This window comes from Stutzerimonas stutzeri (assembly GCF_024448955.1).
In the GTDB taxonomy this organism is placed as follows: domain Bacteria; phylum Pseudomonadota; class Gammaproteobacteria; order Pseudomonadales; family Pseudomonadaceae; genus Stutzerimonas; species Stutzerimonas stutzeri_AQ.
Window position 1 is genome coordinate 230,687 of record NZ_JAMOIH010000001.1, and the last position, 55,901, is coordinate 286,587.

The window sequence follows — 55,901 nt, forward strand, 5'->3', positions numbered from 1 at the left end:
CGCCCAGGCGCCGTTTTCCAGAGGCTCGCCAAGAGCCACATAGAGATCACGAGTGAAACCTGCGTCGATGCCCGCCTCGGTCATCGGCATCTGCTGCACGGTGTAGAGCCGCTTCTCGGGATGCAGGGTCGCGACCTGCTTGTCGCCATCGAAGACGCGAATGGTGCCCTTGTCGGACGTGTAGTTGGGGCCTTCGAAATGCTCGGCACCTTCGAAGACAAAGCTGTAACCGCCCAGCTCCAGCGATTCGCCAGGGGCGAGACGCAGGTCGCGCTCGTCGCTCTGCTGGCTCGTCAGCACTACCCCTATGGCGCAGACCGCCAGCCCAAGATGCGCCAGCTGCATGCCCCAGTAGCTGGGCGCCAGGCTCCGCACGCCCTTCAGCAGACCCTTGTGGCGGGTCTTGTCGAGAATGTCGCGTACCCCGGCGGTAACCACCCAAGCGGCCAGCAGACAGACCGCCAGCACCGCCCAATGGAAGTCCCCGAACAGCATCGAACCCAAGCCGCCAAGCACGGCGCTGGTGATCAGTACCGGCGTCAGCATGCTCACTAGCCACTTCACTGGAGTGTCTTTCCAGCGCACCAGCACGCCCACGCCAAGCGCAAGCATTAATGCCCCGACGAGCGGCAGGAACATCGCATTGAAATAGGGCGGCCCGACCGAGAGCTTGGTGTCCGACAGCGCATCGAGCAGCAGCGGATACAGCGTTCCCAGCAGAATCACGGCCGTGGCGACCACCAACAGCAGGTTGTTGACCAGCAGCAGCGTTTCACGCGACCACAGGCCGAAACCGACCTGGCTCTTCACCACTGGCGCACGCAGGGCGAACAGGGTCAGCGAGCCGCCTACTACCAACAGCAGAAACGCGAGAATGAAGACGCCGCGCTCCGGATCGGTGGCGAAGGCATGAACCGAAGTCAGTACACCAGAGCGGACCAGGAAGGTGCCTAACAGGCTGAGCGAGAAGGCAGCAATCGCGAGCAGGACCGTCCAGCTCTTGAAGACGCCGCGCTTTTCCGTCACGGCCAGCGAATGGATCAGTGCGGTACCCACCAGCCAGGGCATGAAGGATGCGTTTTCCACCGGATCCCAGAACCACCAGCCGCCCCAGCCCAGTTCGTAATAGGCCCACCACGAACCCAGCGCGATACCGGCGCCGAGAAAGGCCCAGGCAATCAGGGTCCAGGGACGCGACCAGCGCGCCCATGCAGCATCCAGACGGCCACCGAGTAGCGCGGCAATGGCGAACGCAAAGGCCACCGAGAAACCGACGTAGCCCATATAGAGCATTGGCGGGTGCACGATCAGACCGAAGTCCTGAAGCAGCGGATTGAGATCACGGCCATCCATCGGTGCCTGCGGCAGCAGGCGCTCGAATGGGTTGGAAGTGACGATCAGGAACAGCAGGAAACCGATGCTGATCAATCCCATGATGCCCAGTACCCGGGCCAGCATGTCCTCCGGTAGTTGCCGCGAAAAGATCGCTACCGCGAAGGTCCAGCCTGCCAGGATGAAAGCCCACAGCAGCAGCGAGCCCTCATGCGCGCCCCAAACGGCGCTGAATTTGTAATACCAAGGCAAGGCACTGTTGGAGTTCTGCGCAACATAGGCGACGGAGAAATCATCTACCATGAAGGCGTATGTGAGGCAGGCAAAGGAAAATGCCAGAAAACTGAACTGCCCCCAGGCCGCCGGTTGTGCCAGCCCCATCCACTGGCGGTCGCCCCGCCAGGCGCCGATCAGCGGAAGCGTGCCCTGCACGACGGCCAGACACAGCGCCAGAATCATTGCCAGATGGCCGAGCTCGGGGATCATTTCGCATACTCCTGCTTGTCGCCTTCGTAATGCTTCATCATCCCGCTCTTCTCCAGCGCCTGGCTGACTTCCGGCGGCATGTAGTTTTCGTCGTGCTTGGCCAGTACCTCGTCAGCAATCAGAACGCCATCAGCATTGACCCGCCCAAGGGCGACGATGCCTTGCCCTTCACGAAACAGATCGGGAAGGATGCCTTGATACTGGATGGTGACCGTTTCGTTGTTATCGGTAACGCGGAAGGAGACGGTGAGCGAATCGCTGCTGCGTGTCACCGAGCCGGCTTCGACCAGGCCGCCGGCACGAATCCGCGTACCTTCCGGCGCTTCGCCCGCGGCGATCTGCGTCGGCGTATAGAAGAGGTTGATGTTCTCTTGCAGAGCGGTCAGCGCCAGCGCCACCGCAATGCCCACACCGGCCAGAATGGCCAGCACGATGAACAGACGCTTTTTGCGCACAGGATTCACTTCATCTCCTCCCGGCGCAAACGGCGCGCCTCGTCTTGCAGATAACGTCTGCGCGCCATCATTGGCAGCGCCACGTTCAGGATCAGGACAGTCAGGCTGATGCCGTACGACGTCCATACATACAGGCCATGATTCCCCATGGCGATGAATTCGGAAAACGACGAGAAGTTCATGACTTGCCCACCAGCGCGCTCACTTCAGCCTTGACCCAGCTGCTTCGCGACTCGCGGCGCAGCACCTCCAGGCGCATGCGCATCAACAGCACCAGCGTGAAGAAGCAGTAGAAACCCAACACCATGACCAGCAGCGGCAGCCACATTTCCATTGGCATGGCCGGCTTCTCCGTCACGGTGAAAGTCGCTGGCTGATGCAGGGTGTTCCACCACTCCACCGAGTATTTGATGATCGGAATGTTGACCACCCCGACGATGGCGAGAACCGCACAGGCCTTTGCCGCGCTGTCGCGGTTGGTGATCGCCTGGCCCAGAGCGATGATGCCGAAGTACAGGAACAGCAGAATCAGCATCGATGTCAGCCGTGCGTCCCATACCCACCAGGCGCCCCAGGTCGGCTTGCCCCATACCGCGCCGGTAAGCAGCGCGATAAATGTCATCCAAGCGCCAATGGGCGCGGCCTGCTGCAACGCGACGTCGGCCAGTTTCATCTTCCACACCAGCCCGACGATACCGGCCACCGCCATCATCACGTAGATCGACTGGGCCAGAAATGCTGCCGGCACGTGGATATATATGATCCGGAAGCTGTTCCCCTGCTGGTAATCCTGCGGCGCAAACACCAGGCCCCAGACTACTCCTACGCCGATCAGAATCAGCGACGCCCAGGCCAGCCACGGCATCCAGCGGCTACTGATCTCGTAGAACCATTTGGGCGAACCCAGCTTATGGAACCATGTCCAGTTCATAGAACCCGCCTCACTTCCACGGCGTCTGCCGATACTGCCTCGAAAGAGGCCAGCACCCACTTGTTCGCAATCAGTAAATTCATCGAAACCGGTCGTCTCGCATCGGCAATTCGCGTATCAATACTGGAAAAATACATCGTGCAACCCGTCATTCACCGACGCTGATTTTCAGGCCAGCGGCTATTGCAAAGGGAGTCAGCGTGACTGCCAGTGCAGTCAGGCTGGAAAGCCATAATAGGTGACCGAGAGCAGGCAGCCCCTGCAACGCCGCTTGCAGAGCCCCACTGCCCAGAATCAGCACGGGGATATAGAGCGGAAGAATGAGTAGCGCCAACAACAAGCCTCCACGCTTAAGGCCGACAGTCAACGCCGCCCCGACTGCGCCCAACAGGCTGAGCACCGGTGTGCCTAACAGAAGCGAGACCAGCAGCACCGGAAGCGCGCTGACCGGCATGCCCAGCATGAGTCCCAGTAAAGGTGCCAGCAGAACCAGAGCCAGACCGGAAAACAGCCAGTGTGCCAGCACCTTGGCGAGCACAAGAAGAGCCAGAGGGTGCGGCGAAACGACCCACTGCTCGAGCGAACCGTCTTCGAAGTCGCTGCGAAACAGGCCGTCCAGCGAGAGAAGTACAGCTAATAGAGCCGCCACCCAGATTAGCCCGGGGGAGATCGTTTGCAGCAATTGCGACTCGGGGCCGACGGCCAAGGGAAACAAAGCGATGACGATCGCGAAGAACACCAGCGGATTGGCCAGCTCAGCCGGCCGACGAAACAGCAGTCGAGATTCGCGAGCCAGCAGCAGCGTGAACACGTTACTCATGCGGCAGCTGCCCCAGATCGATTTCGCGAAAGCTCGCCGGTTTCATGACGAGCAAATGATGGGTGGTCAGCACGACCATGCCGCCCTGCTCGCAATGAGTCGCCAGATGCCGTTCGAGCTGCGCTACGCCATGCTTGTCGAGTGCGGTGAAGGGCTCATCGAGGATCCACAAGGGCGGCGGCGACAGATACAACCGGGCCAGCCCGACGCGACGCTGCTGGCCGGCCGAAAGCGTATGGCAGGGTACATCCTCGAAACCGCGCAACCCGACAGCCTCGAGCGCTTGCCAGATCGCATCGCGGGTCGCAGGCTGATGCAGCGCAGATAACCAGGTCAGGTTTTCTTCCGCGCTGAGCAACCCTTTGATGCCCGCCGCGTGGCCGATCCACAACAGATTGCGGGCCAGTTCGCCGCGCTGGCTTTCGAGGTCTTGACCGTTGAGTAGCACCTTCCCCGCGGTTGGCTGCATCAGCCCGGACAGCAGCCGCAGCAGACTGGTCTTGCCACTGCCGTTAGGGCCGGCGATCTGCAACATTTCCCCTTTAGCGATCCGTAGGTCTAACCTCTCGAACAGCAGACGCCAGTCCCGCTCGCAGGAAAGCGCCGCAGCTTCTAGAAAGGGACTGGACACGCTAGGGCTACCCTCAAGATGGAAGAAGCCCGGCCGCTACAGCGAGATCAGGTCGGGCGGCCGGATTATACATGCCGAGCCCCGGCACCGAAGGCCACAAAGGCGAAAGGTTGTAAGAGCATTTAAGTAAAAATGACCGAGATCAAAAGTACCCCGGCGATCCCCGCCTCCGGCCCGTCTCGCCCGACGGCATCGCCGGCCGAGATGGCGTTGAAACTGCTGCAACCGATGCAGGGACTGCTCGTCGCCGGGGAAAGTGCCGAAGCCGAGGTCGTCCGCATAAAGGAAGCGCTGCAGAGCTTTCAGCTGACGCTGCGCCTGACCTTAGAGAACGGCCGGCAAGCAACCGTCGAAACCAGCAGCGCCAGAGCGGCCGCGCCTGGAGCGGCCATGCTCGTTACAGCGTTGTCCGACACCCGCCTGATTGCCGCGCTGCAACCCGGCAACCGTCAGCCGCAGAGCAGCATCGACCTCGATCTGCTTCCGCTGGGTACGGTCGTGCAGGGAAAGGTGACGGCTAGCCAACAAATACAACAGGACGGCAAAACCCTGTTCAGGGTCGTGATCAGCCTGCTCAACTCCCCTCTTGCTGGGCAGAAGCTGAACGTCGAATCGGCCATGCCCCTTACGCCAGGTAGCTTGATAACTGCCCGTGTCCAGGGCGATCAGTCCCTGTCGTTCATGCCGTTGAGCGGTCGTCTCGATCAGCTGGTGCTGGGCCAGCAGCTGACTGCGCAACATAGCCGCCAGGGTTCTATCGAAGGGCTATTTGGCGCGCTCAGGTCCAGCTCCGCATTGCCCGATCAATTGCGCGGCGCGGCCGAACGTTTGCTCGGTCTGGTTCCGGACATGCAACAGCTTAGCGACGCAAAAACGCTGGCGCAGGCGCTGTCGCGCAGCGGCGTATTTCTCGAATCCAGTTTGTTGAGCGGCCAGGCGGACGACCTGCCGACCGACATGAAAGCCGCCCTGCTCCGCCTGATCGCCCAGTTGCCGGGGCTACCGGGCGGCGCTCCGCAGGCCATGCAGGCCGGGGGAGCGTTCGGACAGGCGCTGCCGGCTTTTGCTCGCAATGCACTGGGCGCGCTTGGACAACCCAACGCACGCCAGCAAGCGCAAAGCTTCCCATTGCCGAGCCGGTTGGCGTCAAATGCCGACGACGAGGCTGACCTGGAATTGCTGCTGAAACTTGCCGCGGCCGCGGTATCGCGGCTACAGACGCATCAGTTGTCCAGCCTGGCCCAGACCCAGACCAACCCGGACGGCACTCAGGTCACGACCTGGCAGATCGAAATACCGATGCGGGATCAGCGCGACATCGTCCCGCTGCAGGTGAAGTTCCAGCGTGAAGACGAACCCGCGCAAAACCGCAAGGAGAAACCGGAAACGCTCTGGAAAGTCGAACTGGCCTTCGATGTGGCGCCCCTGGGCCTGATACAGGTGCAGGCGCAGCTGCTGCAGGGCAGCCTGTCGAGTCAGATATGGGCCGAACGCAGCGGTACCGCCGCGCTGATCTCGGCGGAGCTGGATCACCTGCGGCAGCGTCTCGTCACAGCGGGGCTGTCTGTCAGTGAACTGGCCTGCCGCCAGGGAACACCACCGCAAGGCCCGCGAACCACTCTCGATCAACGCTTTGTGGATGAAACCGCATGACCGCCCACACACCGCGACAGGCCATCGCGCTCACCTACGATGGCGCCAACACGCCCACGCTCTCGGCCAAGGGCGACGACGAGCTGGCCGAAGCGATACTGGCCATCGCCCGTGAGCATGAAGTACCGATCTATGAAAATGCCGAGCTGGTGAAACTATTGGCGCGTCTGGAACTGGGCGACGCCATACCCGAGGCGCTTTATCGCACCATCGCCGAAATCATCGCGTTCGCTTGGTATCTGAAGGGCAAATGCCCGCCCGGCTTTGCCGAGCAACGGCATTCACCGGACGTTCCGCTACTCAATGGGCCTGAGCGTTGAGCGTCGTAATGCCGTTGAAGCCGCTCTTCTCCTGCGGGAAGTCCGCCAGCACCCAGGCGAAATAGCCTTCTCGGAAATAGAACACCTGCTCGTAACCCCAGGCGACCGCGAGACGAACCGCCTCTGCGCTGGCCGGACAGACCTCGCTGTCGCAATAGACCACCAGCGGTACGGTTCTTGGCCAATCGGTATGCGCCAGCCCGAGAAATTCGCTCGCCAGATCCATATGCACCGCGCCTTCGACATGTCCCCAGCCCCATTCACGGCTCGGACGCACATCGATGAACACCGCCCCCAGCTCATGCAGCTGCCTGGCCTGGAACACATTGACGGTCATCGCCCCTTCGACCTCTACCGGCGCTTCAGCTGCCCATAGCGACGTGGGCGCGACCAGCAGACACAGCATCAGAATGCGTAGCATCACATCCTCCTCGCCCTGTTGGGCATGGGCCTGCAACGGACATGGCAGAGCCCTGTCCTGGTTTGGAGGAAACAATGGTCATATCGTTCACTGCGGCGGGCGTTCGTTATGAAACCGCAACGACGGATGGGGGACGGAGCCTAGGGCCTGCTCCCGACGACTGAGCGACCAGAGAAATTCTTTTTGGAACGCTCAAGTCCGTAGGGCCGAATTCATTCGGCCACAGATTTGAGGAGGCCGAACAAGTTCGGCCCTAGGAGATTTGGCGCAGCAACGCGGCTCGCGACGGAACGCCAACAGCCCTAGCTCGGCTTGCGTCGCGCCTGATACAGCTTGCGCATCAGTTCGGCTTCCGACTGGGACAGCCCGCAGGACTGCGTCAGATCATCGTCGCTGGCACCCATGCCAATCAGCTTGGCGGCCTGGGAAAAGGTGAAGTTGTTCGGATCGCGCTGCTCGAGCTGAGTGAGCCTTTCAGGCAGAGGCGCAACGACCCGTGACAGTTCGTGCAGATTCTTGCCCATGCGCACGCTGCCATCGAGGTAGGTATCCAGACGTGCGGCAAGTTCCTTGATGCGTTTGTCGCGAGCCGCGTCTTCACGCGCTTGCAACTGAGCTTGCTGCCGCTGGCGACGGAACAGCCAGATGCAGCAGCCCAGCAGTGCCAGGCAGCACAGGGCAAGCACGACGACTGCCGCGACCAGCGACGCCATCATGTGTCAGATGCTCTCAAGGTCCGCCCATTCTTCTTCGCTCATCATCTTGTCCAGCTCGACAAGAATCAGCAGCTCGTTGTTCTTGTTGCAGACACCCTGAATGAACTTGGCCGACTCGTCGTTACCGACGTTGGGCGCGGTTTCGATCTCCGACTGGCGCAGATAGACCACCTCGGCCACGCTGTCGACCAGAATACCGACCACCTGGCGATCCGCCTCGATGATGACGATGCGGGTGTTGTCGGAAACAGGTGCTGTGTCGAGACCGAAGCGCTGACGCGTGTCGATCACCGTGACCACGTTGCCCCGCAGGTTGATGATGCCGAGCACATAGCTAGGCGCGCCCGGCACCGGTGCAATCTCGGTATAACGCAACACTTCCTGAACCTGCATGACATTGATGCCATAGGTCTCGTTGTCCAGACGGAAGGTTACCCACTGCAGAACCGGATCATCGGAACCCTGTGCGGAAGTCATCTTCATAGCCCCACCTCTTCATATGCCGCTGTGGCGGTCGATTCTATCGGTTATTCAGGGTCTGTTGACGTTTCGTCGCGCGCCCCTGGTTGTTCAATTCTCTACGACGGCACGCCCTTGAGATGACGGGTCGCGCCGCTGGCGATCAGTTCGGCAAGCGCGGCCACATCCACCAGCGCGCACATATGATCGATCACCGTTCCGGCCAGCCATGGCCGTTGAGTGCGCTGCGAGCGCCATTTGACTTCCCTCGGGTCCAGGCGAATCGAGCGGCTGACCTGATGCACCGCCAGCCCCCATTCGTATCCCTGCACCGAAATCACATACTGAAGCCCCTCGCGAAAATCGTCGCGATAGCGGTCGGCCATGACCCAGCGCGCCGTGTCCAGAACCTTCAGATTGCCGGCCTGACTTGGCAATATGCCGAGAAACCAGGCGGGTTGGCCAAACAACGGCGTCAGGTCCTGACCAGCGAGCGGATAAATGGAACCAAGGCTGACCAACGGCACGGCCAGGGTCAAGCCGGCCACGTCGAACAGCAGGCATTCAAAGGGCTCCTCGCCCCACTCCGGCTGGCCACCTTGTGCCGGCGGGCCACCGGGCAGGTGCGCCTGCAACTTGATATCCGCAATCGGTTCGACCAGTACCGGCGCCTTCTCAGCCGGCGTTTCGGGCGGCAGCTCAAGCAAAGCTTCCGGCTCCGCCACTACAGGCGCAGGCGCGGGAGTCGGCTCCGGCTCGGGCACGAACTGCCGCAGCGGAACCACCCGCTGGACGTCGCGTTGCTGCTCTTCGAGCACTGCAGCCTGGAACTCGTCGTGGCTGACCGATTCGGTCAACTCCATGACGGCATCCTGCAGCAGCGCGTCGAGATAGGACTGCAGCGTCTGTTGCGATCGGCTTTCTTTAAGAAGGGTACGGCTCATGAAACCAACTCGTGCGAACCAACTGGATAGGCTATCGGCCACGACCACGGCGAACTTGAACCGTGATCGGGCCGTACGTCGTATTCAAGCAACCTGCGGAGAAGCCTGCGCGGCCAGCAGCGTCTTGAGCAGCGCGCGATAGGCAATGACTCCTCGACTGTTGGCGTCATGCTGCGAAGGCGTGACGCCGGCGCGGCTGGCATCGCGCAGGCGCGTATCGATCGGGATGTATGCCTGCCAGAGATTAGCCTGATAGTTATTGCGCAGCACCTTCAGGGTATTCATCGATGCCTGGGTACGCCTGTCGAACATGGTCGGCACGATGGTGTAGGGCAACGCCTGCCGGCGCGAGCGATTGATCATCGCGAGCGTGCTGACCATCCGTTCAAGGCCCTTCATGGCCAAAAATTCAGTTTGCACCGGAATGACCAGCTGCTGGCTGGCCGCCAGCGCGTTGACCATCAGCACACCGAGCAGCGGGGGACTGTCGATGATGGCGTAATCGAAATCCTGCCACAGCTGCGAAAGGCTCTTGGCAACGACCAGACCGAGCCCATTCTGACCCGGCGACTGGCGCTCCAAAGTCGCCAGTACCGTACTCGACGGCAACAGCGAGATCCGCTCGTGACTCGTCGGCAACAGCAACTGCCACGGCAGCCCCTCCGGCACGGCACCCTGGTGCTGGAACAGATCGAAGACGCTGTGCTCGAGATTATCGGGATCATGACCGAAATAGCTCGTCATCGACCCATGGGGATCGAGATCCAGCGCCACGACCCGCTTGCCGGCATCGGCCAGCAATCCGGCGAGTGCGATGGAGGTGGTGGTTTTACCCACTCCGCCTTTTTGATTGGCTACAGCCCAGACTCTCATAACTCGTTTTCCATCCGGATCGAACCAGACCGGGAAAGGCCGTGTCGGCATGACCGACGACGGAGAATTGACGACACCGCAAGCGGCACCTAACGACTCTCACTGGAAGCAGATTGTGTGCCAGAGTGCTGCGCCACTCCGGCAGCTCGGGCATTACCACTCCCTACCCCACTGATGCTGCGCCGCACATCGAGATTGCGGGAGATGACCAGTATTACCCGGCGATTACGCGCGCGGCCCTCCGCTGTCGCGTTGTCGGCTATAGGCTGGAACTCACCGTAGCCCACCGCGGCCAGACGCGACGGGTCGACGCCATCGGCCGCGAGCATCCGCACCACACTACCGGCACGCGCTGCGGAAAGCTCCCAGTTAGTTGGAAACTTGGTCGTGCTGATCGGCAGATTGTCGGTGAAACCCTCCACATGTATCGGGTTATCGAAGGGCGCCAGAATCCCGGCAACCTTTTCCAATAATTCGAACGCATGATCGTTGGGCAATGCATCGCCGCTGGGGAACAGCAGGCTGGAGTTCAGCTCGATCTCCACCCAGAGTTCGTTACCGCGAACGGTGAGCTGTTTCGCGTCGATCAGATCGGCGAAAGCTTCTTGCATACTCTGCATGATGCTCTGTAGCGGATCGATCGGCTCGCGTGACGATTGCGGTTCGTCTATTTGCGAGACGTCGGGTTCAGTAGTGCGGGGCCGCTCTTCGCCGATCGGAATCGGCTTGACCGCCCGGTCGGCCTGATTGAACACGCCGACGAGCGAGTCGGAAAGGATCTTGTATTTGCCCTCGTTGAGCGAGGAGATCGAATACATCACCACGAAGAAAGCGAACAGCAGCGTGATGAAATCCGCGTAGGAAACCAGCCAGCGTTCGTGGTTCTCCGGCTCCTCATGTGCTCTGCGTCGGGCCATGGTCAGGCCGCTCGCAAAGAATATGAACGGTCAGGCACAGCCACTCGCACCATCGGAACGGTAGCGTAGTGGCGATGAGTGGCTGTGATCGGAGCGTTTACCATGTTCATTCTCGTGTTGCGGCGGCGAAATTGCGCGCCGTAGGCGTTAGGGTCTGTTGATGTTTCGTCGTGCGCCGCGTACGAAACATCAACAGACCCTAATCCATGAAGCCTTGCAGCTTCATTTCTATCGAGCGGGGGTTCTCCCCTTCGGCAATCGACAGAACGCCTTCGAGCAACATTTCGCGGTAGGCGGTGTGTTTCTGCACCACGCTCTTGAGCTTGTTACCCATCGGCAATACCAGCAGGTTGGCAAAGGCGACGCCGTAGATGGTGGCAACGAATGCAACAGCTATGCCACTCCCTAGCTGGCTAGGGTCGGCGAGATTGCCCATCACGTGGATCAACCCCATTACGGCTCCGATGATCCCTACCGTGGGCGAATAACCGCCCATGCTTTCGAACACTTTCGCCGCACGGAGATCGCGGGTTTCCTGGGTGTACAGATCGACTTCGAGGATGCTGCGAATCACTTCCGGCTCCGCGCCATCGACCAGCAGCTGTAAGCCCTTGCGGGCATAGGGGTCGGACTCGGTTTCGGCGATCGGTTCGAGGCCCAGCAGCCCTTCTTTACGCGCCGTGGCGCTCCAGCCTGTGACCAGGCTAATGCCACGGGCCATGTCGACACGCGGCGGGAAGAATATCCAGCCAACGATCGACATGGCCCGCATGAACACGGCCATCGGCGTCTGCAGCAGCACAGCGCCGAGCGTACCGCCCAGCACGATCAGGGCGGCGGGACCGTTGAGCAACGCCGAGACATGACCGCCTTCGAGAAAATTACCCCCGACGATGGCGACGAACGCGAGGACCAGCCCGATCAGGCTGAGTACATCCATCAGATACAGGCCTCGCTCAGATGGCGACCGATGTCATCGAGGCCATAGACGGCGTCGCTGAGGTTGGCCTTGGCCACCGCCATCGGCATGCCATAAATGACGCAACTGGCTTCGTCCTGCGTCCACACCTGGCTGCCACTCTGCTTGAGCATGCGCGCGCCTTCCCGGCCATCGGCACCCATGCCGGTCAGCACGACCGCCAATACCTTGTCGGTGAACGCCTTGGCGGCGGAACCGAAGGTCACGTCCACGCAGGGCCGATAGTGCAGCCGCTCGTCGCCCGGCAGGATGCGCACCGCACCGCGCCCGTCGACCATCATCTGCTTGCCGCCCGGCGCCAACAGTGCCAGTCCGGGACGCAGCAGGTCGCCGTCTTCGGCTTCCTTGACGCGGATCTTGCACAGCTTGTCCAGCCGCTCGGCGAATGCCTTGGTGAAGGCCGCCGGCATATGCTGGATCAATACGATGGGAGCCGGAAAACTGGCAGGCAGCTGAGTCAGAACACGCTGAAGTGCTACCGGGCCGCCCGTCGAGGTACCGATGGCCACCAGCCGATACGCCTTGCGCCGAGGCGCCGCCGAGGCCTGCGCTGGGGCTGCGGTGCGCGGCGCCGCCGGAGCCAGTCCCGCAGGAGTAGCCGCAGGACGAACTGCCGGCGCTACGGCTGCCGCGGTGCTGCTATAGCGGCGGTTGCTGCGCGATATCGTGTTGACCTTCTCGCACAGCAGTCGCTTGACCTTCTCCGGATTACGGGAAATGTCCTCGAAGTTCTTCGGCAGGAAATCCACCGCTCCCGCATCCAGCGCATCGAGGGTTACCCGGGCGCCTTCGTGGGTAAGCGAGGAAAACATCAAAACCGGCGTCGGGCAGCGCTGCATGATCTGCCGCACGGCGGTGATGCCGTCCATCATCGGCATCTCGTAATCCATCGTGATGACGTCGGGCTTCAGTTCGATGGCCTTGTCGATGGCTTCGCGCCCGTTGGTGGCGGTTCCGATCACTTGAATATTCGGGTCGGAAGAAAGGATCTCCGAGACACGGCGGCGGAAGAAGCCGGAATCGTCCACCACCAGGACCTTGACTGCCATTAAAACGCTCCTAGCGATAGCGGCCCGTCAGGACCGCTGCGAACTGATCAGATCCGGCGCGCGTAACGCTTGAGCATGCTCGGAACATCGAGGATCAAGGCGATGCGGCCATCGCCGGTGATGGTCGCGCCGGACATGCCCGGTGTGCCCTGCAGCATCTTGCCCAACGGCTTGATCACCACTTCCTCCTGACCCACCAGCTGATCGACGACGAAGCCGATGCTCTGATTGCCGACGTTCAGAATCACCACATGGCCCTCGCGCTGCTCCTCCTGCTCGGCGCCACGCACCAACCAGCGTTTGAGGTAGAACAGCGGCAGCGCCTTGTCGCGCACGATTACCACTTCCTGGCCGTCCACCACGTTGGTGCGGGACAGGTCGAGGTGGAATATTTCGTTGACACTCACCAGCGGGAACGCGAACGCCTGATTGCCGAGCATCACCATGAGCGTGGGCATGATCGCCAGTGTCAGCGGTACCTTGATGACCACGCGCGAGCCTTGGCCCTTGGCGGAAAACACGTTGACCGTGCCGTTGAGCTGGGAAATCTTGGTCTTGACCACGTCCATGCCGACACCGCGGCCGGACACGTCGGAGATCTCCGATTTGGTGGAGAAGCCCGGTGCGAAGATCAGGTTGTAGCATTCCAGATCGTTCAGGCGGTCGGCCGCATCCTTGTCCAGCAAGCCTTTCTCCACCGCCTTGGCACGCAGAACCTCGGCGTCCATGCCTTTGCCATCATCGGTGATGAGCAGCAGGATGTGGTCGCCTTCCTGCTCGGCCGACAGCACGACCTTACCGGTCCGAGGCTTGCCGGCAGCTTCGCGCTCTTCCGGCGTCTCGATACCGTGATCGACGGCGTTGCGCACCAAGTGCACCAGCGGATCGGCCAGGGCCTCGACGAGATTCTTGTCCAGATCGGTTTCTTCACCGACCAGCTCGAGGTTGATCTCTTTCTTGAGGCTGCGGGCCAGATCCCGAACCAGCCGCGGGAAACGTCCGAAGACCTTCTTGATCGGCTGCATGCGCGTCTTCATCACGGCGCTCTGCAGATCGGCTGTCACTACATCCAGATTGGAGACAGCTTTGGCCATGGCTTCGTCGCCGCTATTGGAGCCCAGACGCACCAGACGGTTACGCACCAGCACCAGCTCGCCGACCATGTTCATGATTTCATCGAGCCGCGCGGTATCGACCCGCACAGTGGTCTCGGCTTCGCTCGCCGGCTTCTCGGGTGCAGGGGCAGCTTTGGCTGCCGTCTCCGTTTTGGCCGGAGCCACGGCGGCTTTGCCTGGCGCTGCCGCAGGCGCGGATTTCGCGGGCGTGCTTTTCTTCGCAGAGGATGCAGCGGCGACGGGAGCGGCCGGAGCAGGTGTTGGAATTACGGGCGCCGCTTCAGGTTCGAACTTACCTTTGCCGTGCAACTGGTCCAGCAGGGCTTCGAACTCGTCGTCGGTGATTTCATCACCTCCTGCTGCGGCAGGCTTGACCTGTGCCTCGACCGGCTGGACAGGCGCAGCGGTAGCCGGCTCGGAGAAGTGACCCTTGCCGTGCAGCTGGTCGAGCAGGGCCTCGAATTCGTCGTCGGTAATCTCGTCGCTCACAGGCGCTCCAGCGACCGGTGCGGCCGGTGCTGGAATGGGCTCCACCGCAAACTGACCCTTGCCATGCAGCTGATCGAGCAAAGATTCGAATTCTTCGTCAGTGATCTCATCGCTGACGCTTGCGGTCGAGGCCTCGGCGGAATTTTCCAGCGCGCCAAGGAACTGCTCGAATTCGTTGTCCGCCGTTGCGGCTTCGGGCTCAGGCTCCGGCTCGGCTGGGGTCTCGACGACCGGCTCGTCTTCCCCGGCCGGCTCGGCCAGACGCGTCAGCGCCGCCAGCAGTTCTGGAGTCGCCGGGGTTACCGTGGTGCGCTCTCTAACCTGGGCAAACATTTCATTGACGGAATCCAATGCCTGCAGCACGACATCCATCAATTCCGAGTCGACGCGACGCTCACCCTTGCGCAGGATGTCGAAGACGTTTTCAGCGATGTGACAACACTCGACCAGCTCATGTAACTGGAGAAAGCCGGCACCGCCTTTTACCGTATGGAAACCGCGAAAAATCGCATTGAGCAAGGCGGTGTCATCGGGGCTGCTTTCCAGCTCCACCAGCTGCTCTGACAATAGTTCGAGAATCTCGCCGGCCTCTACCAGGAAGTCCTGGAGGATTTCTTCATCGGCGTCGAAGCTCATATTCACCTTCCCCTAAAAGCCCAGGCTCGAAAGCAGATCATCGACATCGTCCTGTCCGGATACGACATCCTCACGTATATCGGCATGCATCTGCGGACCTTCACCATGGGAAGGCTCTTTTTCCTGTTTTTTCTTTTCCTGCTCGGCGCGCATGGCTTCGCGGTCATGCTGGATACCAGCCACGCGGTCGACCTGTCCGGCCATCAGCACCAGCTTGAGCAGGTTGCTTTCGAGCTCGGTGATCAGCCGGGTCACCCGCTTGATCACCTGACCGGTCAGGTCCTGGAAATCCTGCGCCAGCATGATTTCGCTGAGATTCTGAGACAGCTGGCTGCTGTCGCTCAGGGAGCGCTGCAAATACTGGTCAATGCGGCGAACCAGCTCCCGGAACTCCTCGGCATTCATATCCCTGCGCATGAAGCGCTGCCAGTCGGCGACCAGGCTTTGCGCTTCGTAACTGACGTAGTTCACCAGCGGCGCCGATTCCTCGACCAGATCCATGGTGCGGTTGGCGGCCTTTTCGGTCATTTCCACGACATAGGAAAGACGATCGGTGGCGTCGGTAATGGGTGACGGATCGCCGCCCGTAGCGCAGGTATCCATCTCGAGCTTGACGATGGCGTTATGCAGCTCGCGGGTCAGTTTGCCGACTTCCTGGTAGAGCCCGTTGTTACGGGCCTGATTGAGCTCGTTGAACATCTGTGCCGCTTCATCGAAGCGACCCTGCTGCAAACTCTCGATCAATTGGGGTGCGTGAGCCTTCAGAGTCGCTTCGAACTCCGCCAGGCTTTGGTCTGCTTGCGTCATAGTGCCCTCGCGGCGTTACTGCTTCAGCCGTTGACGCGCTCGAAGATCTTTTCGATCTTCTCTTTGAGCACTTGAGCCGTGAATGGCTTGACCACATAACCGTTTACGCCCGCCTGCGCGGCCTCGATGATCTGGTCGCGCTTCGCCTCGGCGGTGACCATCAATACGGGCAGATGCTTCAGGCGCTCGTCTGCACGTACGGCGCGCAGCAGATCGATGCCGCTCATGCCGGGCATGTTCCAGTCAGTGACGAGGAAATCGAAGCCGCCGCTCTTGAGCATCGGCAGCGCGGTGGTGCCGTCGTCCGCTTCGGCAGTATTGGTAAAGCCCAGATCGCGCAAGAGGTTCTTGATGATCCGTCTCATGGTCGAGAAATCATCGACGATGAGGATTTTCATATTCTTGTCCAAGTAAACCTCCGTAAATCCCGAATCCCCAGAACCTGCTCACGGTCTGTTGCGGGCCTCATGAATGAAGCTCGTAAGCGGCCTATAGTGCTTTTTGCGAATCGATCAGCGCCCGCGCCACTCGCCAAGGCGAGCCCGCAGGCGCGCCGCGCACTGACTGTGCAACTGGCTCACCCGCGATTCGCTGACACCCAGCACCTGGCCGATTTCCTTCAAATTCAATTCTTCGTCGTAATACAGCGAAAGCACCAGCTTTTCACGCTCGGGCAGGTTGCCGATGGCCTCGGCCAGCGCCTGTTGAAAACGCTCGTCTTCAAGATCGCGGGACGGTTCCGGATGGGCGCTGGCGGCATCCTCTCCAAACTCCCCGTGCTCACCTTCCTGCAGCAAATCATCGAAGCTGAACAAGCGGCTGCCCAGAGTGTCGCCCAGAATGCCGTAGTACTCATCGAGACTCAATTTAAGTTCGGCCGCAACTTCTTGATCTTTAGCGTCGCGACCCGTTCTGGCTTCGATTGCACGAATAGCATCGCTGACCATCCGCGAATTGCGGTGCACCGAACGCGGGGCCCAGTCGCCCTTGCGAACCTCATCGAGCATGGCGCCGCGGATGCGGATACCAGCGTAGGTCTCGAAACTCGCACCCTTTCCGGCGTCGTATTTCTTCGACGCCTCGAGCAAGCCGATCATGCCGGCCTGCATCAAGTCATCGACCTGCACGCTGGCTGGCAAGCGCGCCAGCAGGTGATAGGCGATGCGCTTGACCAACGGCGCGTATTGATCGATGAGTTGGTATTGCGAGTCTTTTGCCTGAGCTTTGCTGTAATACATAACGAGTCCAGCCGCGGTCAGTCGTTAGGCTCTGTGGCGGGCCTGACGAGGCGCTCCACAAAGAACTCCAAATGGCCCCGCGGCGTTGCCGGCAATGGCCAGGTATCCACCTTCTGCGCAATGGCCTTGATCGCCAGCGAGCATTTGGCTCGCGGATAGGCCTCATATACGGCGCGCTGTTTCTGTACCGCCTTGCGTACCGCCTCGTCATACGGAACCGCGCCGACGTATTGCAACGCTACATCGAGGAACCGCTCGGTCACCTTGCTCAGCTTAGCGAACAGGTTTCGACCTTCCTGGGGCGCGTGTGCCATGTTCGCCAACACACGGAAACGGCTGATGCCATAGTCACGATTGAGCAGCTTGATCAACGCGTAAGCATCGGTGATCGAAGTGGGCTCGTCGGTCACCACCAGCAAAATCTCCTGTGCGGCCCGAACGAAACTCACGACGCCGTCGCCAATGCCTGCCGCGGTGTCGATGATCAACACGTCGATATCGTTGCCGAGATCGCTGAACGCCTGGATCAACCCTGAATGCTGCAGTGTAGACAGCTGCACCATGCTTTGCGTGCCGGACGCCGCGGGCACGATGCGGATGCCACCCGGCCCCTGAATCAATACGTCACGCAGGTCGCATTCGCCCGCAATGACATCGGCCAGCGTTCGCTTGGCGGTCAAACCCAGCAGTACGTCGACGTTGGCCAAGCCAAGGTCGGCATCGAGCAGCACCACCCGACGACCAAGATCGGCCAGGGCCAGCGCCAGATTGACCGACACGTTGGTCTTGCCGACGCCACCCTTGCCGCCGGTAACTGCAATAACCTGTACGGGATGCATACCCATTTTCACACGCCTATATCTTGCTTGAGCCCTTGGGCCTTCGATGCGTTCAGCCCGAACGCGTCTTCTTTGTGTGTATCACGGAGCAAAGCGTTCATCCGACCTTCCGTGAAGAACCGTTGTACAGACCGGAGAACATGTCGGCCATGGTTTCCTCGCTGGGATTCTCCTCCGATTGCAGGCTCACCGCGCGACTGACCAGCTGATGGCTGCGCGGCAGCTGCAGATCGTCGGGGATGCGCGGCCCATCGGTGAGGTACGCGATCGGCAGATGCTGGCTAATGGTGAGGCCGAGCACGTCACCCAGGCTACCGGCCTCATCAAGTTTAGTCAGAATGCAGCCGGCCAGCCCACAACGGCGATAGTGATGCCAGGTCGCCTTGAGCACCTGGCTCTGGCTGGTAGCCGGCAGCACCAGGTAGTTCTTCGATTTGATACCGCGGTCGGCCAAGGTATCGAGTTGCGCGCGCATCATCGGATCATTGGCCGGCAGCCCTGCGGTATCGATAAGGATCAGGCGCTTGCGGGCCAGCGGCTCCAGTGACTTACTCAGTGGCTGGCTGGGGTCGATCTGAATGACCGGCACGTCGAGGATGCGACCCAGTGTCTTCAGCTGCTCCTGCGCACCGATGCGGAAGTTATCCATGCTCGCCAAGGCGATGCTCTGGGCGCCGTGCTTGAGCACATAGCGCGCGGCGAGTTTCGCCAGCGTGGTGGTCTTGCCGGCACCGGCCGGACCGACCAGCGCAATGATGCCACCCTCTTCCAGCGGCTCGACCTTGGTGACCTTGACCGCCTGGGCCAGGTGCGCCAGCAACATGCGCCAGGCCTGACGCGGCTCGGACACATTGGCAACCTTTTCCAGCAAGGCGCGCGACAGGTCGGCGGGCAGACCGATACGCTGCAGTCGGCGCCAGAGATTGGCTTGTTGCGGACGGCGGTTCTGCTCGTGGCCCCAGGCAATCGAGCCGAGCTGCATTTCGATCAGCTCACGCAGGCCTTGAAGCTCGGACTGCATGGCTTCCATCGCACGCGAGTCAGCCGCTGCGGCAGCAACGACCGGCTTCGGCTGAGCGACCACTGCCGGCTTCTCGTCAAGCAGTTGACGATCCTGGCCGGCGGCACTGCGCGACGGCGCGCTCAGCTCGGCATGGGCGCTGGCGATACGGGCCTGGGTTTTGCGCAGCTCGGCTTCCAGGGCCGCGTTCGGCTTCTTGGGCGCAGCGGGCTCCATCGGGTAATCAAGCATGGCCGTCAGCTCGACGCCGCCCGCGACACGACGGTTGCCCGTGATCACGGCATCGGCGCCCAGCTCGTCACGAATCATCTTCATGGCGATACGCATGTCGGCTGCGAAGAAACGTTTGACCTGCATGGCCTGTACCCTCGGTTAATTCTGACCCACCGTCGAAACGATGGTGACCTGCTTGTTATCCGGTATTTCCTGATAGGCGAGGACATGGATGTTCGGTACCGCGAGCCGGGCGAAGCGCGACAGCATCGCGCGGACCGGACCCGCCACCAGCAGAATCGCCGGCTTACCCAACATTTCCTGACGCTGTGCCGCCTCTACCAGGGAACGCTGCAATTTTTCGGCCATTCCCGGCTCCAGGAGAATGCCATCTTCGGAGCCCTGTCCGGCCTTCTGCAGACTGTTGAGCAATATCTGTTCCAACCTGGGCTCAAGCGTGATCACAGGCAGCTGCGGCTCAAGCCCCACAACGTTTTGCACGATTGCGCGAGAGAGCGCGACCCGTACCGCAGCCACCATGGCGGCGGGATCTTGACTCTTGACGGCGACGTTGGCGATGGCCTCGGCAATGGTGCGGATATCGCGTACCGGCACCTGCTCCTGCAGCAGCGCCTGCAACACCTTGAGCAGGGTGGACAGGGAAATCATCCCGGGCACCAGCTCTTCGGCGAGCTTCGGCGAACTCTTGGCCAGCAATTGCATCAGCTGCTGGACCTCTTCATGCCCCAGCAACTCGTGGGCATGCTTGTGCAGGACCTGGTTCAGGTGAGTCGCAACCACGGTGCTGGCATCGACCACGGTGTAGCCGAGTGACTGCGCCTGGTCGCGCTGGCCGGGCTCGATCCACACCGCCTCCAGGCCGAACGCCGGGTCTTTGGCGGCGATGCCGTTGAGCGGCCCGAAAACCTGCCCCGGATTGATCGCCAGCTCGCGATCCGGATAGACCTCGGCTTCGGCCAGGCTCACGCCCATCAGCGTCAAACGATAGGCGTTAGGCAGCAGATCCAAGTTGTCGCGAATATGCACCGATGGCATCAGGAACCCGAGATCCTGCGATAGCTTCTTACGTACGCCCTTGATTCGCGCCAACAGCTGCCCACCCTGGTTGCGATCGACCAGCGGAATCAGCCGGTAACCCACCTCCAGGCCGACCATATCGACAGGCGTCACATCATCCCAACCCAGTTCCTTGGTTTCTGCCGCGCGCTGGGCAGGCAGCGTTTCCAACTGCTTCTGCTCTTCCTGCTCGGTTTGCTGCTTGACCTGCTTCTGGCGATGCCAGATCCAGTAAGCGCCGCCCGCGGCAACCGCGCCGAGGCCGAGGAATGACATGTGCGGCATGCCTGGTACCAAACCCATGGCGATCATGATGCCGGCTGACACCGCCAGCGCCTTGGGCGAGGCGAACATCTGCCGGTTGACTTGCTGACCCATGTCCTCGGAACTGGTCACGCGAGTCACCATGATGGCGGCTGCGGTCGATAGCAGCAGCGAAGGGATCTGCGCGACGAGGCCGTCACCAATGGTCAGCAAGGCGTAAACCTGACCCGCCTCGCTGAAGCTCATACCGTGCTGCGCCATGCCGATACCGACGCCGCCGATGAGGTTGATGAACAGAATCAGCAGGCCGGCGATGGCGTCGCCACGCACGAACTTGCTGGCACCGTCCATCGAGCCATAGAAATCCGCCTCGGAAGCCACTTCGACGCGGCGCTTTTTGGCTTCGCTCTGATCGATCAGTCCAGCGTTCAGATCAGCGTCGATCGCCATCTGCTTGCCGGGCATCGCGTCGAGGGTGAAGCGCGCGCTCACCTCGGAAATCCGCCCGGCACCCTTGGTGACCACCACGAAGTTGATGATCATCAGGATCGCGAAGACGACGATACCGACCACGTAGTTGCCGCCGATCACCACGTTGCCGAAGGCCTCGATCACGTGTCCAGCTGCGGAGCCACCCTCGTGGCCATTGATCAACACCACCCGAGTCGAGGCCACGTTCAGCGCCAATCGCATCAGGGTGGCGACCAGCAGGATCGTCGGGAACACCGCAAAATCAAGCGGCCTCAACGCATAGACACTGACCAGCAGCACGACGATGGACAGCGCGATATTGAAGGTGAACAGCAGATCCAGCAGGAACGGCGGCACCGACAGCATCATCATGCCCATCATCACGAGCAGCAGCAGCGGCACGCCCAGATTGCCGCGACCCGCGCCCGCCAGGCCATTGCGAATGTTGATGAGTTGCGTGCGATCCAATGTAGACCCCGGCAAAAGCAGACCAAAGAATTGACGCGAAGCGCGCCCTGCCGAGGCTATAGCAAGAAGGAGTCCAACTTGCTCAAGACCACTGAGTTCGGTTCGGGCGGCGCGCACCGTCAGGGCGATACCGACTGGCATGCGGTATTCGAACCGACCGGGAGCTGGGCAGTCTCACTCCTAGCATCGTCGCCAGCCCGAAGCATGGCTGACGGTGCTGCGACTGGCGGCACAGCCGCTTTATTCACCTCAACAGGAGTTTTGCCATGAAACAGTGGATCATCGCGGCGCTTGCCGGCTGCACGGCCATGGGCCTGCATGCCGAAACCCTCAGCGTGCCGGTCAAGGCCGTGACAGCCCAAGGCGTCGGCGAGTCCGTCGGCACCGTCAAGATCGAAAGCAGCCAGTACGGGCTGGTGTTCCGCCCCGAACTGTCGGGGCTGGAGTCCGGCGCCCATGGTTTCCATATTCATGCAAAAGGCAATTGCGGGCCGGCCGACAAGGACGGCGAAGCCGTCGCGGCAGGCGCAGCGGGTGGTCATTGGGATCCGCAGAACACCGGCAAGCATGGCGAACCCTGGGGCGACGGCCATATGGGCGATCTCCCAGCGCTGATGGTCGACGGTGATGGCAAGGCCAGCCAGCCGGTTCTCGCGCCCCGCCTGAAAAGCCTTGGCGACATCAAAGGCCTGGCGCTGATGGTCCACAAGGGCGGCGACAACCACTCCGACCATCCACAGCCGCTTGGCGGCGGCGGCGCTCGGGTTGCCTGTGGGGTGATCGAATAAAAAGGCTGGAGGCTGAAGAGACGGGGCTGGGCTCCAAGCTCCAAAGCAAGGGTGGGTTTCGTTTAGCCCACCGCGTTCAGGTGCGCACTCTACTTACTAACCCAATGCGCCCAAGCCGTAGGGTGGGCTTCAGCCCACCAGATTCAGGCGCAGTGGGGCTGAGGCATACTCTGCCAAGCTTCAAGCTGAGAGCGGCTTCCGAGCCGCTCACTCATCTCGGCGCAAATCCGGCGGGATCGGCAGATTGCCCAGCGGATCCGGTCGCTTGCCCTTGCCGGAACGGTACTGGCGTAGCTGATAGACGTACGCCAATACCTGCGCCACAGCCAGATAGAGCCCCGCCGGGATTTCCTGGTCAAGCTCAGTGGAATAGAACACCGCCCGCGCCAGTGCCGGAGACTCGAGTACCGTCACCTGATGCTCGTTGGCGATCTCGCGAATCTTCAAGGCCACGAAATCGCCGCCCTTGGCGACCAACATCGGCGCCCCGCCCTTGTCGCCGTCATATTTCAGCGCCACGGCGAAGTGGGTCGGGTTGGTGATGACCACATCGGCTTCCGGCACCGCCTGCATCATTCGGCGCTGAGCGGCATCGCGCTGCAGCTGGCGTATCCGCGATTTGACTTCGGGTTTGCCTTCGCTGTCTTTGTACTCGTCGCGCACTTCCTGCTTGGTCATCATCAGCTTCTGCTTGTTGTCCCAGAGCTGAAACGGCACGTCCACCGCGGCGATCAGGATCAGACCGCAGGCCATCCACAGCGCGCACCAGCCCACCACCTCGGCGCTGTGCATGATGGCCAGATCCAGCGGCTGCTTGGCGATGGAAAGCAGGTCGTCCTGATAGGCGTTGAGCACCGCCAGTGCCACCAGCAACACCACGAGAAACTTGCCCAGCGCCTTCAGCAGCTCGACCAGCGCCTTGGTCGAGAACATCCGCTTTAGACCGGGGCCGGGGTTCATGCGGCTGAACTTGGGCGCCATCGCCTTACCCGAGAACAACCAGCCGCCCAACGAGATCGGCCCGATGATGGAGACGATCAGCAGCACGATCAGCAGCGGCATGATGGCCTCCAGCGCAATCATCCCGCTGCTCATCAGCAGTTGCACCATGGCGCTCTCATCCAGCAGCGTTTCGCGGCTGAGCTCGAAATTGCTTTGCATCATGGCCATCAGGCTACCGGCCAGGCTGCCGCCAGAGGCCAGCAAACCGCCAATGCCACCCAGCGTCACCGCCACGGTGCTCAGTTCACGGGAACGGGCAAGCTGACCTTTTTCGCGGGATTCACGGAGGCGTTTCTCCGTGGGTTCCTCGCTTTTATCGGCACCGCTTTCGCTCTCAGCCATGCGCGGCCTCCGGCAGCTGTGAACAAGACATTGGCATCAGCGTAGCCCGATCAGTTCGCGAAGCATTCCCAACGCCTCGCTGACGAAGGTCTGGTACTGCGCGAGGATATCGGCCATGCCGATCCAGACCACGATCAGACCGAGCACCAGTGTCAGCGGGAAACCGATCGAAAAGATGTTCAACTGCGGTGCGGCGCGGGTCATCAGGCCGAACGCCAGATTCACCACCAGCAGCGCGGTGATCGCCGGCAGCACCAGCAGCAGTCCGGCCCCCAGCACCCAGCCCAGTTTGCCCGCCACTTCCCAGAAATGATTGGTGCCGACCAGCCAGCCGCCGATCGGCAGAGTGGTGAAGCTTTCGGTGAGGATTTCCAGCACGACCAGATGGCCGTTCATCGCCAGGAACAGCAGGATCACCAGCATGTTGAAGAATTGGCCGATCACCGGCACCGAAACACCATTGGCCGGGTCAACCATCGACGCGAAACCCAGCCCCATCTGCATAGCGAGCAGCTGCCCCGATACGATGAACAGCTGAAAAAACAGCTGCAGCACGAAGCCCAGCATCACCCCGATCAAAATCTGTTCGGCAATCAGCACCAATGCCTGCGCGCTCAGCGCCTCCACCACCGGCACTGGCGGCAGCCCGGGAACCAACACGATCGAAATGGCGAGCGCCAGGTAAAGCCGCACCCGCATCGGCACCAGTTGGGTACCGATGATCGGCATGCTCATCAGCAGCGCCGCGATGCGAAACAGCGGCAGCAGGAACTGCCCGACCCAGGCGCCGATCTGCGCATCGCTGAGTTCAAGCATCGGGGCGCACCCTGCAGGCGGAAATCATCACGACTAGCCGATGATCAGCGGGATGTTCTGGATCAGGCCCTGGGTGTACTCCATCAGCTCCCTGACCAGCCACGGCCCGGCCCAAATCAACGTCAGCAACATCACCAGCAGGCGCGGCAGAAAGCTCAGGGTCTGTTCGTTGATCTGCGTGGCGGCTTGGAACATCGCCACTACCAGCCCCACCAGCAAGCTCGGGACCACCAGCACACCGACGATCATGGCCGTCATCCACAAGCCTTCGCGAAACAGGTCCACCGCAACTTCGGGTGTCATGGGCGTTTTCCTCGCGCTAGAGCGTGCCGAAACTGCCGGCGAGCGTGCCGATGATCAAACCCCAGCCGTCGATCAGCACAAACAGCATGATCTTGAACGGCAACGAGATAATCAGTGGCGACAGCATCATCATGCCCATCGCCATAAGCACACTGGCCACTACCATGTCGATGATCAAAAACGGAATGAAGATCATGAAGCCGATCTGGAACGCGGTTTTCAGCTCGGAAGTCACGAATGCCGGTACCAGAATCGTCAGGGGAGCGGCATCCGGCGACTGGATGTCGGTGCGCCGCGAGAGCCGTACGAACAGTTCCAGATCGCTTTCGCGAGTCTGCGCCAGCATGAAGTTCTTCAACGGCACCTCAGCCCGTGCGATCGCATCCTGCGCGGATAATTGCTCGTTCAGATAAGGCTGTACCGCCTCGTTGTTTATCCGCTCGAATACCGGCGCCATGATGAACAGCGTCAAAAAGATCGTCAGACCGACGAGGATCTGGTTCGAGGGCGTCTGTTGCAGGCCCAGCGCCTGGCGCAGGATGGAAAAGACGATGATGATCCGCGTGAAGCTGGTCATCAGCATGACGAACGCCGGAATGAAGCTCAGCGCCGTCATGATCAGCAGAATCTGCAGGCTGACCGAATATTCCTGCTGCCCCTCGGCGTCGGTGCTCAGTGTGATGGCTGGGATCGACAGCGGGTTGTCGCCCTGGGTAATCAGGCCGCCGGCGTCCTGGCCCACGGCAAACGGCGCGGCCAGTACCAACAGGACCGCCAGCAACAATCGAAGCATCAATGCTTGTCCTTCTGGTCTTTGCCAAGCAGCTCCATCAAGCGCTGGGCAAACTCCGGGTTAGCGGGTTCGGCGTCCGGCAGATGAACCGGTTCTTCCAGAACATGCAGCGGTGTGATGCGGCCGGCACTCAGGCCGAGCAGGACCTGCTCGCTACCGACCTGTACCAGCACCAGGCGCTCACGCGGCCCAAGGGCGTGGCTGGAGATCAGCTTGATGGCTTGGTTGCTGCGCGGATTGATCTGCTGCATCCGTCGCAGCAGCCAGGCAAGCAGAAAAATCAGCCCAATCACCAGCAACAGGCCGAACAGCAGCTTGGTCATCTGCGTGCCCATTCCCGTGCTGCTCATGCTTGCCGCGGGTTCGGCGGCCATTGCCGGCAATGCCAGCGCGAGCGAAAGGAAAGCCAGGGCTTTCATCTCAGCGCAACTTCTTGATGCGTTCGCTTGGACTGATGACGTCCGTAAGCCGAATGCCGAATTTCTCGTTCACCACCACTACTTCGCCGTGGGCGATCAGCGTGCCGTTGACCAACACGTCCAGCGGCTCACCGGCCAGGCGGTCGAGCTCCACCACCGAGCCCTGGTTGAGCTGCAGCAGATTGCGAATGCTGATCTCGGTGCTGCCGACTTCCATGGATATGGAGACCGGAATATCAAGGATCACGTCCAGGTTCGGACCGTCGAGACCTGCCGTCGCGGCCGACTTCGGAGCGCTGCCAAACTCTTCGAGCGGTGCGCGCGGCGGTGCCGGAGCCTTGGCCGGCCCCTGATTCAGCAGCGCATCGATATCGTCCTGATTGGCATCGCCCGCCTCGGCCAGCGCCGAAGCCCATTCATCGGCAAGCGCCTGCTCTTCTGCGGAAGTGTTTTCGTGTTCGTCTGCCATCGTTAGTCCTCGACCGGCTGGTAAATGTTTAGCAGGGCTATTGAAAAATACCTGCAAGGCTAATCAACGGGGCCGCATGACGGACTCGAGCACCTGCAGCGCCAGATTGCCCTTGTGCGCGCCGAGCTTGACCTTGAACGCGGGCATCCCGTTGGCGCGCATGATCATGTCTTCGGGCATTTCCACCGGAATCACATCGCCCGGCTGCATATTGAGAATGTCGCGCAGCTTCAGCTGACGCCGCACCACCGTCGCGCTGAGCGGCACGTTCACGTCGAGGACGTCTTCGCGCAAGGCGTTGACCCAGCGCTCGTCCTGATCGCTGACATCCGACTGAAAACCGGCATCGAGCATTTCGCGGATCGGTTCGATCATCGAGTACGGCATGGTCACATGGAAGTCGCCACCGCCGCTTTCGAGCTCGATGTGGAAGGTCGACACCACCACCACTTCGCTCGGGCTGACGATGTTGGCCAGCGCTGGATTCACCTCCGAATGCACGTATTCGAAGTTGACGTCGAGCACCGCATGCCAGGCTTCCTTCAGATCGACAAAGGCCTGATCCAGCACCATGCGCACGACGCGCAGCTCGGTCGGCGTGAATTCGCGACCCTCGATCTTGGCGTGGCGACCGTCGCCGCCGAAGAAGTTGTCCACCAGCTTGAACACCAGCTTGGCGTCGAGGATGAACAGCGAGGTGCCGCGCAACGGCTTGATCTTCACTAGATTGAGGCTGGTCGGTACGTACAGCGAATGCACGTACTCACCGAATTTCATTACCTGCACGCCACCGACCGACACATCGGCCGAGCGGCGCAGCAGGTTGAACATGCTGATACGGGTGTAGCGGGCAAAACGCTCGTTGACCATCTCCAGCGTGGGCATACGCCCGCGGACGATGCGATCCTGGCTGGTCAGGTCGTAACTCTTGATGCTGCCCGGTTCGGAATCGCTTTCGGTATCGACCAGACCGTCGTCGACTCCATGCAGGAGCGCATCGATCTCGTCTTGCGAAAGCAGGTCTTGAACAGCCATCTACAACGACCCCTATTGCAATACGAAGTTGGTGAACAGCACTTGCTCGATGGCAAGTTTGCCGATTTCCTTCTGTGCCAGCTCCTGGACGCTGGCCGTGGCCTGCTGCCGGAGCATCTCCTGCCCGACCGGTGTAGCTAGGCTGGCGAACTCCTGACTGGAAAACAGCATGACCAGTTGATTGCGCAACAGCGGCATGTGTTCCTTCAGCGCGTCGAGTGCCGCCTGATCACGCGACATCAGCGCCACGCTAACCTGCATGTAACGCTGCCGGCCACCGGTGTTGGAAAAATTGACGATGAATGCCGGCGCCAACACTTCGTAGATCGCTGGCTGACGCAGCGGTGCAGTCGGCGTATCCGAAGCGGCTTCCGGCTGTGCTTCAGTATCGCCCCGACTCATGAAGTAGAAGGTGCCGCCGATCGACAATCCGACCGCCAGCAGCAGGCCGAGCACAATCAGGACAATCAGCTTGAGCTTGCCCTTGCCGCCGCTCGCAGCCGCCGGGCTCGGTACGTCTGGGGGTCCCTGTTTCTTAGCCATGCCAAATATCCGTCATCACAAGGTGATTTCACTCGCAACGAAGCGCTACGAGCAACTGCTGTGCCAGTATCGGCCAGGGACGCGGAGCCGTAAACGACTGCGACAAGCCCGCGCTGATTTGTAGACGAATAGTTGGCGTGGAGTCCGCGTTCGCCGCGAGGGCGCGCCTCCTGTAAACAGCGTCGGCATAGGGCTAGGGCAGCGGGCTTTTTAGTGGGAGGCCAGACCTCGGGGCGAAGCGTTTGCGTTCAACGTCTTGGGCCGGACGTGAAGCCCGGCTCCCTAGGTCAATCACTGCGCACTCAGGCGTAGTAATCCACCAGACCGCGATCGCCACCGGAACGGCTCGTGCTGACTTCAAGCGTGCCGCCAACGATTTCCTCGTCCCCGGTAGCCGATACGCCAGCTACGCTCCGGCCGCGCGAATCGCCGCCGTCGCCCTGCCAGCCCTTGGACTGGTCGGAAACATTCACATCCATGGTCATGCCTTGCTGCGCGAACATATCCCGCAGGCGCTGCATCTGCCCTTCCAATGCGTCGCGCACGCCGGCGTGAGGGCTGAGGAACGTGACCTGTGTCTGAGTCTGATCCTTGTTCATGTCGATACGGATCTCCATACGGCCCAACTCGGCGGGATCGAGCTGAATCTCAGCGGACTTCAGATTCTGACTCGACAACCACATCACCCTGTCGACCACCGCTTCGCTCCAGCCTGACTGCTGCATCTGCACCGGCTGGCCTGGCACCATCGTCAGCCGCTGCGCCTGCTGAGCCTGGGTCTGCTGTGCAATCGCCTGGGTCAGCGGGTTGAGCCGATTGGCCGCCATATCGGTAGCGCTCGTGCGGCTCTCCTTCGGCGCATCCAGCTTGTCTAGCAGATCACTGAAGCTTTCCTCCAGCGAGAGCTCGTCGGACTCTTCCGTCAGTTCCTCGCCCACCAACAGACTCGCCGAGAGCGTTTCCTGGGTTTGCTCGGAGGCTTCATTCGGCATCAAGGCGTTGGCGAACGGACTCTTCTGAGCAGCGGACTGGATATCCAGGGCACGCGTGCCCACCATAGCCGGCTCGGCCTCTGCTTCAGCGGACTCTACGCCGGCCTGAGCCAGCCCCAGCCCAGCCAGAAACTCGCTGCCGGTCGGCGGCTGCGTGGCCAGCGATTCGTCACTGACTGGCACCTGCCCGCCCATGCCGAACAACAGCAACGGATCGAGCTCGGCCTCGCCGTCTTGCGGGGCGTCATCGGCCATCTCGGCGTCAGCAGGCAATTCGTTGCCGGCTTCGGCCACGGTCGGCTTTTCGCTGCCGCCAGCTTCGGCGGTTTCCTGACTCGGCTTGTCGCCAGCCGGCTTGTCCCGGACAGGTTTTGCTGAAGAGTCCTGACGCTCGACCGGCTTGGGCTGGCGCTCCTTGGCGTAGACGTTGGCGAAGCTGGAAGGCTCGTCCCGACTGGGCTGGCGGGCGGCCTGAGGGGACGCGCCCGCTGCCTTTGCGACAGCCGTGGGAGCCTTGATGTTGAGCAATAGATCGGGGGAAACGGCCATGGGTCTTCCGCTCAGGATGATGACATTGCGTTTATTCAAGCAAAGTCCAGGCCATAAGCTTTGTAAGCGCCTACATCGGTAGCCCGGCCACCGAAGGTGCACGCCAATGCAACCCGCCAGTCAGCCGAGCCCGCCGTAGCGCTGGCGTTCGGCTCGGTAGAGAATCCGTACGATGGCGAATTCACGCTCGATGCGTTCGATCAAGTGCGGGCTTTCATCGATCTGTTCGAGCCGCGCCGCTTCTTCCAACTGGCGACAAAGATCCGCCAGTAACGCTGCGCCCATGTTGCTGCAACTGCCCTTGAAGCTGTGGGCAGCCTGACGCAGGTTTTCCGCCTGACCGCTGCGGCAGGCCTGCTGAAGCAACCGCAGCCGCTCTTCCGAATCGACCAGAAAGGTATCCAGTAGCACCGGATATTCCGCCTCCATCACCTCCTGAAGGGTCGCCAGCACGCTAGTGTCGAGATGATCGACCATCGATAGGCTCCTGGCTGGAAAGCAGCGAATTATGCATGAGCGGCCCAATGGAACTCGACATTCAGAACCTTGCCGTCCGGCTCCCAGTAGAAGCATTCACTCATCTGACGAATCATCCGCAGCCCTCGGCCGCCCAGACATCCGGCACAGTACTGCTGGTCCAGCGCTCGCTGCACATCGAATCCCGGTCCGCTGTCGCGCACTGCAATGCGCAGATAGCCTCGGGTCTCTTCGGACTTGACGCTCAGCTCGATGGACACCGAGCCTTCGGTCAGCTCACCCAGCCGCCGCTGGCGTTCCTGATAGTAGTTGGCAAAACCATCGGCGTCGCACTTCATGGACGAATCGAGCAGCAGCACGCCATGCTCCAGCGCATTGGCATAAAGTTCGGTCAGCACTGTGTAAATCGTGCCGGCACGGTGACGCAGGGGTGATATCTGCAACAGCAGCTGCATGGTCATTGGCAGCGGGTTGTACTCGCGCAAGCTGCTGGGGCGCAGTTCGAAACTGGCGGACCAATCCCTCGCACGCAATTCTGGCGCGCCGAGTGGGAAAACAGCCGGCGATTGCGCCACAACGGCATCCTCCGCCTCGATCATGTTCACTTCGACGAGGCTCAGGTCGTCAAGTATTTGACCGTGGAAATCATGCAGCGCGGCCTGAATTTCATCCAACAAGGCCGAGGGCTCGGTGTTGGCATCCATGACCGCCAACAGCCGCTGCTCGCCGAACAATTCATCATCGGCGCTGGTGCTCTCCAGCACACCATCGGACATCAGCAGCAGACGATCACCGATCGCCAGCGGCAAGGTCTCGAAACTGTCATCGAATTGGAGCGCATCGAGTACGCCAAGCGGCAAATGCCTGGAGCGCAGCGGCAGCCGCTCGCCCTCCGCTGCCCTGAGCAGATAACCATCCGGCAGCCCGCCGTTCCAGACGCGCAACATGCCCTGCTTGAGGTTGATATCCAGCAAGGCGGCACAACAGAACATTTCCACCGGCAGGATCAGCTTCAACTTGGCGTTGAGCTCGCACAGAATTTCGCCACTGGAATAGCCCTTGGCGGTCATCCCGTAAAAGGTCTCGGCCAGCGGCATGGCACCGATGGCGGCCGGTAGACCATGTCCGGTGAAGTCGCCCAGCAACACGAACATCCTGCCGGCAGGCGCATGCGCCGCGAGCAGCAGGTCGCCATTGAAGAGCGCGCGCGGAGACTGTCGGTAACGGATATTGGGTGCGCTCAGGCAACCGGCATGCGCCACCTTGTCGAAGATCGCCTTGGCGGCGCGTTGCTCGTCGAGCAATTGCTGATTGCGTCGCGCGATGAGATCGCGCTGCTCCAGCACCGTCGCCTGCAGCCTGCGCAGACGATGCATGGCCTGGATCTTCGCTTCGAGGATGACCGGGTTGTAGGGCTTGGCGAGAAAATCGTCGCCCCCCGCTTCGAGGCAGCGCACCAGCGCTTCGTGCTCGGTGAGCGAGGTGAGGAAGATGATCGGCACCAGCTCGTTGCCGGCCAGCTGTTTGATCTGCCGCGCAGCCTCGAAACCATCCATCACCGGCATCAGCGCGTCCATCAGCACCAGTTGTGGCCGTTCACTCTCGAACAGTCGGACCGCTTCGGCACCGTTAAACGCCGTAGTGACACGATGCCCCTGACGACCGACGATGGCGGCCAGCAGCATGCGGTCGGCCGCGCCATCCTCGGCGATGAGTATGGAGAGCCGGCGAGGCATCAGGCTATCGCGAACAGTTGTTCGAAATTGGATACCGAAAGGACCTTTCGCACATCTGGGTTGCAGTTGATCAGGCGGATATCGGCCTTATCGCTGCCGGCGTGATCGCGCAGCAGCAGCAACATCCCGAGGGCCGAACTGTCGAGGTAGGTCGCACCAGCGAGGTCGATCACGTAGCGTTTGGGCGTGCAATCAGCACGCTGATAGGCATCGCGGAATGCTTGATGAGCGTTGAAATCGAAGCGCCCCTGGATGGTAATCGTCAGCTCCTGTCCATCTGCCGATAGCTGTGAACTGATGGTCATGTAGCACTCCTGATCCAAGCGGAAACGTGGCAGCCATGTTTTGCCGGACGAACGAGGCGCATCCGCCGGCGCCTTTGAGGGCTGGCCGTACTGCAATAAACAACTGATGAAGATTTAGCACCCAAACCCTGGCACAGCAAGCTTCAATCCTGTCTGGGCCGGCTTGCCAGCCGCTGCGAGAACTCGTCGAGCAGCTTTTGCTCACGCTTGTCGGCTGCCGTTCTCGCTTCCTGAATATAGCGATCGACCAGTTTGCGCAGTCCATCGAGCCGTGCGCGTCGTTGCTGCCATTGCTCGCGGAGCTTGTCGAGGTTGTTGCGATGCCAGTCGACACTGCGCTGCTGCTGAGCGATGGCCGATTCGAGCTGTGAGAGGAACCGCTGATAATTGACCAGCCATTGCCCGGATACGCCCTGGCTGCCCTGGTTCATCCACTGCTGCTGATAGTCGCCGAAATACTGGCGCAATTCGCCCAATTTGGCTTCGGCCTGGGACAGCTGGGTCTGTCCCTGCCCGAATTGCCCCGCGGCGTCGCGCTCGGCCCGTTCGGCCATGTCGATCACGGGCGCCAGGCGCGCGGCACGACTCGTAGCCAAGGTTTAGCCTGCGGCCTTGGGATTGAAGACGTTGAGCAGTGCTGCCTCGCTCTGCGCCAGAGGTTCGGCCTCGTCCAGACCCTGTCGGAGATAGCGGACCATCTCCGCCTGCCGCGCGATGGCCAGGTCGGTTTCCGGATCGCCGCCCGGCACGTATGCGCCCACGCTGATCAGGTCGCGACTCTGCTGATAGCGCGACCACAGCTGTTTGAATCGCTGCGAACTGCGCACATGTTCGGGACTGACCACTTGCGGCATGACCCGGCTGATGGAGGCTTCGATGTCGATCGCCGGGTAATGGCCCTCTTCGGCCAGCCGCCGCGACAACACGATGTGGCCATCGAGCACGCCCCGCGCGGAGTCGGCGATGGGGTCCTGCTGGTCATCGCCTTCGGAGAGCACGGTGTAAAAGGCCGTGATCGAACCACCGCCTGCCTCGGCGTTCCCGGCGCGCTCCACCAGACTCGGCAGCTTGGCGAACACCGAGGGCGGGTAACCCTTGGTCGCTGGAGGCTCGCCGATAGCCAGCGCGATTTCCCGTTGGGCCTGGGCGAAGCGGGTCAGCGAATCCATCAGCAGCAGGACGTTCTTGCCCTTGTCCCGAAAATATTCGGCGATGCGCGTGCAATACATGGCTGCGCGCAGGCGCATCAACGGCGCGTCATCCGCTGGCGACGCGACGACCACGGAGCGCTTGATGCTTTCCTCGGTGAGGATGTTCTCGATGAATTCCTTAACCTCACGGCCCCGTTCGCCGATCAGGCCGACGACGATGATGTCGGCCTCGGTGAAGCGGGTCATCATGCCCAGCAACACCGACTTACCCACACCGGTACCGGCGAACAATCCGAGACGCTGACCTCGACCGACCGTCAACAGGCCGTTGATACAGCGGATGCCGACATCCAGCGGCTCGCTGATCGGGTGGCGCTTGAGCGGGTTGATCACCGGGCCGTCCATCGGCACCCAGTCCTCGGCCTTCATCCCGCCCTTGCCATCCAATGCGCGGCCGGCGCCATCGAGCACGCGCCCCAGCATCGAAGTGCCCATCGGCAGGCGTCCGGTATTGGCCAGCGGCACGACACGCGCGCCAGGCGCGATGCCGGCCAGGCTGCCAACCGGCATCAGATAGAGTTTGCCGGCGGAAAAGCCCATGACCTCGGCTTCGACCTGGGTCGGATGGTAGCTGTCATCGTTGATCACCAGACAGCGGCTGCCAACAGCGGCACGCAGGCCTTCGGCCTCCAGCGTCAGGCCGACCATACGCAACAGCCGACCCTCGAGGATCGGCTGGCTGGGTAGCTTGATCGCTTCGCTGTAGGTCTCGAAGCGTTTGGCGAAACTGGTTCGTTCAAGGCGCATCTGAACTGTCCAGATCCAGGTGCAGATCCGCTTCGGGCGGGCTGGTGGCGTTTTCCCGCTGCTGCTCGAACAGCTGCTTGATCGCCTGGCTCAGCCGCGTTTCGACGCTGGCATCGATGCGGCTCTGCTCGGTTTCGATCCGGCAACCACCGGGCAACAGATCGCTGTCTTCGACGATCCGCCAGGTTTCCTCGTGGCGCTCGCGCAGCGCCTTGACCAGCTCGAAGTCCTGCGGATTGATGTGGATACGCACGTTGCTGGCGCCCATCGGCAGCAGCTTCAGCGCATCGCGAAGCACTTGGCGAATCTGGCTGGAATCGATCAGCAGGTCGCGCTGAATCACCTCACGCGTCAGCTGACAAATCAGCGTGACCATGGCGTGTTCGAGGTTGCGATCCTGATCGGCGATGGGCTCGAGCAATTGCGCCATTACCTGCTCTAGGCTGGCGAGTTTGGGCGCCAACGCCGCGTCGGCTTCCTGCCGGGCCTTGAGTTGTCCGGCATGAAAGCCGTCCTTCTCGCCCGTGCTGAAGCCCTCGTTGTAGGCCTCCTGGCGAATCGCTTCAAGTTCGTCGAGCGTCAGCGGTTTGACTTCCTCGACCGGGACGTCCTCACTGTGCGACAGGTCCTCGTCCGCACCCGATTCCTCGAGCGCCTCCGGCTCCGCCGGTTCACTGCCTAGCGGATCGAAGCTCGGCAAGGCCCAGCGATCGAAGAGGTTGACGTCCTTCGCGCGGATCACATCGCTGGGATTTTCCTTGGACATACGGCTCGCTTAGACCTAGATCATTTCTTCGCCGCCCTTGCCGCCGAGAACGATTTCCCCGGCTTCGGCCATGCGGCGGGCAATGGTGAGAATTTCCTTCTGGGCGCCCTCGACTTCGCTGATGCGCACCGGCCCCTTGGCCTCCAGGTCGTCGCGCAGCAGTTCGCCCGCGCGCTTGGACATGTTCTTGAAGATCTTCTCCTTGATCGCTTCGTCTGCGCCCTTGAGCGCCATGACCAGCACATCGGAGGATACTTCACGCATGAGCGCCTGGATGCCCCGGTCATCGACATCCGCCAGGTTGTCGAAGACGAACATCAGGTCTTCGATCTGCGACGACAGATCTTCGTCGACATCGCGGATGGCGTCCATCAGCTGGCCTTCGACCGAGCTGTCGAGGTAGTTCATGATGTCCGCCGCGCGCTTGACGCCGCCCAGCGTCGCACGGGTGGTGTTGGAGTTGCCGGAGAACTGTTTCTCCAGAATCAGATTGAGCTCCTTCAGCGCCGCCGGCTGGACAGTGTTGAGCGACGACACGCGCAGGACGATATCGAGCCGCACCTTGTGATCGAAATGCGACAGCACCTCGCCCGCCTGATCGGGGTCGAGATAAGCCACCACGATCGCCTGGATCTGCGGGTGCTCGTAGCGGATCACGTCGGCGACCGCGCGCGGTTCCATCCACTTCAGGCTGTCCAGGCCACTGGTGTTGCCGCCCAGCAGAATGCGATCGATCAGGCCGCCCGCCTTGTCCTCGCCCAACGCCTGGGTGAGCATCTTGCGGATGTAACCGTCGGAGCCGACGCCCAGGCTGGTCTGGTCGCCAACGATCTCGACGAACTCACCCATCACCTGTTCTATCTGGTTTTTCTGGACGTTGCGCAACTGCGCCATGGCGGTGCCGACCTTCTGTACCTCTTTAGGACCGAGATGGCGCAGAACCTGCGCGGCATCGGCTTCACCCAGAGAGAGCAACAGAATCGCGGCTTTATCGACCTTGTTCAGCTTGGCTGGAACTCGAGCATCACTCATCTTCGTTGATCCACTCTTTGACGACCTGAGCCACCCGGCCCGGATCCTCTGCTACCAGATTCTTGATGGCATTCAGTTGCGCATCGTACCCCTCGGTCGGGCTCGGCAGCATGATGCTCTGCGGCCCGCTCAGGCTGACCCGATCATTGCTCAGCGCACCATCCAGACCGTCCATGTCAGCCAGTTCGCCGTCACTACCGACAGGCTGAAGCTCCTTGCCCTTTCCAGCATTGGTCAGGTTGTTCAGTACGGGCCGCAGCACACCGAACACCAGCACCAGGATGAACAGTACTCCAAGCACTTGCTTGACGATGTCCCAGAACCACGGCTGCGAGTAGAACGGGACGTCGATGAATGTCTCTTCGAGCGAGTCGGCGGCGAAGGGTGCGTTGATCACACTGACGCTGTCGCCACGGCTGGCATCGAAACCAACGGCGTCCTGCACCAAGCGGGTGAAGCGCGCCAATTCTTCGGCGGTCCGCGGTACACGAGTGGTCTGCCCATCAGCAGAGACAGTCACCTGATCGTCGAGTACCACCGCAACCGACAGGCGGCGCAGGCGACCTTGTTGCTGCTTGGTGTAACTAATAGAACGGTCCAACTCGTAATTGCGGGTCGCTTGCTCGCGCTTGTCCGCCGGATACGGCGCCAGCATCGGCTGGCCGGTCGCCGGGTCCATGATCTGCTGACCATTGGCGTCCAGCAAAGGTTGCCCCGGAGCGACCGCACCCGCGGCGGCCTGCCCAGCCAGCGCATTTTCCGGCGCGGTGGCAGGGCCTGGAGGCTGGTTGCTCAGCGCGCCCGGAACGCCTTGCGGTCCGACGCTGCTCTGGCGCTGTTCGCTAACGCTCTGCTCGCTGCGCAGCGCCGGTTGATCCGGGTTGAAGGTTTCGGACGTCGATTCGACGGCGCTGAAATCCACATCGGCAGAGACTTCGGCCTTGTAGCGACCGCTGCCCAGCACCGGTTGCAGGATGTTGTGCACGCGCTGGGTGTAGAGGCTTTCCATCCGACGGCTGTAGTCGAACTGCTTGCCGGCCATGCTCAGCTCGGTCAGCCCCTGCTGGTCGGACAGCAGGTTGCCCTTCTGATCCACCACGGTGATCTGCGACTTGGTCAGCTCCGGCACACTGGTAGCGACGAGGTTGATGATGGCCATCACCTGACTCGGCTCGAGGTTGCGGCCCGGATAGAGTTCGACCAGCACGGAAGCGCTCGGCTTGCGCTCGTCGCGCACGAATACCGAACTCTTCGGAATCGCCAGGTGCACGCGCGCCGCTTTAACGTTGTTCAGGCTGGAGACGGTGCGAGCCAGCTCGCCTTCCAGACCACGACGGTAGCGGGTGGCTTCCATGAACTGGCTGGTACCGAGGCCCTGCTCTTTGTCGAGAATCTCGAAGCCGATGTTGCTATCGGTCGGTGCAACGCCAGCGCTGGCGAGCTTCAGCCGCGCACGGGCGAGATCGTCGGCCTTGACCAGCAAGGCGCCGGAATTGGGCTCGACGGTGTAGGCGATGTCGGCAGCGGCGAGGGTTTCCATCACCTGGTTGGCGTCCATCCCGGCGAGGCTGCCGAGCAGCGGACGGTAGTCCGGCTGTTGCGACCAGAGGACCACGGCAAAGCCGATGGCGACGCTCGCAGCCAGGCCGACCAACAGGCCGACCTGCCGCAACATCGTCATTTCCGAAAGGTTTTCCAGGAACGACAGGCCAAACAGCGGCTTCTTCGGAGCGTCCGAATCGACCGTTACAGGAACTTTGCTAAGCGCTTCAGCCATTATTCAAACCCTGCCTTAAACGGGCATCTGCATGATGTCTTGATACGCCTGGACCAGCTTGTTACGCACCTGGGTCATGGCCTGAAAGGAAACACTGGCTTTCTGCGACGCGATCATGACTTCAGTCAGGTCGATCCCGCCCTGCCCCATCTCGAAGGCAGTGGCCAGCTGACTGGAGGCTTGCTGGGTTTCGCTCACCTTGTTGACGGCCTGGCCGAGCATGTCGGAAAAGCTCGGAGCGCCAACCTCGGGGGTAGCGGTCACGGGCTTGGCGCGCGCCATCGCATCGGTCTGCATGGCCCGCATTTCCAGCATCAAGCGATTGAATTCGATACCCTGGCTCATCATTCCTCCAACAGCCGCGGTTTTTTGACGCTTCGCAGCAAGCACAGGGGTAATTGCAACATCGGTGCCAGATAAGTTCATGGCTAGCCGCTTGCGACTGCTTGGTAGTCCAGCTTCCAGCACTTATCGATTCTGTAACGTAGATCGTCCCGTCGACTGTATGGTGACGCATGCGACCGGTGCCCCTAGGCTAGGCCGAAAAAACCCAACAGAGACAACCATGCCGGACGCCGCCCACTCGCTATCCCGCCCCTTCGCCGACAGTTCGGCTTCGACCGTCGTGGCGGGTTTCATCGCCATGCTTACCGGCTATACCAGTTCGCTGGTCCTGATGTTCCAGGCCGGGCAGGCAGCAGGGCTCAGCGGGGCGGAGATTTCCTCGTGGATATGGGCGCTGTCGATCGGCATGGCGGTGTGCAGCATCGGCCTGTCGCTGCGCTATCGCACGCCAGTGGTGGTCGCCTGGTCGACTCCCGGCGCGGCGCTGCTGATCAGCAGCCTGCCCGGCGTTCCCTATAGCGAGGCGATTGGTGCCTTCATCTTCGCGTCGGTGCTGATTGCGGTATGTGGACTTACCGGCAGCTTCGAACGCCTGATGCGCAAAGTGCCCGCCTCGCTGGCGGCGGCGCTGCTGGCCGGCGTGCTGTTCAACATTGGCAGCGAGATCTTCCGCGCCGTGGACGTTCAGCCTGTGCTGGTGCTGGGCATGTTCTTCAGTTACCTGCTGGCCAAGCGCCTGGTGCCACGCTACGCCGTGCTCTCGGCGCTGATCGTCGGCTGTGTGTTGGCCGGCGTGCTCGGGCTGCTGGACTTCAGCGATCTGAGCCTGGAAATCGCGGTACCGGTGTGGACCACGCCGAGCCTGTCCTTCGCGGCTATTTTCAGCATCGGCATACCGTTGTTCGTGATCGCCATGGCGTCGCAGAACATGCCGGGGCTGGCCGTGCTGCGCGCCGAGGGTTATCAGGTGCCCGCCTCGCCGCTGATTTCGGTAACGGGTATCGCGTCGGTTCTGCTTGCCCCGTTCGGCTCGCATGGCGTCCATCTGGCAGCGATCACCATGGCGATCTGCAGCGGACCGGAAGCGCATCCAGAGCCGTCACGGCGCTACACAGCGGCTGTCTGGTGCGGTGTGTTTTACGGGATTGCCGGAACGTTCGGCGCAGCGCTGGCGGCGTTGTTCGCGGCGTTTCCGGCAGCCCTTGTGCTGTCGATCGCGGCGCTGGCATTGCTCGGTTCGATCGGCAGTGGTCTGGCTCAGGCCATGCAGACGCCCCACGAGCGCGAAGCGGCGTTGATTACCTTCATGGTCACCGCGTCGGGGCTGACGCTGTTCGGCATTGGCTCGGCGCTGTGGGGGTTGATTGCGGGAGTGGTGACGTTGGTGATTCTTAACAAGCGCGCCTGAGGTGTTGAGGTTGGATTCGATGTTCGGGTTGTGTTTTGGATGAAGGCTTTGAGGTCATAAACGTTTATCGAGTTGCTTGATGGCTTGGTTTCGCCCTGCTGGGCGAAACCAAGCCATCGGACAACTCAATAAACACTTATAAACCCAAACCTTCCAAACACAGGGATTGCCAGAGCCAAAACCCTAAATAGCCGTCGCCCCACCATCCACCGCCAACGCATGACCGGTGGTGAACGCCGCGCCGTCACTGCAAAGATAAAGCACCGCCGCCGCGATTTCCTCGGCCTTGCCGACCCGCCCAACCGGATGCATCGCCGCCGCGAACTCCGCCTTGCGCGGATCCGCCTCATAGGCACGGCGGAACATATCGGTATCGATCACCGCCGGACACACCGCATTCACACGAATGCCCTTCTTGGCATATTCGATCGCCGCCGATTTCGTCAGCCCGATCACCGCGTGTTTGGAGGCCGCGTAGATGCTCATCTTCGGCGCCGCGCCGAGCCCTGCGACCGATGCGGTGTTGACGATGGCGCCACCGCCCTGCGCCAGCATTACCGGCAGCTGATGCTTCATGCACAACCAGACGCCCTTGACGTTGACGCCCATGATGGCGTCGAACTCCGCCTCGCTGCCTTCGGCCAGACGACCCTTCTCGATCTCGATCCCGGCGTTGTTGAAGGCATAGTCGATGCGCCCGAAGGTCGTGACCGCCTGCTCGACCATTGCCTTGACCTGCTCGTCGCGAGTGACATCGCACTGCATGAATACCGCCTCGCCGCCTGCTACGCGAATGGCTTCGGCGCATGCCGCACCGCCGACCTCATCCAGATCCGCCACCACTACCTTCAGCCCCTGCTCGGCGAACGCCAGCGCCGTCGCGCGGCCAATGCCCGCCGCACCCCCGGTTACCAAAGCGACCTGCCCGGAAAAGGACATGCTCATGCTAGATACCTTGCTCGATTGAAATGAAGTGCCGAGTCCAAAAAGTGACTGCAAGCTAAACGCGGGTCATGGTTATACCGCCATCTCAAACGCGGATTAAGGGCTCGGGAGGGATATCACTCAGGCGGATGCCGCTGCATTCCAAGATTCCCGCCTTGCTTGCGCGGCCGGCCTCGGCGGGCTAAACCAAGGTTTTGCATAAACCGAGGTTTACATGGACACGACCAATCGCCAGTTCCTCTTGGCCAAGCGCCCGATCGGCGCCCCAACCCGCGACACCTTCGAATTCGTTGAAACGCCAGTGAGCGAGCCCGGCGCGAACCAGATTTTAGTCAAGGTGGAATACCTGTCGCTGGACCCGGCCATGCGCGGCTGGATGAACGATGCCAGATCCTATATTCCGCCGGTCGGCATCGGTGAAGTGATGCGCGCGCTTGGCGTGGGCAAGGTGATCGCCTCACAGCACCCGAATTTCGCTGAAGGCGATTACGTCAATGGCGCGCTGGGTGTGCAGGACTACTTCCTGGGCGAGCCGAAAGGTTTCTACAAGGTCGATCCGAATCAGGCGCCGTTGCCACGCTATCTGTCGGCGCTGGGCATGACAGGTATGACCGCCTACTTCGGCCTGCTGGCGGTGGGTGAGCCGAAAGCCGGCGAGACCGTGGTGCTGTCCGGCGCCGCCGGTGCGGTGGGCAGCGTGGCCGGGCAGATCGCGAAGATAAAAGGTTGTCACGTGGTTGGCATCGCTGGCGGCGCCGACAAGTGCCGCTTCCTTACCGAGGAGCTCGGTTTCGATGCTGCCATCGACTACAAGAGTGAAGACGTCGCCGCCGGCCTGAAACGCACCTGCCCGAAGGGCGTCGACGTATTCTTCGACAACGTCGGCGGCGATATTCTCGACGCGGTGCTGACGCGCATTACCGTCGGAGCCCGCATCGTCATCTGCGGCGCCATCAGCCAGTACAACAACAAGGAAGCGGTCAAGGGACCAGCCAACTACCTGTCCTTGCTGGTCAACCGTGCGCGCATGCAGGGCATGGTGGTGATGGACTACGTGCCGCGTTACTCCGAGGCCATGAAGGATATGGCCGGCTGGATGCAGAGCGGTGAGCTGAAGAGCAAGGAAGACATCGTCGAGGGTCTGGACACCTTCCCCGACACGTTGATGAAGCTCTTCACCGGCGGCAACTTCGGCAAGCTGGTATTGAAGGTCAGCTAAGCACGACGGGCAAAGCCGGTCGCCATGTCGATCGGCCTCTCAATCACGCCAGTTCTGCAACCACCGCAGCCAATGCCTGCGCCGGATCGGCTGCTTGGGCAATTGGACGGCCGATCACCAAGTAGTCGGAGCCGGCTGCCATCGCCTCGGCAGGGGTCAGAATGCGTCGCTGATCATCGGCCGCGCTGCCTGCCGGGCGAATCCCCGGCGTTACCAGCTGCAAGCCGGGAAACTGCGCCTTGAGCGGTTGCGCTTCCTGCGCTGAACATACCAGCCCATCCAACCCAGCCTGCGCTGCCAAACCCGCCAGACGCAACACCTGCTGCTGCGGAGCGAGGTCAAGGCCGATGTCGGCGAGGTCCGTCTGCTCCATGCTGGTCAGTACCGTGACGCCTATCAGTAACGGTGCGTGCCCGCCCGTCTTGTCCAAGGTTTCGCGGCAAGCCGCCATCATCCGCAGGCCACCCGAACAGTGCACGTTGACCATCCACACGCCCAGTTCCGCCGCCGCCTTGACCGCCATCGCCGTGGTGTTGGGGATGTCATGGAATTTCAGATCGAGAAACACCTCGAATCCTTGTGTCTGCAGCGCTTCGACTATTTGCGGACCACAACGGGTGAACAGCTCCTTGCCGACCTTGACTCGACAAAGCGCCGGATCGAGTTGGCCGGCCAGCGCCAACGCAGCATCACGGGACGGGAAATCGAGTGCAACGATGATGGGAGTCTGGCAAGTCATGGCGATTCCTCGGCAAATTTTCGGCGCGCATTGTCGCAGAAAAAACATCGTCCAGGCGGCACGCGAGGGCGTCGCCCGCCAGGCAGTCCAATTACACAATGGCGCAGCTACGGTTCGTGACGTAAGGTGAAATGAACCGCGTCGTCATCAGGAGTAAAGAACATGCCTTGGTATATCTGGTTATTGCTGGCCCTGGTGCTCGGTACGATCGTTGGCGGGCTTTTGATGCTGCGCGCCGGCGCCCGCAAGATCCCGCTCACCGAAGAGCAGAAACAACGAATTGCCCAACGCAACGCCGAAGCGGATGCCGAAGACGCGCGAAACAGGTAGCGCCTGCTCGACAGCCAACCGCCGGTCATGTCCCACCCGACCCATCACGCCGACTGGCCCGGCAGTCAAAGGGGGCTTTAGGCCTCCATCCAAGTAATCCGTCTGCCTCCTTTGAAGGAAGCATCAATGGCATCAGTTTTCTCTTCGTTCGGAGCCGGCGGCCCGAAGGCGCAGGTCGCTTTCTCCCGACGGATTCTGCCCGGCATCGCCTGCCTGCTGGCCGCAGCCCTGCTCGCCGCGGCGATCGCGGTGATACACATCGCCCGCACCATCGATCACGACGCCCTGTCTCTGGAACATTTTCTCGCTGGCAAAGCATTCGAGGCGCAGATGAATGGCATGTCCCGCCATGTCGCCGACAATGGATTCTGGGGCGACGCCTACGCCAACCTGAGCAAAGAGGTCAATCTGAACTGGGCCTACGAGCAGGCGAACCTCGGCCCTTCGCTGTACGACGATTTCGGCTATGAGGCGGTGTTGGTGATCGACGCCAGCGGTGAAACGACCTATTCGGTCATTCGCGGAGAGCTGGTGCGGATCGATGCGCGCGCCTGGCTAGGAAACGGACTCAACGCGTTGCTCGCCCAGGCCCGCGAAGCGCTGGAACAGGAAGAGACCGCCGTTGGCATGCTATCGGCGGAAGGCCACCCAGCCATGGTGGCTGCCGCCGTGATGACATCCGGCGACAGCGACGTCGAGGAGATGGACGATCCCGCCTCGATCCTGGTTTTCGCCGATGTGTTGGAGCCAAACAGATTGCTCGACTTGGGTCAGGCTTATGCGATCAACGGCCTGCGCCTGAACGGCAAAACCGCCCGGAGCAAGGATGAAGTGCTTGCCCTGCGGACGCTTGATGGATCGCCCCTGTCATTTACGTGGACGCTATCCCGGCCTGGCCGGTATCTGCTGTGGATGACCCTGCCGGTGATCGCGGCGGTCACCCTTGGCCTTGGTCTGCTTGCCTGGTTGCTGCTGCGTCAGGCGATGAAAACCGTACGGATGATGGACGCCAACTACGAGCGCCTTGCAAGAAGCCGTAGCGCACTGGCCGCCAGCGAAGAGCGCTTCCGCGACGTAGCGGAAGCTGCATCGGACTGGATCTGGGAAACCGACCAGAATGCCCGTCTGACGTATCTTTCCCGGCGTTTCGAGGAGATTACCGGCCACGATCCGGCCGCCTGGATTGGCCGACCCTTGATCGACCTTCTGATCACTGATCACGCGGCGCTGCAGGATTGGCTGGCCGCTCCGCACAAGACACCATTGCGCTGCAGTTACCAGGCGGCGAATGCCTGCGAGCGCCACTGCCGGCTATCCGCCCGTGGGATCTACCGAAACGACGAGCTGTTGGGCTACCGAGGCACCGCCAGTGATGTCACCGAGGAAACCCGGGCTCAGGCACGCGTTCAGTACCTTTCGCAGCACGACGCACTGACCGGCCTGCCCAATCGAAACCACTTGCGCGACTATCTGGATACTAAACTCGCTTCGCTCACCAGCGCATCCCGACTGACCGTCCTGTACATCGATCTGGACCGCTTCAAACCGGTGAACGACACATTGGGCCATAGCGCTGGTGACGAAGTACTGACCGGCGTATCCAGCCGCCTGACGCAGTGCATCAGGGCAGACGACCTGGTCGCGCGCCTGGGCGGCGACGAGTTCGTCATGGTGATGAGTCGCCTGCAGCACAACGAAGACATCGAGCAGCTTTGCGCGCGCGTCGTCGATGCGATCAGCGAACCCTTTTTCTATGAACGTACACAAATCCATATCGGTGCCAGCATCGGTATCGCGATAGCACCTACCGATGCGACGCAAGCCAATGAGCTGCTGCGCTGTGCGGATATCGCGTTGTATCAGGCCAAGGCGGGTGGCCGAGGAGCCTGGCGGTTCTACGGAAGCGAGATGGATAAACGATTGCTGGAGCGACGCCGACAGGAAGACGAACTTCGCCAGGCGATTTCCGAAGATCAGTTCGAGGTTCATTACCAACCTAGGTATTTCGGCGACGGCATGCGCATCATCGGCGCCGAGGCCCTGCTGCGCTGGAGGCATCCCGCTCACGGCCTGCTGCTGCCCGAGCATTTCATTCCGCTGGCTGAAGAAACCGGGCTGATAGATCCGCTCGGCGAATGGGTGCTACGTCAGGCCTGCATCGAGGCGGCAAGCTGGACAGGCGACATCATGGTTTCGGTCAACCTGTCACCCTTACAGTTACGCAACGATGAGCTGGTTGAAGTAGTTCAAGCGGCGCTGGAGCAGAGCGGGCTTGCGGCCAATCGCCTCGAACTCGAAGTAACCGAAACAGCGCTGCTCCAGGAAAGCCAGCGCACACTGGCGGTGCTCAGCGAGCTGAAAGCACTTGGCGTAAGGCTTGCCATGGATGACTTCGGTACTGGCTATTCCTCGCTCAGCAACCTGCGCAACTACCCGTTCGACACCATCAAGATCGATGGCAGCTTCGTTTCCGGCATGGAGCACTCCGTCGAGGATCACTCCATCGTCAAGGCGCTCATCGAACTCGGGCATGGTTTGCGCATGCGCGTCACGGCCGAGGGCGTTGAAACCTCGGAACAATTGAAACGACTTCTCGCCAATGGGTGCAGCGAAATGCAGGGTTTCTACATGAGCCATCCGCTCATGACCACGGACTTCCGTGCCCTGCTGAGCGGCGTCGAGACCGAGCCCCTGGGTCGCAATCCTGCATGAGCGCCAGATCAGCGCTTGAGCTCGAAATTGATCTGGGCCCCGTCGATCAGCGCATCGTCGCGTTCCAGCCCCGGCAACAGACTGCCGCTCATTTGCACCGAGCGAGAGTCCTCGCCTGATTCGAACAACGGCGGCAGTAGCTTCAAGGCCGCTGCGTCCTGGGCAGGTTCGAGCTCCTCGGCCCAATCCTCGGGAAGACTCAAATCCAGCTCCGGCTCGGGCAACTCGACCTGCTCGACCGCGACCTTTTTCTTCGGCGCGGCCGAAGCGGGCTTCGATTCGGCTGCCGGCACGACTCGCTCGGATGGCAACTCTTCGGGATCTCCCGCAGTAACAGGCTCGAGTTCGATCTCGATTTTCGGTGGGGTATCAGTTTCTCGTTGCACGGGCGCGGTTGCGGCGCTCCGATCGACCGAAGGCTGGACCTCAGGCGCAGCCGGCGGACCAGGCTGGGACGGTAGATCGTCTCCATCGCAGGCGCCCAGAAAAAGCAGCGCAAGCAGCAAACTCGACCATTTCATCTGCCAACGTCCTCCTTCCAGACGATGTGAAAACCACGGCACTCGACCAACCGATTTATCGCAGTTAAACACGCGTGCACGACAGCTCACCGGTTTGCCGTGCCTTGCTCTAGGTTCCCGCCCTACCCGTTCGGTTCATTGACCTGCCGACATAGCTCCCCTGCCAGCTCGCCAAGGGTCTTCAATGCCCGCTCCGCTTCGGCCGTCAGTGGCAATGCACAATTGAGCCTCACACAGTGGTTGAACTGCTCGGTGTTACTGAAAATAAGGCCGGGCGCGATGCTGATTCCGCGCTTCAGGGCCTGCTGATGCAATTCCTTGGCATTGACCCGAGCCGGCAGGCTGACCCAAAGGATGAACCCCCCGGTTGGCCGCGTCATTTGCGTGCCCTCTGGAAAGTAACGCTGCACCGCCAACTGAACGGCACTCAGGTTCTTACGATACTCATGGCGGATGTATCGCAGATGGCGATCGTACCCACCGTTTTCCAGATACGCCGAAACCGCCATCTGTGTGACGCTGCAGGCCGAATGCGTGCTGAACGTCTGCAGGCGCTGTATTTCTTCTCGATAACGACCGGGAACGATCCAGCCGATGCGCACACCTGGCGAGATCGTCTTGGAGAAGCTTGAGCAGTAGATCACTCGCCCCTCTCGATCATTGGATTTGAGCGCCTTGATCGATCCCGCATCAAACAGCAGCTCGCCGTAGATATCGTCCTCAACGATTTGGATGTCGAAACTCGCTGCCAGTTTCAGCAACTGCTTCTGCCGCGCGTCGGGTACGCTGCCTCCCAGCGGATTGCTCAAGCGCGCCGTCAACACCAGGGCTTTGATTGGCCATTGGCTGGCGGCCAGCTGCAGCGCTTCCAGGCTGAGTCCGGTATCCGGATCGCAGGGAATTTCGATGACCTTGAGCCCGAGCAGGTCGGCCAGCTGCAGCAAACCGTAGTAGCTGGGCGACTCGGCGGCGATCAGGTCGCCCGGTTTGGTCAGCACCCGCAACGACATCTGCAGCGCGTCGACACAACCGTGGGTGATCACCACTTCGTCCGGCCCGACGACCACGCCGGCGTCGCGCATGCGAATCGCCACTTGCCGGCGCAACGGCTCGTAACCGGGGCTGAACATATAGCTGAACGCCCGCTGGCTCTGAAAGCGAGTGACTTTGGCGAGCTGTTGATGCAGGGCGCGAGCCGGCAAGTAGTCCACGTGAGGCACGGCGGCGCCCAGCGGAATAAGCCCGTCGCGGCGTGATTCGCTGAGAACCTGATTGATGATGCTGCTGCGCGTGACCAGGGTTGGCCGCTCGACTTGCGCGATGTCCGGAGTAGGCGCGGTCAGCGCCGGCGTGTGGTGAACGTAGAAGCCTGATTGCGGACGCGCCCGGATCATTCCCTGATCTTCGAGATTGGCATAGGCCTGCAGGACCGTCGCATGGCTGACGTTCAGCTGCATGCTCATCTTGCGCACCGAGGGCACGCGCTCGCCCGGACGATAGACGCCGCGGCGGATGTCTTCGGCAAGCTGATGTGCGATGCGCTGATAAAGCAACAGATTGGTCATTTCGTCCGGCTCCGGCAACTGAACCATAACAGTAGTACAACACCGTTATGCGAAACCAATACAGTTACCGGCGAACTCGCCGACACAGTCAGTTACGTTTGCAGTCGATTGATCAACGAGCGCTGCCCAGCTGCCCTTGTTCGTCCGAAAATAGGATCTCGACCCGCCGGTTCTGCGCACGTCCGCGCGCCGACGCGTTCTCAGCGACGCGATACTGCTCGCCGTAGCCGAACATTTCCATGCGCGCTGCGTCGATCCCCAGGCTCTGTAGAAAATTACCCACTGATTGGGCGCGTGCCTGCGACAAGGCGAGGTTCTCGGCCGCACCGCCCCGGTTATCGGTGTACCCCTCGATGCGGATCTTGCGCTTGGGATTGAGCTGTAGAAAATGCACGACCTTGAGCAAGGTGCGATGGGCTGATGAACTCAGTTCGGCGCTGTTGGCCCTGAACAATACATCGCCCAGGGTCATCACCAAGCCGCGTTCGGTTTCGGCGGCCGCCAGGCCGATCATCTGATCTTCAAGCCAGCGGCCCTGTTGTTGCAGATCGAGCAGCTTGGCTTCCTGGAGAGCCTGGCGCAGGCGCTCCCACTCCATTGCCTGCTGGGTAGCGAGCCGCTGATGCTGCAACTGCTCGCTGTGCTGTCGAGCAATCTCGCTGTAGCGCTCGGCGAGATAAGCGTAGTGGCCAACATCCTCCGCACTACCCCAGTAGTCGGCAAAACGCTTGGCTCTGTCCAGCGACTCGGCCGCGCGCATCACGTCTTTGGGAGCATCGTGAAGCACTTGTTGATCCTCACTGACGCTTTGGAACGCGGCAGCTGCTTGTTCCAGCTGCTGTTGCGATTCTTGCGTGGCACAGCCCTGGAGCCCAACGAGGGACGCCAGCAATACAGGCGCGAGGAAAATAGGCTTCACTGCGATGCCCTCAGCTGCTCACGTAGCCGTTCGATACGACGGCTTACCTCTACCAGCTCTTGCTTGCTTTTATCGTTAAGCACCTTTGCCTCAGCCAGCCGAGCATCGAGTTCAGCTTTTTCGGCGTGCAAGCGTGCTAACCGATAATCTTCGTCTTTCATCGCAGCGACGGCAGCCGCCAGTGACTGTTCGGCCAATACGAATTCCGGAGTCGTCTGCGAGGCGCCAACTGAACGGGCCTGAGTCAACGCTTGCTCGGTCAGGCGCAGCTGTTCGGTGGGTGCTGGATCGCTGGCACAGCCGATCATCATCGACAGCACCAAAGTGCATGGAAGAAATCTTGTCAAAGTAGCGTTCCTAGCGTTGCGAATCGCCTGACGGCGCCGGTTGCCGTTGCTTCCACCGCTCGAGATTCTCTACCAGCAGCTGCTGCGGCACTCCGGCGGCGCGCAATTCTGTCATTTTTATCGCCAGCTGTCCGCGCAGCCAAGGGCTGTTGCAGGCCGAATCGTGCGCCACAGCGAAGTGCATGCCGCGGCTACCGACAGATGGCTCAAGCCGCTGCATGTCGTCCAGCACCCCCTGCGATCCGGCTTGCGCGACGGCACTGTAGCGCTCATGCAGTATGTAATCGACCTGAGCAGCCATCAGCCTTTTCACGGCTTCCGCCAGGGAGGGAGCCGAACTCAAGCGAAGATTGCTCTTTGCATACGACTCGAATTCGCCACCGAAGCGAGTCGTCGCGGCGTAAGCACCTGGCCGGCCCTTCAGCTCTTCACGACTGGAATAGAAAAAACCCGGCTCGTTGCGCACCCAAGCGGCCATTTCCAAGGCGGTGATGGAAGGATGAATGAAGTCCAGGTGCGCCAGCTCCTTCGTGCTGAGCACCGCATCGGCCAGCAGGTCTACGCGGCCGCTGCGAACCTCCTCGAGCGCCTTGCCGCTATCGCCGGTGTAAAGAACCTCGAGTTTAAGATCGAGCGAGTCGGTGATCTTCTTCAGCAGCTCGGCGTTCGCACCCACTAGACGCTTGGGGTTCTGTGGGTCGCGCCACAGGAATGGCGGGTTATCCGCGCCACCGGTCGCGATTAGCCGGTCGCACTTCGAAGCCGCCGCGCCCGCTGCAAAGGGCGCTGCCAGCAGCAAGGCGATCAAAGCGGACTGAACGGCACAGCGCATGGAGAACCTCGTCATTCGAATTCGGACAGGCGCCACCGGCGCCAAGCCGGATGTTACCACTGGCCGCCGCAGCCGAGCGCCCACAAAAAACCCGCTGCGAGAGCGGGTTTTTTTGAGGCGGCTCGATTAAACGAGCTGCTCGAGCTCCGGCACGATCTCGAACAAGTCACCCACCAGGCCGTAATCGGCGACCTGGAAGATTGGCGCTTCTTCGTCTTTGTTGATCGCGACGATCACCTTGGAGTCCTTCATACCGGCCAGGTGCTGAATGGCACCGGAGATACCCACGGCGATGTACAGCTGCGGCGCGACGATCTTGCCGGTCTGGCCGACCTGCATGTCGTTCGGCACGAAACCCGCATCGACCGCTGCGCGCGAAGCGCCAACGGCAGCGCCGAGCTTGTCGGCCAGCGAGTACAGGTGCTTGAAGTTGTCGCCGTTGCCCATGCCGCGACCGCCGGAAACGACGATCTTGGCGGCGGTCAGCTCGGGACGGTCGGACTTGGCCAGCTCTTCACCCACGAATGCGGAGATGCCCTTGTCGCCAGTACCCGAAACCTGCTCGACCGCAGCCGAACCACCTTCTGCCTTGACCGGATCGAAACCGGTGGCACGCACGGTGATCACCTTGATCGGTGCGCTGGACTGAACGGTGGCGATGGCGTTACCGGCATAGATCGGGCGCTTGAAGGTATCGTCGCTCTCGACGGCGATGATCTCGGAGATCTGATCGACATCCAGCTGGGCGGCCACACGCGGCAGGAAGTTCTTGCCGTTGGTGGTGGCGGCAGCCAGTACATGGCTGTAATCCTTGGCCAGGCCAGCAATCAGCGGCGCGACGTTTTCCGGCAGCTGGTTGGCGTAGGCTGCATCGTCGGCGACCAGTACCTTGGATACGCCTTCGATCTTGGCAGCCGCTTCGCCGATGGCGCCACAGCCTGAGCCGGCCACCAGTACGTGGATGTCGCCACCGATGGCTTTTGCGGCAGCAACGGTGTTGAGGGTCGCAGCAGCCAGAACGGCGTTGTTGTGTTCAGCGATAACCAGGATAGTCATTTAGATTACCTTCGCCTCGTTCTTCAGTTTCTCGACCAGTTCAGCCACGGACTTGACCTTGATACCGGCGCTGCGAGCAGCTGGCGCTTCGACTTTCAGTGTCTTCACGGTGGAGGTGGTGGTGACACCCAGCGCATCTGGAGTCAGCACTTCCAGCGGCTTCTTCTTGGCCTTCATGATGTTCGGCAGCGACGCGTAGCGCGGCTCGTTCAGGCGAAGGTCGGTGGTGACGATCGCCGGCAGGTTCAGCGCAACGGTCTGTGCGCCGCCATCGATTTCGCGCTCGACCTTGACCTTGTCGCCTTCCACTTCGACCTTAGAGGCGAAGGTGCCCTGGGCGTAGCCCGTCAGCGCGCCGAGCATCTGGCCGGTCTGGTTGTTGTCGCTGTCGATAGCCTGCTTGCCAAGGATGACCAGCTGCGGCTGTTCCTTATCGACTACAGCCTTCAGCAGCTTGGCCACGGCCAGGGAGTTGAGTTCTTCGGTCGACTCGACCAGCACAGCGCGATCGGCACCCAGTGCCAGTGCGGTGCGCAGCTGCTCCTGGGCAGCGGTCGGACCAATGGAAACCACGACGATTTCGCTCGCCACGCCCTTTTCTTTCAGGCGTACGGCTTCTTCCACGGCGATTTCGCAGAAGGGGTTCATCGACATCTTGACGTTGGCGAGGTCGACGCCGGAGTTGTCCGCCTTGACGCGAACCTTGACGTTGTAATCGACCACTCGTTTGACAGCTACAAGAATCTTCATGGATTCCTCGTTACTCTCCGGTGAATAGAATTTCGCCGAGGCGAACCGAGCCGTGCTCGAGATCCGGGCCATTGATCGGCCATCAGACTGTTCGGCGAGCGCAAACTGCCCGTATCTTGACTGCAGGCAATAGCCGGGGTCAATAACGCATATACCCAGCTATAAACGCAGTTTCGCCATACTAAACAGGCTCGAGAAAAATTCAAACAAACGTTTGTATTGGACCCTTTACGGCGGCTATATATAATGCGCCAGCTCGGCTTGATCAGGGACACGATCCAGCCCTCCATCTATAGAACAATCAAGCCTTGAGTAGGAGATAGCCAATGGAACGCGAATACATGGAATTCGACGTAGTCATCGTCGGTGCCGGCCCCGCGGGCCTGTCCGCTGCCTGCCGACTGAAACAACGAGCCGCTGATGCCGGAAAGGAAATCAGCGTTTGCGTCGTCGAGAAGGGTTCCGAAGTAGGCGCCCACATTCTGTCTGGCGCCGTGTTCGAACCGCGCGCACTGAATGAACTGTTCCCCAACTGGAAAGAACTCGAAGCGCCGCTCAACACCCCGGTCAAGCGCGACGATATCTATCTGCTCAAGAACGCCGAAGCGGCTCGCAAGCTGCCCAATGCATTGGTCCCCAAGACCATGCATAACGAGGGCAACTACATCATTTCGCTCGGCAACCTTTGCCGCTGGCTGGCCCAGCAGGCGGAGAACCTGGGCGTCGAAATCTACCCGGGTTTTGCTGCCCAGGAAGCGCTCATCGATGAACAGGGCGTGGTACGCGGCATTCTCACCGGTGATCTCGGTGTGGACCGCGAAGGCAACCCGAAAGAAGGCATGTACACGCCCGGCATGGAACTGCGTGCGAAGTACACGCTGTTCGCCGAAGGCTGCCGCGGTCATATCGGCAAGCAGCTGATCAATCGTTTCCAGCTCAATGCCAATGTCGATCCGCAACATTACGGCATCGGCATCAAGGAGCTGTGGGACATCGACCCGGCCAAGCACGAGCAGGGCCTGGTCGTGCATACCGCAGGGTGGCCGCTGGATGACGAAAACACTGGCGGCTCGTTCCTCTATCACTTGGAAAACAACCAGGTGGTGGTCGGCCTGATCGTCGACCTGTCGTACAGCAACCCGTTCCTTTCGCCGTTCGACGAGTTCCAGCGCTACAAGCATCACCCAGTGATCAAGCAGTACCTGGAAGGCGGCAAGCGTGTTTCCTATGGTGCACGCGCTATTGCCAAGGGCGGCATCAACAGCTTGCCGAAGATGGTCTTCAACGGCGGCGCGCTGATCGGCTGCGATGCCGGCACACTGAACTTCGCCAAGATCAAGGGCAGCCACACCGCCATGAAATCCGGCATGCTGGCCGCCGAAGCGGTAGCTGACGCCTTGTTCGCGGGTCGCGAGGGTGGTGACGAGCTGACCGGCTACGAAGAAGGCTTCAAGGCCAGCTGGCTCTACCAGGAGCTGTACGCCAGCCGCAACTTCGGCGCCGCGATTCACAAGTGGGGCGCAGTCAAGGGCGGCGCGTTCAACTTCATCGATCAGAACATCTTCGGCGGCAAGATTCCGTTCACGCTGCATGACACTAAGCCGGATTACGCATGCCTGAAGACCGCAGCAGAATCGAAGAAGATCGACTATCCCAAGCCTGACGGCAAGCTCAGCTTCGACAAGCTCAGCTCGGTGTTCCTCTCCAACACCAACCATGAAGAGGAGCAGCCGGTTCACCTCAAGCTGACCGATCCAAGCATTCCGATCGAGAAGAACCTGCCGCTGTACGACGAACCAGCGCAGCGCTACTGCCCGGCAGGCGTATATGAAGTGGTGGCCAACGACGATGGTGGCAAGCGCTTCCAGATCAACGCGCAGAACTGCGTGCACTGCAAGACCTGCGACATCAAGGATCCTGCTCAGAATATTACCTGGGTAGCGCCGGAAGGGACCGGGGGGCCCAACTACCCCAACATGTAAAACAAGAAAGGCTCCCGCGGGAGCCTTTTTCGTATCTGCTGCTTCGCCTGATCGAAGCGTGAATCCCGAAGGATGGTGTTGGTTATTCTACGCGACCAATCGGAAAAAATTGACCTCGACTCCAGACACCTAGCCAACCGGCACCATCTATATCTCGCGGCACGGCCAGTTCCACCAACTGATAGAAGACGTTGCGATGAATCAGCGCTTCGAGGTTGGCCCGCACATGCACGTAGGGCGCCGGCTCTTGACTCGCTGGGTCAAGTTCGACGCGCATGGGATGCTCCGGCCCAGCCTCGACCTCATCGCCAACATTGGTGACGAAGCGAAGCACCTGCGCCTCGCCACTCCCTTCCACTTCCAGCCCAACCGCCACGAAAGGCGCATCGTCCACCTTGATGCCAACCTTTTCCACCGGCGTCACCAGGAAGTAATCATCGCCGTCGCGCCGGATGACCGTGGAAAACAGCCGTACCATCGCGGGCCTGCCGATCGGCGTGCCCATATAAAACCAACTGCCGTCCCGGTCGATGCGCATGTCCAGATCGCCACAGAACGGCGGGTCCCATAGGTGCACCGGTGGCAGCCCCTTCTTTTCGGCCTTCGGAATCTGGCTCAGCAGATCCGCGGCTTTCCCAGAATTGCTCATAAGCCACTCCTCAGCGACTAAGGCCTGTCAGGCGCCGGGCATAGTCGCGTAAAGGCGGACCCAACAGTACCTGTGGCGTCGCATCATAAATGTTCAACAGTCCGCCACGGCTTCGAATACGCGCCGTATCGACCAGGTATCGGCTGCCGGTCTCGATGAGCATCAGCTGAATCACGCTGGTGTCCACACCCAGACGATCCAGAGCGCGCTGATCGTTGAACTCATCGAAGCTGCCGATGCGGTCGTCTGCAGCGGCAAATCGCGTGTATAGCAAGTAATGGGCACCTGCGGAGGCCGCCTGGTTCAACGCTTCTTCCAACCCGGCAGGTTCAGGGGCACGACGGACGAGCGGAAAATACTCGACGAAGCCCTTGAACGCCTCCTCGGCAACCACATTTGGCCGTGGATAAGCATCGCCCGGCGGGACGAAGTGTCCCTGCGCGATATAGATGAACGAATCGGGCTGTAGACGCCAGGATGCCGATCTCACTGTCTCACTGTGATCGAGAATGCCCACGTCTCGCAATTGATGGCGAGTACCCTCAGCCATATCGCTGACCTTCATACACCCGCTCAATAGGAACACGGCTGCGATAAGGCTCCACATTTTCATCATCGTTGCTGCCTCTGACGGGAAACCGGCGGATAGCAAAGCGATGCAGCAAACGAGCCAGTTCCACCAAGAGCTAGGGCAACCCCGCCACGCATAGCGCAGCGGATTTGCCATGGTGCTGTGGTCTGAGCCGACAGTATCGCCTTGCCCGGTCGAAAATGCTCCCTTGGCGCTCGATAGCGGACGATATCCGCAGCGAAACAACGAATGCATTGCAACGACTAAAAACCCGAGTTCAACGAAGAGTGCTTGCTATACGTCGTTCTTTCTGACGACAGCCGCGCCCCACCGGGAAACTGCAACAAGCGTAGTCAAGTACGCCGGCTGCGGTCGAGTCAAAGTCGTAGCGGTCGTCCCGGTACTCGTCCCAGTCCTTGAGCATTGCAATGGAGAGAGGCCGGCTCGATCAACCGTGCGTGTCGTTTCCATCGCACGGCTGGTGGCTGATCGAGTCATAAGCCTGACGAAACGGATCTGGAGGCTTAATGACCAATCAAGAACAACTGGCCCTGCTTGAGGAGCTCTTGCTTGCGCGTGGTCCCGCAGGCCAGGAGGAAGAAGTAAGGGAAATCTGCCGACGCGAATTGGAACAGTGCTGCGACGAGGTCTGGCAGGATCCAGCAGCAAACCTCATCGGCTGCATCAAGGCTGTCGGCGTTCCGCGCGATGAAGCAGAGCGCCTTTCAACGCGCGTGATGGCCCATCAGGATGAGATTGCGATGGTCGTCAAACGCATAGACGCTGATGGTCGCTTGAGGGTTGTGGCGCTGGGCGGGGCGTTTCCAGTCAACTTCGGTATGTGCCCGGTGGATATTCTTGCAGACACACAAACGGTTGCCGGCGCACTGTCCTTCGGCACCATGCACGGGACGAGCGAATCGAGCCAGTCGATGCACGTGCTCAAGGGTGACGTGCAATGGTCCGACGTGCATGTGATTACCCGTTACAGCAAGGCGGAACTCGGCGAGCTGGGCGTGCGCGCCGGCACGCGGGTGGTACTGAGCCAGCATTGGCGCAAGCCATTCCTAATACGAGATTGCGTTGCAGCTCACTTCCTCGATGATCGAGCACCTGTCGTTGCGGCGCTCGTAGCCGCCAGACGCCTGGCAGAGCGACGAGATGAGTTGCGCGGCGACGTGCTAATTGTCCTGACGACCAATGAAGAAGAAACCAACTCCGGGGCGCAGTATGCGGCCCGGACCTTGCCTGGCTCGGTGTGCATCGCGCTTGAGGTTGGGCCGAT

Annotated in this window: 59 protein-coding genes (2 of these 59 running past the window's edge); 9 read left to right on the plus strand and 50 right to left on the minus strand. The window is 61.0% G+C overall.

Annotated features, from left to right (window positions below; genetic code table 11):
- The 6 genes from NA645_RS01095 to ccmA all read right to left on the minus strand — a co-directional run.
- Positions 1–1,818, minus strand: partial view of a heme lyase CcmF/NrfE family subunit gene (locus tag NA645_RS01095; protein WP_256047113.1) — the 5' portion only. Its footprint begins 156 nt before the window's first position; only the first 1,818 of its 1,974 coding nucleotides appear in the window; the start codon lies at positions 1,816–1,818; the stop codon falls past the left edge of the window.
- A complete protein-coding gene (ccmE, locus tag NA645_RS01100; RefSeq protein WP_131650126.1) occupies positions 1,815–2,282 on the minus strand; it encodes a cytochrome c maturation protein CcmE in 468 nt (155 codons plus the stop codon). The genes NA645_RS01095 and ccmE overlap by 4 nt, the downstream gene beginning before the upstream one ends.
- Entirely contained in the window at positions 2,279–2,455 is a 177-nt protein-coding gene (gene ccmD / locus NA645_RS01105) for a heme exporter protein CcmD (RefSeq protein ID WP_256047114.1), read from the minus strand. Before ccmD ends, ccmE begins: the two co-directional genes overlap by 4 nt.
- Positions 2,452–3,204 carry a heme ABC transporter permease gene (locus NA645_RS01110; RefSeq protein WP_256047115.1) on the minus strand — a complete coding sequence of 251 codons (753 nt, stop codon included), beginning with the start codon at positions 3,202–3,204 and terminating at the stop codon, positions 2,452–2,454. The genes ccmD and NA645_RS01110 overlap by 4 nt, the downstream gene beginning before the upstream one ends.
- Positions 3,205–3,352: 148 nt before the next feature.
- Positions 3,353–4,024 (minus strand): heme exporter protein CcmB, encoded by a 672-nt coding sequence (gene ccmB, locus NA645_RS01115; RefSeq protein WP_256047116.1) that lies wholly within the window; start codon positions 4,022–4,024, stop codon positions 3,353–3,355.
- Positions 4,017–4,655 (minus strand): cytochrome c biogenesis heme-transporting ATPase CcmA, encoded by a 639-nt coding sequence (gene ccmA / locus NA645_RS01120; RefSeq protein WP_256047117.1) that lies wholly within the window; start codon positions 4,653–4,655, stop codon positions 4,017–4,019. Before ccmA ends, ccmB begins: the two co-directional genes overlap by 8 nt.
- A gap of 132 nt (positions 4,656–4,787) precedes the next feature.
- On the opposite strand from ccmA, the gene NA645_RS01125 reads away from it, so the two are divergent.
- Both NA645_RS01125 and NA645_RS01130 read left to right on the plus strand, forming a co-directional pair.
- Positions 4,788–6,308 (plus strand): flagellar hook-length control protein FliK, encoded by a 1,521-nt coding sequence (locus tag NA645_RS01125; protein ID WP_256047118.1) that lies wholly within the window; start codon positions 4,788–4,790, stop codon positions 6,306–6,308.
- Positions 6,305–6,628: an EscU/YscU/HrcU family type III secretion system export apparatus switch protein gene (locus NA645_RS01130; protein ID WP_256047120.1), complete on the plus strand. Its 324-nt coding sequence runs from the start codon at positions 6,305–6,307 to the stop codon at positions 6,626–6,628. Before NA645_RS01125 ends, NA645_RS01130 begins: the two co-directional genes overlap by 4 nt.
- Here NA645_RS01130 and NA645_RS01135 read toward each other — a convergent pair.
- The 15 genes from NA645_RS01135 to flhA form a co-directional block, all read right to left on the minus strand.
- Positions 6,609–7,049: a rhodanese-like domain-containing protein gene (locus NA645_RS01135; protein ID WP_256047121.1), complete on the minus strand. Its 441-nt coding sequence runs from the start codon at positions 7,047–7,049 to the stop codon at positions 6,609–6,611. The two genes, NA645_RS01130 and NA645_RS01135, sit on opposite strands and share 20 nt — an antisense overlap.
- 302 nt (positions 7,050–7,351) lie before the next feature.
- Positions 7,352–7,765 carry a DUF2802 domain-containing protein gene (locus NA645_RS01140; RefSeq protein WP_256047122.1) on the minus strand — a complete coding sequence of 138 codons (414 nt, stop codon included), beginning with the start codon at positions 7,763–7,765 and terminating at the stop codon, positions 7,352–7,354.
- A gap of 3 nt (positions 7,766–7,768) precedes the next feature.
- Positions 7,769–8,248, minus strand: coding sequence for a chemotaxis protein CheW (locus NA645_RS01145; protein ID WP_181100870.1), 480 nt, complete (start codon positions 8,246–8,248; stop codon positions 7,769–7,771).
- Positions 8,249–8,343: 95 nt separating this feature from the next.
- Positions 8,344–9,168, minus strand: coding sequence for a CheW domain-containing protein (locus NA645_RS01150; protein WP_256047123.1), 825 nt, complete (start codon positions 9,166–9,168; stop codon positions 8,344–8,346).
- Between the two features lie 84 nt (positions 9,169–9,252).
- The gene (locus NA645_RS01155; RefSeq protein WP_256047124.1) at positions 9,253–10,041 is read right to left on the minus strand and encodes a ParA family protein; all 789 of its coding nucleotides are present in this window, start codon (positions 10,039–10,041) and stop codon (positions 9,253–9,255) included.
- A gap of 89 nt (positions 10,042–10,130) precedes the next feature.
- Positions 10,131–10,958 (minus strand): flagellar motor protein MotD, encoded by an 828-nt coding sequence (gene motD, locus NA645_RS01160; protein ID WP_256047125.1) that lies wholly within the window; start codon positions 10,956–10,958, stop codon positions 10,131–10,133.
- Positions 10,959–11,157: 199 nt separating this feature from the next.
- The gene (locus NA645_RS01165) at positions 11,158–11,898 is read right to left on the minus strand and encodes a flagellar motor protein (protein WP_256047126.1); all 741 of its coding nucleotides are present in this window, start codon (positions 11,896–11,898) and stop codon (positions 11,158–11,160) included.
- Entirely contained in the window at positions 11,898–12,986 is a 1,089-nt protein-coding gene (locus tag NA645_RS01170) for a protein-glutamate methylesterase/protein-glutamine glutaminase (RefSeq protein ID WP_256047127.1), read from the minus strand. The genes NA645_RS01165 and NA645_RS01170 overlap by 1 nt, the downstream gene beginning before the upstream one ends.
- A 47-nt stretch (positions 12,987–13,033) precedes the next feature.
- Positions 13,034–15,226 (minus strand): chemotaxis protein CheA, encoded by a 2,193-nt coding sequence (locus tag NA645_RS01175; protein ID WP_256047128.1) that lies wholly within the window; start codon positions 15,224–15,226, stop codon positions 13,034–13,036.
- A gap of 12 nt (positions 15,227–15,238) precedes the next feature.
- Entirely contained in the window at positions 15,239–16,033 is a 795-nt protein-coding gene (locus NA645_RS01180) for a protein phosphatase CheZ (protein WP_131650110.1), read from the minus strand.
- Between the two features lie 23 nt (positions 16,034–16,056).
- The gene (locus NA645_RS01185; protein WP_177493042.1) at positions 16,057–16,431 is read right to left on the minus strand and encodes a chemotaxis response regulator CheY; all 375 of its coding nucleotides are present in this window, start codon (positions 16,429–16,431) and stop codon (positions 16,057–16,059) included.
- A 114-nt stretch (positions 16,432–16,545) separates the two neighbouring features.
- Positions 16,546–17,292, minus strand: a complete 747-nt coding sequence (gene fliA, locus NA645_RS01190; RefSeq protein WP_256047275.1) for an RNA polymerase sigma factor FliA — start codon at positions 17,290–17,292, stop codon at positions 16,546–16,548.
- Positions 17,289–18,116 (minus strand): flagellar synthesis regulator FleN, encoded by an 828-nt coding sequence (fleN, locus tag NA645_RS01195; RefSeq protein WP_256047129.1) that lies wholly within the window; start codon positions 18,114–18,116, stop codon positions 17,289–17,291. The genes fliA and fleN overlap by 4 nt, the downstream gene beginning before the upstream one ends.
- A gap of 91 nt (positions 18,117–18,207) precedes the next feature.
- Positions 18,208–19,488: a flagellar biosynthesis protein FlhF gene (flhF, locus tag NA645_RS01200; protein WP_256047130.1), complete on the minus strand. Its 1,281-nt coding sequence runs from the start codon at positions 19,486–19,488 to the stop codon at positions 18,208–18,210.
- A gap of 15 nt (positions 19,489–19,503) precedes the next feature.
- The gene (gene flhA / locus NA645_RS01205) at positions 19,504–21,624 is read right to left on the minus strand and encodes a flagellar biosynthesis protein FlhA (RefSeq protein WP_256047131.1); all 2,121 of its coding nucleotides are present in this window, start codon (positions 21,622–21,624) and stop codon (positions 19,504–19,506) included.
- A gap of 266 nt (positions 21,625–21,890) precedes the next feature.
- Here flhA and sodC point away from each other — a divergent pair, with 266 nt between their 5' ends.
- Entirely contained in the window at positions 21,891–22,412 is a 522-nt protein-coding gene (gene sodC / locus NA645_RS01210) for a superoxide dismutase [Cu-Zn] SodC (RefSeq protein WP_256047132.1), read from the plus strand.
- A 207-nt stretch (positions 22,413–22,619) separates the two neighbouring features.
- Here the strand turns inward: sodC and flhB are convergent, their stop codons facing one another.
- The 18 genes from flhB to fliE all read right to left on the minus strand — a co-directional run bounded on the left by flhB (position 22,620) and on the right by fliE (position 38,071).
- Positions 22,620–23,756 (minus strand): flagellar biosynthesis protein FlhB, encoded by a 1,137-nt coding sequence (gene flhB, locus NA645_RS01215; RefSeq protein ID WP_256047133.1) that lies wholly within the window; start codon positions 23,754–23,756, stop codon positions 22,620–22,622.
- 36 nt (positions 23,757–23,792) lie between these two features.
- On the minus strand, positions 23,793–24,572 hold the full coding sequence (fliR, locus tag NA645_RS01220; protein ID WP_131650102.1) for a flagellar biosynthetic protein FliR: 780 nt from the start codon (positions 24,570–24,572) through the stop codon (positions 23,793–23,795).
- Between the two features lie 33 nt (positions 24,573–24,605).
- On the minus strand, positions 24,606–24,875 hold the full coding sequence (gene fliQ / locus NA645_RS01225) for a flagellar biosynthesis protein FliQ (RefSeq protein WP_131650101.1): 270 nt from the start codon (positions 24,873–24,875) through the stop codon (positions 24,606–24,608).
- Between the two features lie 16 nt (positions 24,876–24,891).
- On the minus strand, positions 24,892–25,668 hold the full coding sequence (gene fliP / locus NA645_RS01230; RefSeq protein WP_131650100.1) for a flagellar type III secretion system pore protein FliP: 777 nt from the start codon (positions 25,666–25,668) through the stop codon (positions 24,892–24,894).
- Complete coding sequence (gene fliO / locus NA645_RS01235; RefSeq protein ID WP_256047134.1) at positions 25,668–26,087, minus strand: flagellar biosynthetic protein FliO; 420 nt, start codon at positions 26,085–26,087, stop codon at positions 25,668–25,670. The genes fliP and fliO overlap by 1 nt, the downstream gene beginning before the upstream one ends.
- Position 26,088: 1 nt before the next feature.
- Positions 26,089–26,556 carry a flagellar motor switch protein FliN gene (gene fliN, locus NA645_RS01240; RefSeq protein ID WP_256047135.1) on the minus strand — a complete coding sequence of 156 codons (468 nt, stop codon included), beginning with the start codon at positions 26,554–26,556 and terminating at the stop codon, positions 26,089–26,091.
- Positions 26,557–26,619: 63 nt separating this feature from the next.
- Positions 26,620–27,591 carry a flagellar motor switch protein FliM gene (gene fliM / locus NA645_RS01245; protein WP_256047136.1) on the minus strand — a complete coding sequence of 324 codons (972 nt, stop codon included), beginning with the start codon at positions 27,589–27,591 and terminating at the stop codon, positions 26,620–26,622.
- A gap of 12 nt (positions 27,592–27,603) precedes the next feature.
- Complete coding sequence (gene fliL, locus NA645_RS01250) at positions 27,604–28,134, minus strand: flagellar basal body-associated protein FliL (RefSeq protein WP_131650096.1); 531 nt, start codon at positions 28,132–28,134, stop codon at positions 27,604–27,606.
- Between the two features lie 302 nt (positions 28,135–28,436).
- Positions 28,437–29,675, minus strand: coding sequence for a flagellar hook-length control protein FliK (locus NA645_RS01255; RefSeq protein ID WP_256047137.1), 1,239 nt, complete (start codon positions 29,673–29,675; stop codon positions 28,437–28,439).
- 120 nt (positions 29,676–29,795) lie between these two features.
- Complete coding sequence (locus NA645_RS01260; protein ID WP_256047138.1) at positions 29,796–30,152, minus strand: Hpt domain-containing protein; 357 nt, start codon at positions 30,150–30,152, stop codon at positions 29,796–29,798.
- 29 nt (positions 30,153–30,181) lie between these two features.
- Positions 30,182–31,888 carry an ATP-binding SpoIIE family protein phosphatase gene (locus tag NA645_RS01265; protein ID WP_256047139.1) on the minus strand — a complete coding sequence of 569 codons (1,707 nt, stop codon included), beginning with the start codon at positions 31,886–31,888 and terminating at the stop codon, positions 30,182–30,184.
- Complete coding sequence (locus NA645_RS01270; protein WP_181100843.1) at positions 31,888–32,193, minus strand: STAS domain-containing protein; 306 nt, start codon at positions 32,191–32,193, stop codon at positions 31,888–31,890. Before NA645_RS01270 ends, NA645_RS01265 begins: the two co-directional genes overlap by 1 nt.
- Before the next feature lie 143 nt (positions 32,194–32,336).
- Complete coding sequence (gene fliJ / locus NA645_RS01275) at positions 32,337–32,789, minus strand: flagellar export protein FliJ (RefSeq protein WP_256047140.1); 453 nt, start codon at positions 32,787–32,789, stop codon at positions 32,337–32,339.
- A gap of 3 nt (positions 32,790–32,792) precedes the next feature.
- Entirely contained in the window at positions 32,793–34,151 is a 1,359-nt protein-coding gene (gene fliI, locus NA645_RS01280; RefSeq protein WP_256047141.1) for a flagellar protein export ATPase FliI, read from the minus strand.
- A complete protein-coding gene (gene fliH, locus NA645_RS01285; protein ID WP_256047142.1) occupies positions 34,141–34,917 on the minus strand; it encodes a flagellar assembly protein FliH in 777 nt (258 codons plus the stop codon). Before fliH ends, fliI begins: the two co-directional genes overlap by 11 nt.
- 15 nt (positions 34,918–34,932) lie before the next feature.
- Complete coding sequence (gene fliG, locus NA645_RS01290) at positions 34,933–35,949, minus strand: flagellar motor switch protein FliG (RefSeq protein WP_131650088.1); 1,017 nt, start codon at positions 35,947–35,949, stop codon at positions 34,933–34,935.
- Positions 35,942–37,726 carry a flagellar basal-body MS-ring/collar protein FliF gene (gene fliF / locus NA645_RS01295; RefSeq protein WP_131650087.1) on the minus strand — a complete coding sequence of 595 codons (1,785 nt, stop codon included), beginning with the start codon at positions 37,724–37,726 and terminating at the stop codon, positions 35,942–35,944. The genes fliG and fliF overlap by 8 nt, the downstream gene beginning before the upstream one ends.
- 15 nt (positions 37,727–37,741) lie before the next feature.
- Positions 37,742–38,071, minus strand: a complete 330-nt coding sequence (gene fliE, locus NA645_RS01300; RefSeq protein WP_131650086.1) for a flagellar hook-basal body complex protein FliE — start codon at positions 38,069–38,071, stop codon at positions 37,742–37,744.
- A gap of 220 nt (positions 38,072–38,291) precedes the next feature.
- Here fliE and NA645_RS01305 point away from each other — a divergent pair, with 220 nt between their 5' ends.
- Entirely contained in the window at positions 38,292–39,479 is a 1,188-nt protein-coding gene (locus NA645_RS01305) for a benzoate/H(+) symporter BenE family transporter (protein WP_256047143.1), read from the plus strand.
- A gap of 183 nt (positions 39,480–39,662) precedes the next feature.
- Here the strand turns inward: NA645_RS01305 and NA645_RS01310 are convergent, their stop codons facing one another.
- Positions 39,663–40,424 carry an SDR family oxidoreductase gene (locus tag NA645_RS01310; protein WP_256047144.1) on the minus strand — a complete coding sequence of 254 codons (762 nt, stop codon included), beginning with the start codon at positions 40,422–40,424 and terminating at the stop codon, positions 39,663–39,665.
- Between the two features lie 214 nt (positions 40,425–40,638).
- Here NA645_RS01310 and NA645_RS01315 point away from each other — a divergent pair, with 214 nt between their 5' ends.
- On the plus strand, positions 40,639–41,643 hold the full coding sequence (locus NA645_RS01315) for an NADP-dependent oxidoreductase (RefSeq protein WP_256047145.1): 1,005 nt from the start codon (positions 40,639–40,641) through the stop codon (positions 41,641–41,643).
- Between the two features lie 43 nt (positions 41,644–41,686).
- Here NA645_RS01315 and pyrF read toward each other — a convergent pair whose 3' ends face one another.
- Entirely contained in the window at positions 41,687–42,382 is a 696-nt protein-coding gene (gene pyrF / locus NA645_RS01320) for an orotidine-5'-phosphate decarboxylase (RefSeq protein ID WP_256047146.1), read from the minus strand.
- 162 nt (positions 42,383–42,544) lie between these two features.
- On the opposite strand from pyrF, the gene NA645_RS01325 reads away from it, so the two are divergent.
- Entirely contained in the window at positions 42,545–42,712 is a 168-nt protein-coding gene (locus NA645_RS01325; protein ID WP_131650080.1) for a DUF2897 family protein, read from the plus strand.
- A gap of 126 nt (positions 42,713–42,838) precedes the next feature.
- Positions 42,839–45,424, plus strand: coding sequence for a bifunctional diguanylate cyclase/phosphodiesterase (locus tag NA645_RS01330; RefSeq protein ID WP_256047147.1), 2,586 nt, complete (start codon positions 42,839–42,841; stop codon positions 45,422–45,424).
- 8 nt (positions 45,425–45,432) lie between these two features.
- Here NA645_RS01330 and NA645_RS01335 read toward each other — a convergent pair whose 3' ends face one another.
- The 7 genes from NA645_RS01335 to NA645_RS01365 all read right to left on the minus strand — a co-directional run bounded on the left by NA645_RS01335 (position 45,433) and on the right by NA645_RS01365 (position 51,414).
- A complete protein-coding gene (locus tag NA645_RS01335) occupies positions 45,433–45,945 on the minus strand; it encodes a hypothetical protein (protein ID WP_256047148.1) in 513 nt (170 codons plus the stop codon).
- Positions 45,946–46,067: 122 nt separating this feature from the next.
- The gene (locus NA645_RS01340) at positions 46,068–47,510 is read right to left on the minus strand and encodes a PLP-dependent aminotransferase family protein (protein WP_256047149.1); all 1,443 of its coding nucleotides are present in this window, start codon (positions 47,508–47,510) and stop codon (positions 46,068–46,070) included.
- Between the two features lie 112 nt (positions 47,511–47,622).
- Positions 47,623–48,435 carry an OmpA family protein gene (locus NA645_RS01345; protein WP_423836552.1) on the minus strand — a complete coding sequence of 271 codons (813 nt, stop codon included), beginning with the start codon at positions 48,433–48,435 and terminating at the stop codon, positions 47,623–47,625.
- Positions 48,426–48,737 carry a DUF4398 domain-containing protein gene (locus NA645_RS01350; protein ID WP_256047276.1) on the minus strand — a complete coding sequence of 104 codons (312 nt, stop codon included), beginning with the start codon at positions 48,735–48,737 and terminating at the stop codon, positions 48,426–48,428. Before NA645_RS01350 ends, NA645_RS01345 begins: the two co-directional genes overlap by 10 nt.
- Before the next feature lie 49 nt (positions 48,738–48,786).
- The gene (locus NA645_RS01355) at positions 48,787–49,608 is read right to left on the minus strand and encodes a substrate-binding periplasmic protein (RefSeq protein WP_256047151.1); all 822 of its coding nucleotides are present in this window, start codon (positions 49,606–49,608) and stop codon (positions 48,787–48,789) included.
- 126 nt (positions 49,609–49,734) lie between these two features.
- On the minus strand, positions 49,735–50,664 hold the full coding sequence (locus NA645_RS01360) for an electron transfer flavoprotein subunit alpha/FixB family protein (RefSeq protein ID WP_256047152.1): 930 nt from the start codon (positions 50,662–50,664) through the stop codon (positions 49,735–49,737).
- Positions 50,665–51,414 carry an electron transfer flavoprotein subunit beta/FixA family protein gene (locus NA645_RS01365; RefSeq protein WP_256047153.1) on the minus strand — a complete coding sequence of 250 codons (750 nt, stop codon included), beginning with the start codon at positions 51,412–51,414 and terminating at the stop codon, positions 50,665–50,667.
- 326 nt (positions 51,415–51,740) lie between these two features.
- Between NA645_RS01365 and NA645_RS01370 the strand changes: the two genes are divergently transcribed.
- Positions 51,741–53,396: an electron transfer flavoprotein-ubiquinone oxidoreductase gene (locus tag NA645_RS01370; RefSeq protein WP_256047154.1), complete on the plus strand. Its 1,656-nt coding sequence runs from the start codon at positions 51,741–51,743 to the stop codon at positions 53,394–53,396.
- A gap of 82 nt (positions 53,397–53,478) precedes the next feature.
- Here NA645_RS01370 and NA645_RS01375 read toward each other — a convergent pair whose 3' ends face one another.
- Together NA645_RS01375 and NA645_RS01380 are read right to left on the minus strand one after the other, a co-directional pair.
- Complete coding sequence (locus NA645_RS01375; protein WP_256047155.1) at positions 53,479–54,045, minus strand: DUF1285 domain-containing protein; 567 nt, start codon at positions 54,043–54,045, stop codon at positions 53,479–53,481.
- 10 nt (positions 54,046–54,055) lie between these two features.
- Positions 54,056–54,661: a DUF4823 domain-containing protein gene (locus NA645_RS01380; RefSeq protein WP_423836553.1), complete on the minus strand. Its 606-nt coding sequence runs from the start codon at positions 54,659–54,661 to the stop codon at positions 54,056–54,058.
- Positions 54,662–55,143: 482 nt separating this feature from the next.
- Here NA645_RS01380 and NA645_RS01385 point away from each other — a divergent pair, with 482 nt between their 5' ends.
- On the plus strand, positions 55,144–55,901 hold the 5' portion of the coding sequence (locus NA645_RS01385) for a M20/M25/M40 family metallo-hydrolase (RefSeq protein WP_256047156.1). 310 nt of this gene lie beyond the right edge of the window; only the first 758 of its 1,068 coding nucleotides appear in the window; the start codon lies at positions 55,144–55,146; its stop codon lies beyond the right edge, outside the window.

Coding starts and splice junctions, on each gene's coding strand:
- fliN (WP_256047135.1), bottom strand. CDS start 26,556: ATGGCAGACGAACACGAAAACACTTCCGCAGAAGAGCAGGCGCTTGCC.
- ccmD (WP_256047114.1), bottom strand. CDS start 2,455: ATGAACTTCTCGTCGTTTTCCGAATTCATCGCCATGGGGAATCATGGC.
- NA645_RS01265 (WP_256047139.1), bottom strand. CDS start 31,888: ATGCCTCGCCGGCTCTCCATACTCATCGCCGAGGATGGCGCGGCCGAC.
- NA645_RS01315 (WP_256047145.1), top strand. CDS start 40,639: ATGGACACGACCAATCGCCAGTTCCTCTTGGCCAAGCGCCCGATCGGC.
- motD (WP_256047125.1), bottom strand. CDS start 10,958: ATGGCCCGACGCAGAGCACATGAGGAGCCGGAGAACCACGAACGCTGG.
- flhB (WP_256047133.1), bottom strand. CDS start 23,756: ATGGCTGAGAGCGAAAGCGGTGCCGATAAAAGCGAGGAACCCACGGAG.
- pyrF (WP_256047146.1), bottom strand. CDS start 42,382: ATGACTTGCCAGACTCCCATCATCGTTGCACTCGATTTCCCGTCCCGT.
- NA645_RS01370 (WP_256047154.1), top strand. CDS start 51,741: ATGGAACGCGAATACATGGAATTCGACGTAGTCATCGTCGGTGCCGGC.
- NA645_RS01325 (WP_131650080.1), top strand. CDS start 42,545: ATGCCTTGGTATATCTGGTTATTGCTGGCCCTGGTGCTCGGTACGATC.
- NA645_RS01170 (WP_256047127.1), bottom strand. CDS start 12,986: ATGGCAGTCAAGGTCCTGGTGGTGGACGATTCCGGCTTCTTCCGCCGC.
- NA645_RS01355 (WP_256047151.1), bottom strand. CDS start 49,608: ATGCGCTGTGCCGTTCAGTCCGCTTTGATCGCCTTGCTGCTGGCAGCG.
- NA645_RS01310 (WP_256047144.1), bottom strand. CDS start 40,424: ATGAGCATGTCCTTTTCCGGGCAGGTCGCTTTGGTAACCGGGGGTGCG.
- NA645_RS01175 (WP_256047128.1), bottom strand. CDS start 15,226: ATGAGCTTCGACGCCGATGAAGAAATCCTCCAGGACTTCCTGGTAGAG.
- fliQ (WP_131650101.1), bottom strand. CDS start 24,875: ATGACACCCGAAGTTGCGGTGGACCTGTTTCGCGAAGGCTTGTGGATG.
- NA645_RS01145 (WP_181100870.1), bottom strand. CDS start 8,248: ATGAAGATGACTTCCGCACAGGGTTCCGATGATCCGGTTCTGCAGTGG.
- fliG (WP_131650088.1), bottom strand. CDS start 35,949: ATGAGTGATGCTCGAGTTCCAGCCAAGCTGAACAAGGTCGATAAAGCC.
- NA645_RS01155 (WP_256047124.1), bottom strand. CDS start 10,041: ATGAGAGTCTGGGCTGTAGCCAATCAAAAAGGCGGAGTGGGTAAAACC.
- fliF (WP_131650087.1), bottom strand. CDS start 37,726: ATGGCTGAAGCGCTTAGCAAAGTTCCTGTAACGGTCGATTCGGACGCT.
- NA645_RS01130 (WP_256047120.1), top strand. CDS start 6,305: ATGACCGCCCACACACCGCGACAGGCCATCGCGCTCACCTACGATGGC.
- sodC (WP_256047132.1), top strand. CDS start 21,891: ATGAAACAGTGGATCATCGCGGCGCTTGCCGGCTGCACGGCCATGGGC.
- NA645_RS01110 (WP_256047115.1), bottom strand. CDS start 3,204: ATGAACTGGACATGGTTCCATAAGCTGGGTTCGCCCAAATGGTTCTAC.
- fliI (WP_256047141.1), bottom strand. CDS start 34,151: ATGCGCCTTGAACGAACCAGTTTCGCCAAACGCTTCGAGACCTACAGC.
- NA645_RS01360 (WP_256047152.1), bottom strand. CDS start 50,664: ATGACTATCCTGGTTATCGCTGAACACAACAACGCCGTTCTGGCTGCT.
- NA645_RS01180 (WP_131650110.1), bottom strand. CDS start 16,033: ATGACGCAAGCAGACCAAAGCCTGGCGGAGTTCGAAGCGACTCTGAAG.
- fliE (WP_131650086.1), bottom strand. CDS start 38,071: ATGAGCCAGGGTATCGAATTCAATCGCTTGATGCTGGAAATGCGGGCC.
- NA645_RS01340 (WP_256047149.1), bottom strand. CDS start 47,510: ATGACCAATCTGTTGCTTTATCAGCGCATCGCACATCAGCTTGCCGAA.
- fliO (WP_256047134.1), bottom strand. CDS start 26,087: ATGAAAGCCCTGGCTTTCCTTTCGCTCGCGCTGGCATTGCCGGCAATG.
- fliH (WP_256047142.1), bottom strand. CDS start 34,917: ATGTCCAAGGAAAATCCCAGCGATGTGATCCGCGCGAAGGACGTCAAC.
- NA645_RS01150 (WP_256047123.1), bottom strand. CDS start 9,168: ATGAGCCGTACCCTTCTTAAAGAAAGCCGATCGCAACAGACGCTGCAG.
- NA645_RS01255 (WP_256047137.1), bottom strand. CDS start 29,675: ATGGCCGTTTCCCCCGATCTATTGCTCAACATCAAGGCTCCCACGGCT.
- fleN (WP_256047129.1), bottom strand. CDS start 18,116: ATGGGTATGCATCCCGTACAGGTTATTGCAGTTACCGGCGGCAAGGGT.
- NA645_RS01365 (WP_256047153.1), bottom strand. CDS start 51,414: ATGAAGATTCTTGTAGCTGTCAAACGAGTGGTCGATTACAACGTCAAG.
- flhF (WP_256047130.1), bottom strand. CDS start 19,488: ATGCAGGTCAAACGTTTCTTCGCAGCCGACATGCGTATCGCCATGAAG.
- NA645_RS01135 (WP_256047121.1), bottom strand. CDS start 7,049: ATGCTACGCATTCTGATGCTGTGTCTGCTGGTCGCGCCCACGTCGCTA.
- NA645_RS01260 (WP_256047138.1), bottom strand. CDS start 30,152: ATGGTCGATCATCTCGACACTAGCGTGCTGGCGACCCTTCAGGAGGTG.
- NA645_RS01165 (WP_256047126.1), bottom strand. CDS start 11,898: ATGGATGTACTCAGCCTGATCGGGCTGGTCCTCGCGTTCGTCGCCATC.
- fliL (WP_131650096.1), bottom strand. CDS start 28,134: ATGGCTAAGAAACAGGGACCCCCAGACGTACCGAGCCCGGCGGCTGCG.
- NA645_RS01125 (WP_256047118.1), top strand. CDS start 4,788: ATGACCGAGATCAAAAGTACCCCGGCGATCCCCGCCTCCGGCCCGTCT.
- NA645_RS01375 (WP_256047155.1), bottom strand. CDS start 54,045: ATGAGCAATTCTGGGAAAGCCGCGGATCTGCTGAGCCAGATTCCGAAG.
- fliR (WP_131650102.1), bottom strand. CDS start 24,572: ATGCTTGAACTCAGCGATGCGCAGATCGGCGCCTGGGTCGGGCAGTTC.
- NA645_RS01330 (WP_256047147.1), top strand. CDS start 42,839: ATGGCATCAGTTTTCTCTTCGTTCGGAGCCGGCGGCCCGAAGGCGCAG.
- NA645_RS01185 (WP_177493042.1), bottom strand. CDS start 16,431: ATGAAAATCCTCATCGTCGATGATTTCTCGACCATGAGACGGATCATC.
- NA645_RS01380 (WP_423836553.1), bottom strand. CDS start 54,661: ATGATGAAAATGTGGAGCCTTATCGCAGCCGTGTTCCTATTGAGCGGG.
- NA645_RS01335 (WP_256047148.1), bottom strand. CDS start 45,945: ATGAAATGGTCGAGTTTGCTGCTTGCGCTGCTTTTTCTGGGCGCCTGC.
- NA645_RS01140 (WP_256047122.1), bottom strand. CDS start 7,765: ATGATGGCGTCGCTGGTCGCGGCAGTCGTCGTGCTTGCCCTGTGCTGC.
- ccmB (WP_256047116.1), bottom strand. CDS start 4,024: ATGAGTAACGTGTTCACGCTGCTGCTGGCTCGCGAATCTCGACTGCTG.
- NA645_RS01305 (WP_256047143.1), top strand. CDS start 38,292: ATGCCGGACGCCGCCCACTCGCTATCCCGCCCCTTCGCCGACAGTTCG.
- fliM (WP_256047136.1), bottom strand. CDS start 27,591: ATGGCTGTTCAAGACCTGCTTTCGCAAGACGAGATCGATGCGCTCCTG.
- NA645_RS01350 (WP_256047276.1), bottom strand. CDS start 48,737: ATGATCGGCTGTGCCAGCGATCCAGCACCCACCGAACAGCTGCGCCTG.
- fliP (WP_131650100.1), bottom strand. CDS start 25,668: ATGCTTCGATTGTTGCTGGCGGTCCTGTTGGTACTGGCCGCGCCGTTT.
- NA645_RS01270 (WP_181100843.1), bottom strand. CDS start 32,193: ATGACCATCAGTTCACAGCTATCGGCAGATGGACAGGAGCTGACGATT.